This is a genomic window from Mycobacterium sp. NPDC050441, from assembly GCF_040655355.1.
GTDB lineage: Bacteria > Actinomycetota > Actinomycetes > Mycobacteriales > Mycobacteriaceae > Mycobacterium.
On the sequence record NZ_JBFAJS010000003.1, the window covers coordinates 509830 to 566456 of the forward strand.

At 66.5% G+C, this 56627-nt stretch carries 58 protein-coding genes and 1 pseudogene (2 of these 59 only partly in view); 18 read left to right on the forward strand and 41 right to left on the reverse strand.

Features of this window, described 5'->3' with window-relative positions; genetic code table 11:
- Nucleotides 1–1395 carry the 5' portion of a glutamine-hydrolyzing GMP synthase gene (guaA, locus tag AB0I14_RS11540; protein WP_358020494.1) on the reverse strand. 165 nt of this gene lie to the left of the window's left edge, so 1395 of the gene's 1560 nt are visible here — the first part of the coding sequence; it begins with the start codon at nt 1393–1395; its stop codon lies beyond the left edge, outside the window.
- A 130-nt stretch (nt 1396–1525) separates the two neighbouring features.
- Between guaA and AB0I14_RS11545 the strand changes: the two genes are divergently transcribed.
- The 4 genes from AB0I14_RS11545 to AB0I14_RS11560 are packed head-to-tail and all read left to right on the forward strand — an operon-like array spanning nt 1526 to nt 3654.
- Nucleotides 1526–1825, forward strand: coding sequence for a WXG100 family type VII secretion target (locus AB0I14_RS11545; protein WP_358021255.1), 300 nt, complete (start codon nt 1526–1528; stop codon nt 1823–1825).
- Nucleotides 1822–2109, forward strand: coding sequence for a WXG100 family type VII secretion target (locus AB0I14_RS11550; protein WP_358020497.1), 288 nt, complete (start codon nt 1822–1824; stop codon nt 2107–2109). Before AB0I14_RS11545 ends, AB0I14_RS11550 begins: the two co-directional genes overlap by 4 nt.
- 50 nt (nt 2110–2159) lie before the next feature.
- Nucleotides 2160–3419, forward strand: coding sequence for a colicin E3/pyocin S6 family cytotoxin (locus tag AB0I14_RS11555; RefSeq protein ID WP_358020500.1), 1260 nt, complete (start codon nt 2160–2162; stop codon nt 3417–3419).
- 1 nt (nt 3420) lies between these two features.
- Nucleotides 3421–3654, forward strand: a complete 234-nt coding sequence (locus tag AB0I14_RS11560; RefSeq protein ID WP_358020503.1) for a hypothetical protein — start codon at nt 3421–3423, stop codon at nt 3652–3654.
- A gap of 90 nt (nt 3655–3744) precedes the next feature.
- Here AB0I14_RS11560 and AB0I14_RS11565 read toward each other — a convergent pair whose 3' ends face one another.
- Nucleotides 3745–3990, reverse strand: coding sequence for a hypothetical protein (locus AB0I14_RS11565; protein WP_358020506.1), 246 nt, complete (start codon nt 3988–3990; stop codon nt 3745–3747).
- 188 nt (nt 3991–4178) lie between these two features.
- On the opposite strand from AB0I14_RS11565, the gene AB0I14_RS11570 reads away from it, so the two are divergent.
- The 3 genes from AB0I14_RS11570 to AB0I14_RS11580 all read left to right on the forward strand — a co-directional run bounded on the left by AB0I14_RS11570 (nt 4179) and on the right by AB0I14_RS11580 (nt 8855).
- Entirely contained in the window at nt 4179–4913 is a 735-nt protein-coding gene (locus AB0I14_RS11570; protein WP_358021258.1) for a beta-phosphoglucomutase family hydrolase, read from the forward strand.
- A gap of 7 nt (nt 4914–4920) precedes the next feature.
- Entirely contained in the window at nt 4921–7287 is a 2367-nt protein-coding gene (locus tag AB0I14_RS11575) for a glycoside hydrolase family 65 protein (RefSeq protein ID WP_358021261.1), read from the forward strand.
- Between the two features lie 113 nt (nt 7288–7400).
- On the forward strand, nt 7401–8855 hold the full coding sequence (locus tag AB0I14_RS11580) for a catalase (RefSeq protein WP_358020509.1): 1455 nt from the start codon (nt 7401–7403) through the stop codon (nt 8853–8855).
- Here the strand turns inward: AB0I14_RS11580 and AB0I14_RS11585 are convergent.
- Complete coding sequence (locus AB0I14_RS11585; RefSeq protein ID WP_358020512.1) at nt 8835–9437, reverse strand: TetR family transcriptional regulator; 603 nt, start codon at nt 9435–9437, stop codon at nt 8835–8837. The two genes, AB0I14_RS11580 and AB0I14_RS11585, sit on opposite strands and share 21 nt — an antisense overlap.
- Nucleotides 9438–9510: 73 nt before the next feature.
- Between AB0I14_RS11585 and AB0I14_RS11590 the strand changes: the two genes are divergently transcribed.
- A complete protein-coding gene (locus tag AB0I14_RS11590) occupies nt 9511–10410 on the forward strand; it encodes a TauD/TfdA family dioxygenase (RefSeq protein ID WP_358020515.1) in 900 nt (299 codons plus the stop codon).
- On the opposite strand, the gene AB0I14_RS11595 is transcribed toward AB0I14_RS11590, so the two are convergent.
- Complete coding sequence (locus tag AB0I14_RS11595) at nt 10411–12429, reverse strand: YhgE/Pip domain-containing protein (RefSeq protein WP_358020518.1); 2019 nt, start codon at nt 12427–12429, stop codon at nt 10411–10413.
- Complete coding sequence (locus tag AB0I14_RS11600) at nt 12429–13196, reverse strand: hypothetical protein (protein ID WP_358020521.1); 768 nt, start codon at nt 13194–13196, stop codon at nt 12429–12431. The genes AB0I14_RS11595 and AB0I14_RS11600 overlap by 1 nt, the downstream gene beginning before the upstream one ends.
- 46 nt (nt 13197–13242) lie before the next feature.
- Between AB0I14_RS11600 and AB0I14_RS11605 the strand changes: the two genes are divergently transcribed.
- Nucleotides 13243–13866, forward strand: coding sequence for a TetR/AcrR family transcriptional regulator (locus AB0I14_RS11605; RefSeq protein WP_358021264.1), 624 nt, complete (start codon nt 13243–13245; stop codon nt 13864–13866).
- Nucleotides 13867–13870: 4 nt separating this feature from the next.
- On the opposite strand, the gene phoU is transcribed toward AB0I14_RS11605, so the two are convergent.
- The 4 genes from phoU to guaB form a co-directional block, all read right to left on the reverse strand.
- The gene (gene phoU, locus AB0I14_RS11610; RefSeq protein ID WP_358020524.1) at nt 13871–14530 is read right to left on the reverse strand and encodes a phosphate signaling complex protein PhoU; all 660 of its coding nucleotides are present in this window, start codon (nt 14528–14530) and stop codon (nt 13871–13873) included.
- Nucleotides 14531–14597: 67 nt separating this feature from the next.
- Nucleotides 14598–16334: a GMC family oxidoreductase gene (locus AB0I14_RS11615; RefSeq protein ID WP_358020527.1), complete on the reverse strand. Its 1737-nt coding sequence runs from the start codon at nt 16332–16334 to the stop codon at nt 14598–14600.
- 160 nt (nt 16335–16494) lie between these two features.
- Nucleotides 16495–17622 (reverse strand): GuaB3 family IMP dehydrogenase-related protein, encoded by a 1128-nt coding sequence (locus AB0I14_RS11620; protein ID WP_358021267.1) that lies wholly within the window; start codon nt 17620–17622, stop codon nt 16495–16497.
- Nucleotides 17623–17660: 38 nt separating this feature from the next.
- Nucleotides 17661–19202: an IMP dehydrogenase gene (gene guaB, locus AB0I14_RS11625; RefSeq protein ID WP_358020530.1), complete on the reverse strand. Its 1542-nt coding sequence runs from the start codon at nt 19200–19202 to the stop codon at nt 17661–17663.
- 158 nt (nt 19203–19360) lie between these two features.
- On the opposite strand from guaB, the gene AB0I14_RS11630 reads away from it, so the two are divergent.
- On the forward strand, nt 19361–19765 hold the full coding sequence (locus AB0I14_RS11630) for a DUF5319 domain-containing protein (RefSeq protein WP_003882245.1): 405 nt from the start codon (nt 19361–19363) through the stop codon (nt 19763–19765).
- Here the strand turns inward: AB0I14_RS11630 and AB0I14_RS11635 are convergent.
- The 3 genes from AB0I14_RS11635 to AB0I14_RS11645 all read right to left on the reverse strand — a co-directional run bounded on the left by AB0I14_RS11635 (nt 19756) and on the right by AB0I14_RS11645 (nt 22416).
- Nucleotides 19756–20946 (reverse strand): anti-sigma-D factor RsdA, encoded by a 1191-nt coding sequence (locus AB0I14_RS11635; RefSeq protein ID WP_358020536.1) that lies wholly within the window; start codon nt 20944–20946, stop codon nt 19756–19758. The genes AB0I14_RS11630 and AB0I14_RS11635 overlap by 10 nt on opposite strands.
- A complete protein-coding gene (locus AB0I14_RS11640; RefSeq protein WP_358020539.1) occupies nt 20939–21517 on the reverse strand; it encodes a sigma-70 family RNA polymerase sigma factor in 579 nt (192 codons plus the stop codon). Before AB0I14_RS11640 ends, AB0I14_RS11635 begins: the two co-directional genes overlap by 8 nt.
- A gap of 101 nt (nt 21518–21618) precedes the next feature.
- Nucleotides 21619–22416, reverse strand: coding sequence for a hypothetical protein (locus AB0I14_RS11645; protein WP_358020542.1), 798 nt, complete (start codon nt 22414–22416; stop codon nt 21619–21621).
- A 437-nt stretch (nt 22417–22853) separates the two neighbouring features.
- Here AB0I14_RS11645 and AB0I14_RS11650 point away from each other — a divergent pair, with 437 nt between their 5' ends.
- Nucleotides 22854–23144, forward strand: a complete 291-nt coding sequence (locus tag AB0I14_RS11650) for a WhiB family transcriptional regulator (RefSeq protein ID WP_055111427.1) — start codon at nt 22854–22856, stop codon at nt 23142–23144.
- Nucleotides 23145–23235: 91 nt separating this feature from the next.
- On the opposite strand, the gene AB0I14_RS11655 is transcribed toward AB0I14_RS11650, so the two are convergent.
- From AB0I14_RS11655 to AB0I14_RS11675, 5 genes are all read right to left on the reverse strand, one after another.
- Nucleotides 23236–24018, reverse strand: coding sequence for a DUF4239 domain-containing protein (locus AB0I14_RS11655; RefSeq protein ID WP_358020545.1), 783 nt, complete (start codon nt 24016–24018; stop codon nt 23236–23238).
- A gap of 35 nt (nt 24019–24053) precedes the next feature.
- Nucleotides 24054–24422 carry a heme-binding protein gene (locus AB0I14_RS11660; RefSeq protein ID WP_358020548.1) on the reverse strand — a complete coding sequence of 123 codons (369 nt, stop codon included), beginning with the start codon at nt 24420–24422 and terminating at the stop codon, nt 24054–24056.
- A gap of 41 nt (nt 24423–24463) precedes the next feature.
- The gene (locus AB0I14_RS11665; protein ID WP_358020551.1) at nt 24464–24790 is read right to left on the reverse strand and encodes a hypothetical protein; all 327 of its coding nucleotides are present in this window, start codon (nt 24788–24790) and stop codon (nt 24464–24466) included.
- A 257-nt stretch (nt 24791–25047) separates the two neighbouring features.
- On the reverse strand, nt 25048–25410 hold the full coding sequence (locus AB0I14_RS11670; RefSeq protein WP_358020554.1) for a DoxX family protein: 363 nt from the start codon (nt 25408–25410) through the stop codon (nt 25048–25050).
- Between the two features lie 146 nt (nt 25411–25556).
- Nucleotides 25557–27014, reverse strand: coding sequence for an amidase (locus AB0I14_RS11675; RefSeq protein WP_358020557.1), 1458 nt, complete (start codon nt 27012–27014; stop codon nt 25557–25559).
- Nucleotides 27015–27171: 157 nt separating this feature from the next.
- On the opposite strand from AB0I14_RS11675, the gene AB0I14_RS11680 reads away from it, so the two are divergent.
- Both AB0I14_RS11680 and AB0I14_RS11685 read left to right on the forward strand, forming a co-directional pair.
- Nucleotides 27172–27633 carry an OsmC family protein gene (locus tag AB0I14_RS11680; protein ID WP_358020560.1) on the forward strand — a complete coding sequence of 154 codons (462 nt, stop codon included), beginning with the start codon at nt 27172–27174 and terminating at the stop codon, nt 27631–27633.
- Nucleotides 27634–27693: 60 nt separating this feature from the next.
- Nucleotides 27694–28101, forward strand: a complete 408-nt coding sequence (locus tag AB0I14_RS11685; RefSeq protein ID WP_358020563.1) for a nitroreductase family deazaflavin-dependent oxidoreductase — start codon at nt 27694–27696, stop codon at nt 28099–28101.
- A gap of 217 nt (nt 28102–28318) precedes the next feature.
- On the opposite strand, the gene AB0I14_RS11690 is transcribed toward AB0I14_RS11685, so the two are convergent.
- From AB0I14_RS11690 to AB0I14_RS11705, 4 genes are all read right to left on the reverse strand, one after another.
- Nucleotides 28319–29113 (reverse strand): enoyl-CoA hydratase, encoded by a 795-nt coding sequence (locus AB0I14_RS11690; protein ID WP_358020566.1) that lies wholly within the window; start codon nt 29111–29113, stop codon nt 28319–28321.
- Complete coding sequence (locus AB0I14_RS11695) at nt 29110–30144, reverse strand: zinc-dependent alcohol dehydrogenase family protein (protein ID WP_358020569.1); 1035 nt, start codon at nt 30142–30144, stop codon at nt 29110–29112. The genes AB0I14_RS11690 and AB0I14_RS11695 overlap by 4 nt, the downstream gene beginning before the upstream one ends.
- Before the next feature lie 304 nt (nt 30145–30448).
- Entirely contained in the window at nt 30449–31096 is a 648-nt protein-coding gene (locus AB0I14_RS11700; protein ID WP_358020572.1) for a TIGR03085 family metal-binding protein, read from the reverse strand.
- 78 nt (nt 31097–31174) lie between these two features.
- Nucleotides 31175–32626, reverse strand: a complete 1452-nt coding sequence (locus AB0I14_RS11705) for an FAD-binding oxidoreductase (protein ID WP_358020575.1) — start codon at nt 32624–32626, stop codon at nt 31175–31177.
- A 147-nt stretch (nt 32627–32773) separates the two neighbouring features.
- On the opposite strand from AB0I14_RS11705, the gene AB0I14_RS11710 reads away from it, so the two are divergent.
- Both AB0I14_RS11710 and AB0I14_RS11715 read left to right on the forward strand, forming a co-directional pair.
- Nucleotides 32774–33439, forward strand: coding sequence for a hypothetical protein (locus tag AB0I14_RS11710; protein ID WP_358020578.1), 666 nt, complete (start codon nt 32774–32776; stop codon nt 33437–33439).
- A gap of 66 nt (nt 33440–33505) precedes the next feature.
- Nucleotides 33506–34051: a hypothetical protein gene (locus AB0I14_RS11715; protein WP_358020581.1), complete on the forward strand. Its 546-nt coding sequence runs from the start codon at nt 33506–33508 to the stop codon at nt 34049–34051.
- Here AB0I14_RS11715 and AB0I14_RS11720 read toward each other — a convergent pair.
- The 5 genes and pseudogenes from AB0I14_RS11720 to AB0I14_RS11740 all read right to left on the reverse strand — a co-directional run bounded on the left by AB0I14_RS11720 (nt 34014) and on the right by AB0I14_RS11740 (nt 37477).
- Entirely contained in the window at nt 34014–34493 is a 480-nt protein-coding gene (locus tag AB0I14_RS11720; RefSeq protein WP_358020583.1) for an SRPBCC family protein, read from the reverse strand. The genes AB0I14_RS11715 and AB0I14_RS11720 overlap by 38 nt on opposite strands.
- Nucleotides 34494–34553: 60 nt before the next feature.
- Nucleotides 34554–36047 (reverse strand): adenylate/guanylate cyclase domain-containing protein, encoded by a 1494-nt coding sequence (locus tag AB0I14_RS11725; RefSeq protein ID WP_358020586.1) that lies wholly within the window; start codon nt 36045–36047, stop codon nt 34554–34556.
- A gap of 112 nt (nt 36048–36159) precedes the next feature.
- Nucleotides 36160–36404, reverse strand: a pseudogene (locus tag AB0I14_RS11730) (TIGR03085 family protein); the annotation flags it as partial.
- Nucleotides 36405–36853: 449 nt separating this feature from the next.
- On the reverse strand, nt 36854–37093 hold the full coding sequence (locus tag AB0I14_RS11735) for a hypothetical protein (protein WP_358020588.1): 240 nt from the start codon (nt 37091–37093) through the stop codon (nt 36854–36856).
- A 48-nt stretch (nt 37094–37141) separates the two neighbouring features.
- A complete protein-coding gene (locus AB0I14_RS11740; RefSeq protein ID WP_358020590.1) occupies nt 37142–37477 on the reverse strand; it encodes a hypothetical protein in 336 nt (111 codons plus the stop codon).
- 19 nt (nt 37478–37496) lie between these two features.
- Between AB0I14_RS11740 and AB0I14_RS11745 the strand changes: the two genes are divergently transcribed.
- Nucleotides 37497–38207, forward strand: coding sequence for a hypothetical protein (locus AB0I14_RS11745; protein ID WP_358020593.1), 711 nt, complete (start codon nt 37497–37499; stop codon nt 38205–38207).
- Nucleotides 38208–38421: 214 nt separating this feature from the next.
- On the opposite strand, the gene groL is transcribed toward AB0I14_RS11745, so the two are convergent.
- The 5 genes from groL to AB0I14_RS11770 form a co-directional block, all read right to left on the reverse strand.
- A complete protein-coding gene (groL, locus tag AB0I14_RS11750) occupies nt 38422–40041 on the reverse strand; it encodes a chaperonin GroEL (RefSeq protein WP_358020596.1) in 1620 nt (539 codons plus the stop codon).
- 95 nt (nt 40042–40136) lie between these two features.
- Complete coding sequence (groES, locus tag AB0I14_RS11755; RefSeq protein ID WP_358021270.1) at nt 40137–40439, reverse strand: co-chaperone GroES; 303 nt, start codon at nt 40437–40439, stop codon at nt 40137–40139.
- 204 nt (nt 40440–40643) lie between these two features.
- Nucleotides 40644–42227, reverse strand: coding sequence for a diol dehydratase reactivase ATPase-like domain-containing protein (locus AB0I14_RS11760; RefSeq protein WP_358020599.1), 1584 nt, complete (start codon nt 42225–42227; stop codon nt 40644–40646).
- Nucleotides 42224–42583: a diol dehydratase small subunit gene (locus tag AB0I14_RS11765; protein WP_358020602.1), complete on the reverse strand. Its 360-nt coding sequence runs from the start codon at nt 42581–42583 to the stop codon at nt 42224–42226. Before AB0I14_RS11765 ends, AB0I14_RS11760 begins: the two co-directional genes overlap by 4 nt.
- Nucleotides 42580–44853 carry a propanediol/glycerol family dehydratase large subunit gene (locus AB0I14_RS11770; protein ID WP_358020605.1) on the reverse strand — a complete coding sequence of 758 codons (2274 nt, stop codon included), beginning with the start codon at nt 44851–44853 and terminating at the stop codon, nt 42580–42582. The genes AB0I14_RS11765 and AB0I14_RS11770 overlap by 4 nt, the downstream gene beginning before the upstream one ends.
- Before the next feature lie 246 nt (nt 44854–45099).
- On the opposite strand from AB0I14_RS11770, the gene AB0I14_RS11775 reads away from it, so the two are divergent.
- Together AB0I14_RS11775 and AB0I14_RS11780 are read left to right on the forward strand one after the other, a co-directional pair.
- Nucleotides 45100–46542, forward strand: a complete 1443-nt coding sequence (locus AB0I14_RS11775) for an APC family permease (protein WP_358020608.1) — start codon at nt 45100–45102, stop codon at nt 46540–46542.
- A gap of 112 nt (nt 46543–46654) precedes the next feature.
- A complete protein-coding gene (locus AB0I14_RS11780) occupies nt 46655–47689 on the forward strand; it encodes a PucR family transcriptional regulator ligand-binding domain-containing protein (protein ID WP_358020611.1) in 1035 nt (344 codons plus the stop codon).
- On the opposite strand, the gene AB0I14_RS11785 is transcribed toward AB0I14_RS11780, so the two are convergent.
- The 10 genes from AB0I14_RS11785 to AB0I14_RS11830 form a co-directional block, all read right to left on the reverse strand.
- Nucleotides 47690–48136: a nuclear transport factor 2 family protein gene (locus AB0I14_RS11785; RefSeq protein ID WP_358020614.1), complete on the reverse strand. Its 447-nt coding sequence runs from the start codon at nt 48134–48136 to the stop codon at nt 47690–47692. It abuts the gene before it with no gap.
- Nucleotides 48133–49155 (reverse strand): tRNA (adenosine(37)-N6)-threonylcarbamoyltransferase complex transferase subunit TsaD, encoded by a 1023-nt coding sequence (gene tsaD / locus AB0I14_RS11790; protein WP_358020617.1) that lies wholly within the window; start codon nt 49153–49155, stop codon nt 48133–48135. The genes AB0I14_RS11785 and tsaD overlap by 4 nt, the downstream gene beginning before the upstream one ends.
- Nucleotides 49152–49613, reverse strand: a complete 462-nt coding sequence (gene rimI / locus AB0I14_RS11795; protein ID WP_358020620.1) for a ribosomal protein S18-alanine N-acetyltransferase — start codon at nt 49611–49613, stop codon at nt 49152–49154. The genes tsaD and rimI overlap by 4 nt, the downstream gene beginning before the upstream one ends.
- Nucleotides 49610–50248, reverse strand: coding sequence for a tRNA (adenosine(37)-N6)-threonylcarbamoyltransferase complex dimerization subunit type 1 TsaB (gene tsaB / locus AB0I14_RS11800; protein ID WP_358020623.1), 639 nt, complete (start codon nt 50246–50248; stop codon nt 49610–49612). Before tsaB ends, rimI begins: the two co-directional genes overlap by 4 nt.
- Complete coding sequence (tsaE, locus tag AB0I14_RS11805) at nt 50245–50712, reverse strand: tRNA (adenosine(37)-N6)-threonylcarbamoyltransferase complex ATPase subunit type 1 TsaE (protein ID WP_358020626.1); 468 nt, start codon at nt 50710–50712, stop codon at nt 50245–50247. Before tsaE ends, tsaB begins: the two co-directional genes overlap by 4 nt.
- Nucleotides 50705–51793, reverse strand: a complete 1089-nt coding sequence (locus AB0I14_RS11810) for an alpha/beta hydrolase (RefSeq protein WP_358020629.1) — start codon at nt 51791–51793, stop codon at nt 50705–50707. Before AB0I14_RS11810 ends, tsaE begins: the two co-directional genes overlap by 8 nt.
- Nucleotides 51790–52959, reverse strand: coding sequence for an alanine racemase (gene alr, locus AB0I14_RS11815; protein ID WP_358020631.1), 1170 nt, complete (start codon nt 52957–52959; stop codon nt 51790–51792). Before alr ends, AB0I14_RS11810 begins: the two co-directional genes overlap by 4 nt.
- A gap of 69 nt (nt 52960–53028) precedes the next feature.
- Nucleotides 53029–54411: a glutamate decarboxylase gene (locus tag AB0I14_RS11820; RefSeq protein WP_358020634.1), complete on the reverse strand. Its 1383-nt coding sequence runs from the start codon at nt 54409–54411 to the stop codon at nt 53029–53031.
- A 15-nt stretch (nt 54412–54426) separates the two neighbouring features.
- On the reverse strand, nt 54427–55839 hold the full coding sequence (locus AB0I14_RS11825; protein WP_358021273.1) for an NAD(P)H-hydrate dehydratase: 1413 nt from the start codon (nt 55837–55839) through the stop codon (nt 54427–54429).
- A gap of 185 nt (nt 55840–56024) precedes the next feature.
- A protein-coding gene (locus AB0I14_RS11830) for a PLP-dependent aminotransferase family protein (protein WP_358020637.1) crosses the window boundary here: on the reverse strand, nt 56025–56627 show its end. The gene runs 810 nt beyond the window's last position; 603 of the gene's 1413 nt are visible here — the last part of the coding sequence; its start codon lies beyond the right edge, outside the window; it ends in the stop codon at nt 56025–56027.

Below are 56627 nucleotides of genomic sequence, written 5' to 3' on the forward strand. Positions count from 1 at the left end.
CACGATCGGGTGACCGTACGTGCGCCCGTCACCCTGGACACCGACCGAGCGCACATCAGCCAGCAGCACCACCGGGCACTGCCAGATCTGCTGATCCAGACCGGCAGTGGTGAGTTCCTCCCGGGCGATGGCATCGGCGCGACGCAGCGTGTCCAGCCGGTCGGCCGTCACCTCGCCAACGATGCGAATCCCCAGCCCCGGCCCCGGGAACGGTTGGCGCCCGACGATTTCCTCCGGCAGGCCCAGCTCCCGGCCCACCGCCCGCACCTCGTCCTTGAACAGCAGCCGCAGCGGTTCGACGAGCTTGAACTTCAGATCGTCGGGCAGGCCGCCGACATTGTGGTGGCTCTTGATGTTGGCGGTGCCGGTGCCGCCGCCGGATTCGACGACATCCGGGTACAGCGTGCCCTGCACCAGGTATTCGATCTCGCCCTCGCTCGCGCCCAGGGTGTCGCGAACCACCGCCTCGAACGCCCGGATGAACTCGCGGCCGATGATCTTGCGCTTGCCCTCGGGATTGGTCACCCCAGACAGTGCCTCGAGGAACCGGTCGGCGACGTCGAGGGTGACCAGCTTGGCGCCGGTGGCGGCCACGAAGTCGCGCTCGACCTGTGCCCGCTCCCCCGCCCGCAGCAGGCCATGATCGACGAACACGCACGTGAGCCGGTCCCCGATGGCGCGCTGCACCAGCGCGGCCGCCACCGCCGAGTCAACTCCGCCGGACAGTGCGCAGATGGCCCTGCCGTCGCCGATCTGGGCCCGCACCGCCTCGATCAGCTGATCGGCGATGTTCGCAGCGGTCCACGTCGCACCGATGCCGGCGAACTCGTGCAGGAACCGGCTCAAGACCAGCTGGCCGTGCGGGGAATGCAGCACCTCGGGGTGGTATTGCACACCGGCCAGCCGGCGGGCCCGGTTCTCGAAGCCTGCGACCGGCGCGCCGGCGCTGGACGCAATCACGTCGAACCCGTCCGGCGCAGCCGTCACCGCGTCGCCGTGGCTCATCCACACCGGCTGGGTGCCTGGCAGGTCGGCATGCAGATCACCACCGGCGACGTTCAGCTCGGTACGCCCGTATTCGCTGGTCCCGGTGTGTTCGACGGTGCCGCCGAGCGCCTGGGCCATGGCCTGGAAGCCGTAGCAGATGCCGAACACCGGGACGTCGAGATCGAACAACGCGGGGTCCAGTCGTGGGGCGTTCTCGGCATAGACACTGGCCGGGCCGCCCGAGAGCACGATGGCCTGCGGATCCTTGGCCTTGATCTCCTCGACCGTGGTGGTGTGCGGGATGACCTCGGAGAACACCCGCGCCTCACGGACCCGGCGAGCGATCAGCTGTGCGTACTGAGCGCCGAAGTCGACGACGAGGACAGGACGGGGAGATGCAGATGTCACCGCAACAGTCTAGTGGGCAGGTCAGCGCGTGCCTGAGGTGCCGGAATTCTTGGCAAGTGACGTGTAGCTGTCGGCCCTACACTTCGGTTGACAATCTTCCGGGGGGAGGCACGTGCCAAACGAATTGCGCGTGGACTGGGACACGATGGTCTCGTCTGCCAAGTTCATCGCCGAACAGGCCGTACAGCTGTCAGCCGAACTAGATGGCATCGGACGCGAGTGGGACTCACTGTCGTCGACGTGGTCTGGGGACGCAGCGTCGTCATACTCACCGCTATGGCAGGAGTGGCACGAGGGGGCACAGCACGTAGCGCGGGTGCTCGAAGAATCCTGCGATCTTCTCAGGCAAGCAGCAACCGCTTATGTAGCCGAAGACGCAGACAGCGCTCAAGCCATATCCGGGTCCACCGCAATCATGGAGTCACTGTGAGTCGATACACCGTCGATTTGGACAGGCTGCAGGATTTCATCAGCCGTCTCAGCCGATTTGATATTCGGGCAGAGCAGATCGCTGCAGAAGTCGATCAGCAAATCGCCACATTACATGGCACGTGGGCCGGTGACGCCGCCGATGCCCACAAAAGCCAACACGATGAATGGACCGCGGCAGCGGCCCAGATGCGTGAGGCGCTTACACAGTTACGCACGAAAGTCGATGCTGCACACCGCTGCTACGCCGATGTCGTGGCGCTGAACACCGCTATGTGGCCATGACACATGTACAGATACTGCACAAATAACAACGGCCCAGGTGGAAATCGTAAATGGCGCCCATAACAGCAGATTCGAAAATCTTGTTGGATGCTGGCGCTCTCTACGACAACGCACGGTCGCGCGCCGGTACTGCCCTCACCGCCCTGACGTCCGCGCTTGACGCGAATTCCGGGTGCGCCGGCACCGACAACGCTGGCCACACCTGGGCAAACGGCTATGATCCGGCGGCACTAGACGCCGTGAAGGCTGGCGCTGACGCGGTGAACGCCCTCGCCAAACTCCACGATCTACTGGCGTTCACGGGCGTCAATCACGCCAATGCGGAGAATGCGGCCAACACTTCCCCTGGCGCAAAACTTCCCCCGCCTCTCGCAGCACCCACCTACGCGGCTGGCACATTCAAGGGGTCGTACGGTGGCGACACCGACGCGCCGATGGGCTGGGGCCTGATCACCCGCTGGCTACAAGGCCACCTACGGCCAAACGGTGATCCCTCGAAGTTAAAAAAGCTCGGTTTCGCCTGGACGGAGGCAGCGAAAGCACTCCGCGACGCAAGCAGCACGGCGGGGCCCGCATGGGCAAACATCGAAGATCTTTCATCACCAGAATTCGACAAAGCGCTGACGCAGATGGACCTGGTCGCCAATAACGTCGAGAAGCTTTGCGCGCAGTTCGAAAACTTGGGTAATGCCTGCTACGACTGGGCCAAACATATTGATGACGCCCACCAGAAGATCCGAGAAATACTTGCAGACACTATCGGGTGGACGCTAGTCGCAGGTGCTGCCGGCGCCATTGTCGGAACACTTCTCGGACCGGAAGGCACCGTAGGAGGTGCCGCTTTAGCTTCCGGTGCCGCCGCTTCGAGAGCCGCTGCTTCGATCGTGCCCATCCTGGCGGCGCTCGACGTGTCGGCGGGAGTTGCAACGGGAATGGCAGCGGGAGGCATTGCGGCAGCTGGCGTCGCGGCCAACGGAATTACCCGCGATCTTCAACCGCTGCTACAAGCGAACGCTTCTGTCTACAGCTCTGACGGCGGAGAGATGGTCAGCGGGCCAGCGGGGAATTATTATCGAAGACCCGACAATCTCAAAGCCTTTCCAAATGCAAAGCGCGCATCCCCCAAGACTCGAATGAGCGGCGGCCGAATGCGATATCGTTGGAAAGATAAAGACAACATTTATGAATGGGATAGCCAGCATGGCACGGTTGAAGTTTACGACAAAAGAGGCGTTCACAAGGGAGAGTTCGACCCCAATACTGGAGTTCAGACCAAACCTGCTAAACCAGGAAGAAGCGTGACCCCGTAGCATGTGGAAGCTGGAAGCCTACAACAAAATTACCGACGAACTTGCATGCGAACATCCTCTCCCGAGACTCGACGGCTCAGATGTTCGCACTATTCTGAAGATATATGATGATGAACCGATCGAACCATTTACGTTCGATGCCAACGACCCAGCAGCGCTCAACGCTCTGATCAAATTCAGCGACGGTCCAATCGAAATTAATCCAGACTTCAGCTATTTCCTTGGATTCTCATAACAGGAATCCACAGTGGCGTTGTTTCAGCAACGTAGAGTTTTACGTGTACGTTCTGAATTCCGGCTGCGATCCCACGCGATCTCTGCACGTTCAGACGGTGTTCCACCAGGCATCCGACTGCAGCTCGATCGGGAGTGGATCATCAACTTCCAGCCCGAGATTCTCGAGCCGATCGAACCACTCGTCACGGAGCGACGACGGCAGCTTCACCCCGCAGAACGGGCAGTACGAGATGACCGAGACCGATGAGCCGCCATCGAGGATGGCGATACCCCATTCCCGAAACTTCGGCAGATACTCCAGCGGGTAGTCGTCCTCGCCCAGCGCTGACGCCATCCGCTCACAACAACTGGGCACAGATTCCCCTCCCCGATGTGTGGAGGTCTCAATATGCCCGACGATCCCGCTTTGCAGGCCGAGCCGCATCGGGAAGCTCCAAAGTCACGGCCGAAGCCGTGTTTTTACCCACCCCTCGCCCGGCGACTACGCATGATGGAGAAGACGTCGGCGAAAGCGAGGACGCTGTGCTGGGCCTGCCCGAGCAGATCACCGCTTGCCTGTTCGATCTCGATGGCGTGCTGACCGATACCGCGAGCGTGCACAAGAAGGCCTGGAAGGCCATGTTCGACGACTATCTGCGCACGCGGGCCGAACATACGGGTGAGCCGTTCGTCGCGTTCGACGTCGACGACGATTACCTGCGCTACGTCGACGGCAAGCGCCGCGAGGACGGGGTCCGGTCGTTTCTGGCCAGCCGCGGAATCGAACTACCCGAGGGCTCGCCCGACGACCCGGCCGACGCCGACACCATCGAGGGCCTGGGCAACCGCAAGAACGCGATGTTCCACAGGACCCTGAAGAAGGACGGGGTCGAGGTGTTCGAAGGGTCGCGGCGCTACCTACAGGCCGTGACGGATGCGGGCCTGCGCCGGGCGGTGGTGTCGTCGAGCGCCAACACCGAGGAGGTGCTGAAGATCACCGGGTTGGACAGATTCATCGAGCAGCGGGTGGACGGCGTGACGATGCGCGACGAGAACCTGCCGGGCAAACCCGCGCCGGACAGCTTCCTGCGCGCCGCCGAGCTACTCGGCGTCTCCCCCGCGCAGGCCGCGGTCTTCGAAGACGCATTGGCCGGGGTGGCAGCGGGCCGGGCGGGAAAGTTCGGATTCGTGGTGGGCGTGGACCGGGTGGGTCAGGCCGAGCAGTTGCGTCACGACGGCGCCGACATCGTCGTCACCGATCTGGGCGAGTTGAGGTAGCGCCATGATGATCACCCACGACGCGTACCCGGTGGAACCGTGGCAGGTGCGCGAAACCCGTCTGGACCTCAACCTGCTGGCTCAGTCCGAATCGCTGTTCGCGCTGTCCAACGGTCACATCGGCCTGCGCGGCAACCTCGATGAGGGCGAGCCGTACGGCCTGCCCGGGACGTACCTGGCCGGGTTCTTCGAGGTGCGCCCATTGCCCTACGCCGAAGCCGGATTCGGCTACCCCGAGGCCGGGCAGACCGTCGTCGACGTCACCAACGGCAAGCTGCTGCGGCTGCTCGTCGATGACGAGCCCTTCGACGTGCGCTACGGCGATCTGATCGACCACGAGCGCACCCTGGACCTGCGCGCCGGCACCCTGACGCGCCGCGCCCACTGGCGTTCCCCGGCGGGAAAACAGGTCCGGGTGGTCTCCACCCGCCTGGTGTCCTTTGCACACCGCGGCGTGGCCGCCATCGAGTACACCGTCGAGGCCATCGGCGAATTCGTCCGGGTGACAGTGCAATCCGAACTCGTCACCAACGAAGACCAACCCGAGACAACCGGCGATCCCCGGGTATCGGCAGTGCTCAAACACCCGCTGCAAGCCGTACACCACGAAAACACCGACAGCGGTGCACTTCTGGTGCACCGCACCGTCGGCAGTGGACTGATGATGGCGGCCGCGATGGACCATGACGTCGAGGTGCCGGGGCGGGTCGAGGTCAGCACCGACTCCCGCGACGATCTGGCCCGCACCACCGTCATCTGCGGACTGCGGGCCGGACAGAAGCTACGCATCGTCAAATACCTCGGCTACGGATGGTCGAGCCTGCGTTCGCGCCCCGCCCTGCGCGATCAGGCCGCCGGCGCCATCACCGGCGCCCGCTACAGCGGGTGGCAGGGGCTGCTGGACTCCCAGCGCGCCTACCTCGACGAGTTCTGGGACTCCGCCGACGTCGAGGTCGAGGGTGACCCGGACTGCCAGCAAGCGGTGCGATTCGGGTTGTTCCACGTGCTGCAGGCCAGCGCCCGCGCCGAGCGCCGTGCCATCGCGGGCAAGGGGCTGACCGGCACGGGCTATGACGGTCATGCCTTCTGGGACACCGAGGGTTTCGTGCTGCCGGTGCTGACCTACACCAAGCCCCAAGCAGCCGCCGACGCACTGCGGTGGCGGGCCTCCACGCTGGACCTCGCCCGCGACCGCGCGGCGCAGCTCGATCTGAAAGGCGCCAGTTTCCCGTGGCGCACGATCCGGGGTGAGGAGTGCTCGGCGTACTGGCCGGCCGGGACCGCCGCATGGCACATCAATGCCGACATAGCGGCTGCCTTCGAGCGCTATCGCGTTGTCACCGGCGATGGTTCGCTGGAAAAGGAATGCGGCCTCGAAGTCCTGGTGGACACCGCCCGGCTGTGGATGTCGCTGGGACACCATGACCGTCACGGGATCTGGCATCTGGACGGCGTGACCGGACCCGACGAATACACCGCGGTGGTGCGCGACAACGTCTTCACCAATCTGATGGCCGCGCACAACCTGCGGGTCGCCGTCGGTGCCTGCACCCGCCATCCGGAGGCGTCGTACTCGATGGGCGTGACCACCGAGGAGACCGCGGCCTGGCGTGATGCCGCCGACGCCGCCCACATCCCCTACGACGAAGAGCTGGGTGTGCACCCGCAGTGCCAGGGCTTCACCACACTCGCCGAGTGGGACTTCACGTCCAACACCACCTATCCGCTGCTGCTGAACGAGCCGTATGTCCGGCTCTACCCGGCCCAGGTTCTCAAGCAGGCCGATCTGGTGCTGGCCATGCAGTGGCACAGCCACGCGTTCACCCCGGAACAGAAGGCGCGCAATGTCGACTACTACGAGCGGCGCACCACCCGGGACTCGTCACTGTCGGCGTGCACCCAGGCGGTGATGTGTGCGGAAGTGGGCCATATGGAGCTGGCCCACGACTACGCGTATGAGGCCGCGCTGATCGATCTGCGGGATCTGCACCAGAACACCCGGGACGGACTGCACATGGCCTCGCTTGCCGGTGCATGGACGGCGTTGGTGGCTGGTTTCGGCGGACTGCGCGACGACGAGAGTGTCCTGTCGCTGAACCCGCATCTACCCGACGGCATCTCGCGCTTGCGGTTCCGGTTGCGGTGGAAGGGATTCCGGGTGACGGTCGACGCGAACCACCGCGATGTCACCTACACCTTGCGTGACGGGCCGGACGGGTCGCTGACCGTCCGCCATTCCGGAGACGACGTCGTGCTCAACACCCGCAGGTCGACCACCGTCAAAGTGGTGCCCCGGCGTCCGCTACTGCCGCCCCCGCCGCAGCCGCCCGGGCGAGAACCGGTCCGCAGACACGTCGGCCACGCAGAAGGGTAAAGACCACCCGACCGGGTGTGGATTCGGACGCAGTGGGTACTCGACTTTCGTACGTCACAGCGGTGGCGTCGCCGCGCGCGGCGCTCCCGCTGAACAGCGAAAGGAGCGACGGGGTGACCGGTACCCAGCCCAAGCCGACAACCACCGACGCCGGAATTCCGGTGTACAGCGACGAACATTCGTTGACGATCGGTCCGGACGGACCGATCCTGCTGCAGGACCACTACCTCATCGAGCAGATGGCGATGTTCAACCGGGAGCGCATCCCGGAGCGCCAGCCGCACGCGAAGGGCGGCGGCGCATTCGGTCACTTCGAGGTGACCAGCGACGTCAGTGCCTACACCAAGGCCGCGCTGTTCCAGCCCGGCGTCGAAACCGAGACGCTGACCCGGTTCTCGACCGTGGCCGGCGAGCGCGGCAGCCCCGACACCTGGCGTGATCCCCGCGGGTTCGCGACCAAGTTCTACACCACCGACGGCAATTTCGACATGGTCGGCAACAACACCCCGGTGTTCTTCATGCGCGACCCGTTGAAGTTCCAGCACTTCATCCGGTCCCAGAAGCGGCGTGCGGCCAACAACCTGCGTGACCACGACATGCAGTGGGATTTCTGGACGCTGTCCCCCGAATCCGCGCATCAGGTGACGTGGCTGATGGGCGATCGCGGCATCCCCCGCGACTGGCGCCACATGAACGGCTACTCCAGCCATACCTATAGCTGGATCAATGCCGCCGGGGAGATCTTCTGGGTCAAGTACCACTTCAAGACCGATCAGGGCGTCGAGTTCCTCACCCAGGAAGAGGGTGACGAGATGGCCGGGATCGACGGCGATGCCCATCAGCGCGATCTGTACGACTCGATCGAGCGCGGCGAGTTCCCCACCTGGTCGTTGAAGGTCCAGATCATGCCGTTCGAGGAGGCCAAGGACTATCGGTTCAACCCGTTCGACCTGACCAAGGTGTGGCCCCACGGCGACTATCCCCTGATCGACGTCGGCACACTACGGCTGGACCGCAATGTCGAGGATTACCACGCCGAAATCGAGCAGGCCGCGTTCGAACCGAACAACCGGGTCCCCGGAACCGGCCTGAGCCCGGACAAGATGCTGTTGGCCCGCGACTTCGCCTACGCCGACGCGCACCGCCACCGGCTCGGCAGCAATTACAAACAGATCCCGGTCAACGCGCCCAAGGTCGACGTGCACAGCTATTCCAAAGACGGCGCCATGCGGATCAAGAACGTCTCAGATCCCGTGTACGCCCCGAACTCATATGGTGGGCCGCAGGCCGACCCGGCCCGCACCGGCGAATCGCTGTGGCACGCCGACGGCGACATGGTTCGCGCCGCCTACACGCTGCACGCCGAGGATGACGACTGGGGACAGGCCGGGACGATGGTGCGCGACGTGCTCGACGATGCAGCACGTGCCCGGCTGGTCTCCAATATCGCCGGCCACCTGTCGAAGGGAGTCTCCGAGCACGTGCTGGAGCGGGCCTTCGAATACTGGAAGAACGTCGACAAGCAACTCGGGGAGAAGGTCGAATCGTCAGTCCGCAACGGCGGCTGACTGATCCGCGGCGGCGCCGGGGTCGAGGATCTGTGCGATCTCGGCGTTCACGGCGGCACGCACGTCGCCATCGCTGATTGGATCCAGGCCGGCCGACGACCGTAGGAACGGTTCAAAGAACCGCCAACCGAGTTGCAGGGCAACGGCGTTGGCGACTGCGAGCCGTCCGCTGCGCTCGTCTTCGAAGCGCGGTAGCACCTCGCCGAGCAGCCTCGTGACCCCTGGAAACCGGGTCTGCAGTTGGCCGATCGGGTAACCGTCGAGAAGCGCCCTGGCCAGCAACCGCATGTGTTGGTCCATGGTCTGGTCGATCTCATCGGCCGGGCCGTCGTCGTCCAACAAGGCGGTGAGCCGGCCACCGAGGTGATCGAGTACCGCTCCGACCAACTGCTCCTTCGTGCCGAAGTGCCGGTAGATCAGCCCGTGGTTGACCTTGGACCTCGCGGCGATGTCGCGGATCGACGTGGCCGCCGGACCACGTTCGGCGAACAGATCCGCCGCGGCCGACAGCGCAGCCGCGACCACCTCGTCCTTGCCGACCGGACCGGCCGCACCCTTGGCCGGTGGCGTCGGTGTAGTCATGTGGTTACACTAGCTCACATGCAGGTGTAGTCACCTGACTACACCTGTTCCCACCAGGACAAAGGACACGCCGATGACCGCTTCCACGACCACTCCCCTCACTGTCACCAAGCTCGGCAGCCGAATCGGCGCCCGCATCGACGGCGTGAAACTGGGCGGGGACCTCGATGAGGCCACGGTCGCCGAGATCCGGCGCGCGCTGCTCGAGCACAAAGTGGTCTTCTTCGGCGGCCAGCACGGCCTGACCGACGAGGAGCACCACGCCTTCGCGCGACTGATGGGCAAGCCCGTCGGCCACCACGCACTCAAGCAGGCCGACGCCCCGATCATCACGCCGCTGGACTCCGAGTACGCCAAGGCCACTCGCTGGCACACCGACGTCACGTTCGTGCCGGACTACCCGGCTATCTCAATCCTGCGGGCGGTGACGCTGCCCGCATACGGCGGATCCACCCTGTGGGCATCGACCGTGGCCGCCTACGACCACTTGCCGGCACCGCTGAAAGCCCTCACCGAGAACCTTTGGGCCGTCCACAGCAACCGTTACGACTACGCAGCCGCATCGGTCGCCGCACTGAGCGACGAACAGCAGCAGATGAAGGCCGCGTTCGAGAAGCCGGACTTCCGCACCGAACACCCTGTGGTTCGGGTGCATCCGGAAACCGGTGAGCGCACCCTGGTGGCCGGCGACTTCACCCGCGGCTTCCTCGGCTTGGACAGCCATGAATCCGCTGCCCTGCTGGAGTTGCTGCAGCGTCGGATCACCGTTCCGGAGAACACGATTCGCTGGAACTGGGCTCCCGGCGACGTCGCGATGTGGGACAACCGGGCCACCCAGCACCGTGCGGTCGACGACTACGACGATCAGCGCCGGGTGATGCACCGTGTGACGCTTTCCGGTGATGTTCCCGTCGACATCCACGGGCAGCCCAGCCGCCCCCTCGCGGACGCCGCGCTACTGCAGGCGGTCTGACTACATCTTGATCGCCGGCATCAGCCTGGTCATGTTCCACAGCCGGTTGCGCCTGGCCGACAAGGCCGAGATGGTCAGGGCACCCGCCCAGATCGCCAGGAGTGCGATGATCGCCTGCCAGAGCCGGTGGTCGATCCCACCCAGGATGAGCTGTCGTAATCCGTTGACGCCGTACGTCATCGGATCGTAGCTGTGAAACACCTGGAACGGCCGTGACGTGGTCTCCACCGGGTACATCCCGCCGGCGCTGACCAACTGGAGCATGAGCAGGGCCATCAGCAGCACCCGCCCCACCGCGGGGCCGACGAGGGCGTTGACCGCTTGCGTCGCGGCCACAAAGGCGCACGACACCAGGATCATGAAGCCCAGCATCGCTACCGGGTGCACCACCTGCATGCCGAGCGCGAACCGCACCACGCAGTACAGAATGATCGCCTGGAACACCCCGATGACCGCGGCGGGCAGGTAGCTGGCGAGCACCACCCTGATCGCCAGCACCTCCGCGGCAATCGGTCGGTTCTGCAACGGCCGCAACACCATCCACAGCACGAGCGCACCGAAGAACAGGGCGAGCGTGATGAAGAACGGCGCCATCCCGGTGCCGAAATTGGGCGCGGAGTTCTCAGCCGAGTTCTGCAGGTGAACCGGGCCGCCGATGGTGTCGGCGATCGCCTCCTTCTGCGCGGGAGTCCAATCCGGCACCTGCCCGGCACCGTCGGCGAGCTTGGCGGCCAGCTCGGCCGATCCGCTACGCAACTGGGTGGTGCCGGATTTCAGCTGCCCGGCACCTGTGTCGAGTTTGGCTATCCCACTGGCCAATTCGGCGTTGCCAGAGGCGAGCTGCTGGGCTCCACCGCGCAGCTGGTTCAGTTTGGCGCTGAGATCGGAGTTCTTACTGCCCACCTGATCAAGCGCGGAGTTCAGCGGGCTGCCGGGGTTACGCAGTGATGAGGTCATCGAGATCGCCGCGTTCTCGGCGTCGGTGAGCTGCTGGCGAATCTGCGGCGTGAACTGGTGGGCCCGAAGGTCATCCGCCACCCCGCGCAGCGTTCCGGCGGCATTGTTTGCGATCGGATCGGGGCTGGTCGACAGCTGGTCGATCACCGAAGTCAGCGCCGTCGCGGCGGAGTCCTGCGCACCGGTGATGGCGCCGATCTGGTCATTGGCCTGCCGCAGCGCTACGGTGCCGTCTTCCAATTTCTGCGTGTCGCCGCCGATCTTCGACAGCGCCGAGGTCACCGCGACCAGCGGATCAGTGGCCTTGTTGATCCCATCGGAGAGCTGCTTGGCGCCGGTGGCCAGCTGCGCCGAGCCGGACCGTGCGTCGTGCAGCCCGGCCGCCAGCTGACCGGCGCCGTCATCGACTTTCACTGCCCCGTCGGCGAGTTGGGCCGCGCCGTCGGCGGCCTGCTTGATCCCCGCACCGGAGCTGACCACGACCGAGAGCACCTGGTTGACCGCCTGGCCCGAGATCCGCGTCGACACCGCATTGAGCACCTGGTCGATCGCGGTGCGGCCGATGTTCGACGAGATGTAGTTGTTGGCGTCGTTGTAGACCGCATTCAGGTTGGCCTGTTTGGGCGTTCCGGTCAGCGGTGATGCGATCGCCTCACTGAAATCCGGGGGCAGCTCGAGCATGAAGTAGTACGTGCCGTGGTCGACGCCACTGCGCGCCTCTTCCTCATCCACCACATGCCAGTTCAGGCTGGCATCGTCGGTCAAGCTCTTGGCGATCTCGGCGCCGACATTGACCTGCTGTCCCGACACCACGGCACCCCGGTCCGAATTGACCAGTGCCACCGGCATTTTGTCGACCTGACCGAAGGGATCCCAGTAGGCCCAGAGGTACAGCGCGCCGTAGACGAGCGGCAGCAGCATCAGCACCACGATCGCGGCCCGGGTCATCCGGCTGCGGCCGAAGCGTTTGATTTCCGAGCCGAAGGCGAGACCGGCAGCCGGGGGGCCGAAGGCACGCCCGGCTGCTGGGGATGAGCCGCTTGCGCGAAGACGATTCAGCATCAGGAGTTCTTTCCGGTAAGGATGCGGTGGTCGTGCAGACCGTGGTCGGGAGCTTCATGGCCGAGCGGATTGGTCACGCCGACAACGACACTGCGCTGCGTCGCGATGGCACCGAGCCGCTCGACCGCGATCGCGCGCCGGCAGTTGTCCCTGACCTGCTCGAGATCTCCGACCACCAGGATCGGGCGATTCGAGAACAGCGCCAGGGTGACCTTCAGCAGGAACAGGTCGAGGTCGGACAGTTCACTGATGTAGGTCTCCGGTGCGGGCGGCGTCAGTTCTCCGAACACCTCCCGTAGCGCGGATTGACCGGCCTCGGCCGGCACCCGCCGGTACCACGGGGCCAGCCATCGGCGTTGCTCGGCGAGCACCGTCCGAACGGTGACCGAGTCCTCGAGTTCGTCGATGTCGGCGAAGGCCGCGATCGCGCAGTGCCGCCGGATGTCGCGGGGACGAGACTCACCGCAGACCGTCACGGTGCCGTGGGTGGGCGCCAGGCGTCCGGCCAGTGTCAGCAGCAGAGCGGTCTGACCCCATCCCCCGGGCATCTGGATGGCGTGAAATCCAGGTGTGAGCTCCAGGTCGATGCCGGAGAACAGCGGGCCGTGCTCGCCGTCGACCCCGAGTCCGGCCGTGGTGATCTGCGGCGCATCCTCCGCGCCTTCCTCGTCGTCATGGACGTCCACTTCGGACGCCTCTTCGGACCCTGAGGACGTCTCGGCCACCTCGGTCTCCTTGGTGTCCGCGACGTCGTCCTTGTCTTCCATCTCCGACCTTTCGATACTCACTGGTATCCATTCGATACTAGCGAGTATTGTGTGGGTCATGACTGCTGTCAAACCGGCACGCACCCGCCCCACGCGCGATGAGGTTCGCGACCGGATCTTGGATGCCGCGCTAACGGTTTTCGCGGCCGAAGGATTCGCCGGAGCCACCATCGACGCCATCGGTCACGCCGCGGGGTTCACCAAGGGCGCGGTGTATTCCAATTTCGAATCCAAGGACGAGTTGTTCCTGGCCCTGCTGGACCGGCAGTTCGAGAGCCGCGGGGCACTCATCGCAACCGCGCTCGACAGTGGGCACGGCGACACCGCCGCGATCGCCGCAGCGCTGAGCCGCGCAACGCTGGACTCAATCCACGACCAGAACGAGTACCAGATCGTGCTGATCGAGTACTGGCTGCGCGCGGTACGCGATCCCGAGCTGCGCGAACGCCTGGTGGCCCGCCGCCGCACAGCCGCCGATCAAGCCCTGCGCATCGTCGAACAGGCGGGCACGTCACTGCCGGGGAAGCAGCTGTCGGCACTCGCCCAGTTGGTGGTCACGATCATCTCCGGTATCGCCACCGAGGAGGTGCTCCAACCGGGCACGATCGACATCGACACGCTGACCCGGCTGTTCACCGCGCTGCTGGAATCCACCCCCGACGGGGAGTAACCGCTCAGGCCAGCTTCTTGTGCATGGGCCGGCCGCCCGTGGCTTCGAAGATCACCCGCTTGCCGATCTCGACCGCGTGATCGGCGAACCTCTCGTAGTAGCGGCCCAACAGTGCAACGTCGACCGCCGAGCACACCCCGTCATCCCACTGACGGTCCAACAGCAGAGTGAACAAGTGCCGGTGCTCGGCGTCGACGGCGTCATCCTCATCACGCAGACGCGCGGCGACGTCGGGGTCCCGCGACACCAGCACGTCCTGGGCGGTCTGCGCCAACCCCACCGCCTGCGCACCCATCTCGGTGAAACTCGCCCGCACCTCGTCCGGCAGGGCGCAAACGGGATGACGCAGCCGGGAGATGTCGGCCACGTGGACCGCGAGCGCACCCATCCGATCGAGATCGGCCGCGATGTGCATCGAACCGACCACCGTGCGCAGCTCACTGGCCACGGGCTGCTGCAACACCAGCAGCCGAAAAGCCGACTCCTCGATGCGGCGGCCGGAGACGGCGATGTGTTCCTGGTCGGCGATGACCTGCTCGGCCAACGACAGATCCGATTCGAGCAGTGCCTGGTTGGCCCGCTGCATCGCACTGACCACCAGCCCGCACATCTCGGCGAGCTGGTCACACAAAGCCGCCAACTCGTCGTGGAACGCCTCGCGCATCGACCGCACCCTCCCCCGGGGCCCTCGCCGCCCCGGTGAGGGTTAGATACCCGGAATCGGGCGCGAGCTAACCCCCTGAGTTGACCGGCTCGATGGGCAGCCGCCGCAACCCGCCGGGCGCCTCGGCCGGCACCACAGGATGCTCGGGCGCGATCGGTGCCAGTTTCCGATACGGCTCATCCTGCCCCGGCCGCTCGTCGTCCTGCCCGTTGTTCGGCCAGAGCGACGCCGCGCGTTCGGCCTGCGCGGTGATCGACAGCGACGGATTCACCCCGAGGTTCGCCGAGATCGCCGCGCCGTCCATGACATAGAGCGTCGGGTAGTTGTACACACGCTGATACGGGTCGATGACGCCGTGCTCGGCGCTGTCGCCGATGGCCGCCCCGCCGAGGAAGTGCGCGGTGAGCGGGATGTTGAACAGCTCGCCCCAGGTGCCGCCTGCGACACCGTCGACCTTCTCCGCCATCCGCCTGGTGAACTCGTTGCCCACCGGGATCCACGTCGGATTCGGTTCGCCGTGGCCCTGTTTGGACGTCATCACCCGCTTGCCCCCGGGCCCACGCTTGGTGAAGGTGGTGATCGAGTTGTCCAGGTGCTGCATCACCAGCGCGATCACGGTGCGCTCGCTCCACCGCTGCGGGTTGAGGAGGCGGATCAGCTTGCGCGGATCCTGGCGACCCTGGTCCAGGAACTGCCGCCAGCGCGGCACATCCGTGCCCTGCGGCCCGGTGCCGTCGGTCATCAGCGTCTGCAGCAGGCCCATCGCGTTGGAACCCTTGCCGTAGCGCACCGGCTCGACGTGAGTATCGGCGGTGGGATGCACCGAGGAGGTGATGGCCACGCCGTGGGTGAGATCCATGCCGGGTGTCACCGTGAGGGTCTGCGCACCCACGATCGACTCGGAGTTGGTCCGGGTCAGCACGCCGAGTTTGGCCGAGAGCTTGTTCAGCTTGCCGGTATCGCGCATCTTGAACAGCAGCTTCTGGGTGTTGTAGGTCCCGGCCGCGAGAACCAGGTGCTTCGCGGTGAACGTCTTGCGCTTGCGACGCAGCTTGCTACCGGTGCGCACGGTGGCGACCTCCCACAGCCCGTCGGCACGCTGCTCGAAGCTCGTCACCGTGGTCATCGGATGCACTTGCGCCCCAGCCGATTCCGCCAGGCCGAGGTAGTTCTTGACAAGTGTGTTCTTGGCGCCGTGGCGGCAGCCGGTCATACATTCCCCACACTCGATACACCCGGTGCGGGCCGGACCGGCTCCACCGAAGTAGGGGTCCGGCACCGTCTTGCCGGGAGTTATCTCACCGTCGAGACCGAAGAACACCCCGACCGGCGTGGCGACGAACGTATCCCCGCAACCCATGTCGTCGGCGACCTCTTTGACGATGCGGTCCGCGTCGGTGAAGGTCGGGTTCTTCACCACCCCGAGCATCCGCTGGGCCTGGTCGTAGTGCGGCATCAGCTCGGCCCGCCAGTCGGTGATGTCCTTCCACTGCGGGTCGTTGAAGAACGGGTCCGGCGGCACGTACAGGGTGTTGGCGTAGTTCAGCGATCCGCCGCCCACACCGGCGCCGGCCAGGATCATCACATTGCGCAGCAAGTGGATGCGCTGGATGCCGTACATGCCCAGCTGCGGTGCCCAGAGGAACTTCCGCAGGTCCCAGGAGGTCTTGGCGAAGTCCGCATCGGCGAACCGCTGGCCGGCCTCGAGTACACCGACTCGATAGCCCTTCTCGGTGAGCCGCAGCGCACTGACGCTGCCGCCGAATCCCGAACCGATCACCAAGACGTCATAGTCAGGCTGCATGCCCATAAGTATGGACCTACCGAGAGGTAACTTTCTAGACAGGAAGCCCTAACTTGTAAAGAAGCCTGTGCTTCCTGGGTCGGCCATTTCTACGCCAGGGTCGTGGTCGAACGCTTGAGACAACCCTGGCGCAGAAAGCGGATCGAGCCGACGCTGGAGATCAGCTCCCGACGCTCAGGCCCACCTTCTGGAACTCCTTGAGATCGCAGTACCCGGCTTTGGCCATCGACCGACGCAGGCCACCGACCAGGTTCAACGACCCGAACGGGTCATCGGACGGCCCGGTCAGCACCTGCTCCAGGCCCGGCCGCTCCCCGACCGCCACCTGCAGCAGCGCCCCGCGCGGCAACGACGGGTGCGCAGCCGCGGTCGGCCAGAACCAGCCGGCGCCCTGAGCCTCGGCAGCCACCGCCAGCGGCGTGCCCAGCACGACGGCGTCGGCACCGCAGGCGATCGCCTTGGCCAGGTCACCGGAGGTGTGGATGTCGCCGTCGGCCAGCACGTGCACGTAGCGGCCGCCGGTCTCGTCGAGGTATTCCCGACGGGCAGCCGCCGCGTCGGCGATCGCTGTGGCCATCGGCACGCTGATGCCGAGCACCTCGTCGCTGGTGGTGACCCCGGCCGTGGAGCCGTAGCCGACGATCACGCCGGCCGCGCCGGTGCGCATCAGGTGCAGGGCAGTGCGATGGTCGAGCACGCCGCCGGCCACCACCGGTATGTCGAGTTCGGAGATGAAGGTCTTCAAGTTGAGCGGCTCGCCGTCGGAGGCAACCCGCTCGGCGGAGATGATGGTGCCCTGGATGACCAGCAGGTCGATCCCGGCGGCCACCAGCGTCGGGGTCAGCGCCTGGGCGTTCTGCGGGCTGACGCGGACCGCGACCGTCACGCCGGCCTCACGGATACGGGCCACCGCCGCGCCGAGCAGCTCGGGATCCAGCGGCGCGGCATGCAGCTGCTGCAGCATCCGGATCGCGGCCGAATCGTCAGGTGCCGACGCCGCGACGTCCAGCACCTGGGCGATCTTCTCCTCGACATCGGCGTGCCGGCCGATCAGGCCCTCGCCGTTGAGCACGCCGAGACCGCCGAGCCGGCCCATCTCGATCGCGAACTCCACCGACACCAGGGAATCGGTCGGGTGTGCGATGACCGGGACCTCGAAGCGGTAGGCATCGAGCTGCCAGGCCGTCGAGACGTCCTTCGACGAGCGGGTGCGCCGCGAGGGCACGATCGTGACGTCGTCGAGCTCATAGGTGCGGCGGGCGGTTCTGCCCATGCCGATTTCAACCATGTCGCGCATGACTGTTCTTAGTCTCCTGCCCCACCGGTTCAGCGGGTGTAGTAGTTGGGGGCCTCGACAGTCATGGTGATGTCGTGCGGGTGGCTTTCCTTCAACCCGGCCGCCGTGATCTGGACGAACTGCGCCTGCTGCAACTGCTCGATGGTCGCCGAGCCGGTGTAGCCCATGGCTGCCCGCAACCCGCCCGTCAGCTGATGGATCACCGACCCCAGCGGGCCGCGGAACGGCACCCGGCCCTCGATGCCCTCGGGCACCAGCTTGTCCTCGGAGAGCACATCGTCCTGGAAGTAGCGGTCCTTGGAGTAGGACTTGCCACCGCCGCGTCCCTGCATGGCACCCAGTGAGCCCATGCCGCGGTAACTCTTGAACTGCTTGCCGTTGACGAAGATCAGGTCACCGGGTGATTCGGCGGTGCCGGCCAGCAGCGAGCCCAGCATGGCCGTCGATGCGCCGGCCGCCAGCGCCTTGGCGATGTCGCCCGAGTACTGCAGGCCGCCGTCGGCGATCACCGGGACGCCGTAGGGGCGACAGGCTGCCACCGCCTCCAAGATGGCGGTGATCTGCGGGGCGCCGACACCGGCGACCACACGGGTGGTGCAGATCGAGCCGGGACCCACACCGACCTTGACGGCGTCGGCGCCGGCCTGCACCAGCGCAGCGGCCGCGGCACGGGTCGCGACGTTCCCGCCGACGACCTCGACACGGTTTCCCACGGTCTGCTTCAACCGCGCCACCATGTCGAGCACGCCACGGTTGTGGGCGTGGGCGGTGTCGACGATCAGCACGTCGACTCCGGCGTCGACCAGTGTCATGGCCCGCGCCCAGGCGTCATCGCCGACGCCGACCGCGGCGCCGACCAGCAGCCGGCCGTCGCTGTCCTTGGTCGACAACGGGAACTGCTCGGTCTTGACGAAGTCCTTGACCGTGATCAGGCCGGTCAGCTTGCCGTGTCCGTCGACGATCGGCAGCTTCTCGATCTTGTGGCGGCGCAGCAGGCCCAGCGCAGCCTCGGCGGACACGCCTTCTTGCGCGGTGATCAGCGGCACCTTGGTCATCACCTCGGCGACGGGCTTGTTCTCGTCGACCTCGAAGCGCATGTCGCGGTTGGTGATGATCCCGACGAGCTGCCCAGCCTCGTCGACGACCGGGAGACCGGAGATCCGGAACCGGGCGCACATCGCGTCGACCTCGGCCAGGGTGTTCGTCGGCGAGCAGGTCACCGGGTCGGTGACCATACCGGCCTCGGACCGCTTCACCGTCTCCACCTGGGCGGCCTGTTCGGCGGCCGGAAGGTTGCGGTGCAGCACACCCATGCCCCCGGCGCGGGCCATCGCGATGGCCATCCGCGATTCGGTGACGGTGTCCATCGCGGAGCTCACCATCGGCACCCGCAGACGGATGTTCCGGGTCAGCTGGCTCGAGGTGTCAGCGGTGGCCGGGACTACATCAGAGGCAGCCGGCAGCAGCAGCACATCATCAAAGGTGAGACCGAGCATTGCGATCTTGGTGGGATCGTCGCCGCCGGTGGGCACCGGTACGGCGATGGGAACGCTGCTTTCAGCGATCGACATGGGTGGGGCCTCCAGTGGCAGGCGTGGGGCTTATAACCCGATTCTATCGGCTCCGATATTGACAGTGATGTTGCCGCTCCTTGCACCTCACGGCGCAGATCACGGCCCGCATCAGGACGGCTGGCGCGATACCTGTACGGCTGCGTAGTGTGGGACTCGTGCGTGACCACCTCCCCCCTGGTTTGCCGCCCGATCCGTTTGCCGATGATCCTTGCGATCCTTCTGCTGCGCTGGACGCGATCGAGCCGGGCCAGCCTCTGGACCCCCAGGAACGGACGGCTGTCGAGGCTGATCTAGCCGATCTCGCGGTGTACGAGGCGCTGTTGGCGCACAAGGGAATTCGTGGTCTCGTCGTGTGCTGCGACGAATGCCAGCAGGACCATTACCACGACTGGGACATGCTGCGCGCCAACCTGCTGCAGCTGCTTGTCGACGGCACGGTGCGCCCGCACGAGCCAGCATACGACCCCGAACCCGATGCCTACGTGACATGGGACTACTGCCGCGGCTACGCCGACGCATCCCTCAACGAAGCCACCTCGGACACCGACGGCTACCGCTGACCGCCGCCGCCTAGCCCCGGCAACAGGGGCACCTCGATAGCCGGCATAGCCGGACCCTCTCCGCTGTGCCCGCCCGACGGGCTTTCGTGACTTCCGCCACTGCCAGTCTCTGCAGGCGCGGCCGGTGTCGTGCGCGCCGGCGGTGCTGACGGCACAGATGTCGGCTCCACGGTCGGCGCGACCGTCGTGGTGGTCGCCGGAGGAGCTTCGGCCGCCGGCGCCGCCGAAGTGGTCGGAGCCGACGATGTGTGCGTCACCGACGTCTGTGGTGCGGATGACGACGACGCCGTCGCAGGAGCCGACGCGCTCGTCGTCGGCTCAGCACTGCTCGACGGCGTCGGTGCCGCGGTCGAGGACGACGGGGTCGACGGCTGAGTGGTCGTCGGTTGGGACGTCGGGTTCTCCGACGGCGACGTGGATGGCGTGGACGTCTCCGAACCCGGGCTGGGCTCTGTCGGCGAGGTCGACGGGCCCGTCGTCGCCGGTGTGGACGTCGGGGTCTCCCCCGGCGTGCTCGCGGTCGGCGACGGCGTCGTCGTCACCGTCACCTCGGGCAACACCACCGGCGGCGCATCGGGCGGCACGGTCGCGTTCGGGTCGCGGTTCTCCACCTTGACCGACAGCTGCTGCCACTGGTCGACGAGTTCCTGCTTGCGCTGCTCGTCGCCGACGGTGGCAACCGTGGTGGTGATGGTCTGCAACTTCTGCTGGGCCTGTTCCCACTGCCCGTCGTCGATCATCTGCTGGACCTGTTTGAGCTCGCTCGACGCCAGCTCGACCCCCACGTCGCGGGTCACCGGCGCTGACCCGAAGACCAGTCCGCGCACGCCGTACAGGGCATCGCCCGGGCCGGAGCCGTACACGGCCGCCCCGAACCCGCCGAGGCACAGCACGGCGGCGGCCATCGACCCCACCAGCGCCATCGGGAAACGCACGCGCCCGTGCGCCGTGGCCTTGTCGAGCGCCTTGACGGCCTCGCGCGGCGTCGCGATACCCGACATCGGGGTGCGGCGTGCGTCGTCGCGCCACCCGGTCAGCAGGACGGCCAGTTCGGCCTCCTCCCGGTCGGTCGCATAGACCTGATGCTCGAGGGACAGCGCCTCGATGAATTTCTCGGACCGGTTGATCTCGTTGAGGGACGGATCACCACCGTTTGAGGTCCAGCGGCCGAAGTCAGGCATGATCCCGCCCCGTCGCCATGATCTCGTTCTTCAGCCGGGCCAGTGCACGGTGCTGGGCGACACGAACGGCGCCGGCGGTGCTCCCGACGGCCTCAGCGGTCTCCTCGGCACTCATCCCGACCACGACACGCAGGATCAGGATCTCGCGCTGTTTCTCGGGCAGCACGGACAGCAGCCGGGCCATCCGTTCAGAAGATTCGGTGTCGAGAGCGGACTGCTCGGGCCCCGCGTCAAGGGAAAACCGCTCGGGCACCACCTCGGTGGGCTCGGCACGGTTCCTGGCTGCCGCGCGATGCGCGTCAGCAACCTTGTGCGCAGCGATGCCGTAGACAAAGGCCAGGAACGGGCGTCCCTGATCTTTGTAGCGCGGCAGCGCCGTAATGGCGGCCAAGCACACCTCCTGCGCAACGTCATCAGCTGACAGACCACTGCGCTCGGTCGCCCCCACCCTCGCCCGGACATAACGAACGACGATCGGCCGAATGATCTCCAGCACTTCCGAGAGCGCGTTCCGATCACCTGCCACTGCCTCAGCAACGACAATGTCGAGACGGTCTCCCGAACTTGTCATCGTGGGCGATCTCTCCAGCGTTACGTTGCACCGACACTCGCGTCGATTGGCTCAGCTAAACAATAACGATCAACGAAGGCGGAACCGTGCCGGTGCCGGTTCTAGGCGCCGGCCCACACGCCGCCTCTGCGACGCACAGTATCGGCGCTGAGGTCCCGGATCCGGCTGATTTGGGCAGCGTCGTGCGTGCTACTTCCGATGTCGGCCAGCACGCAGGCCAGCGCCCAGCGCAGCGGGATCAGCCCAGATTTCTCGGTGGCCGGCAGTGCCGCGTCGGCGACCTCCCGGGCGGCGTCGAACTCGCCGGCGCTGCACAGCGCCGCGGCCAGCACGACTTCAGATTTGACGACGTGGCGCGTCGAGCTGTGTCCGGCCGCCGCCGCGATACCGCGACGGGCATGCTGAACGGCCGCGGAGCCATCGCCCTGAACCATCGCCAGTTCGGCACTCACCCACGACAGCCGGATCCACTGTCGCGAGTCGCCGGGAGTGTCGATGGCACGCGCGCGGTCGAGCAGTCGGGCCGATACGCCGAACCGACCGATCCCGAGGGCATCCGCGGCGAGCCCGACGAGCGCATCGGCAGCGGCCTCGTCGTCGTCACCGCGATGAGCCCACGCTTGACCGTCGGCGCCACGAGCGCGGGTGTGCCCGCCCAGCTGGCGAAGAAACGAAGCGCGGGTGCTGTGCGCCAGCGACACCAACGGACCGGAGTGCTGACACCGCAGGATCTCGGCAAGATCGGTGAGCGCGCAGGCGTACCGCCCCTGCCCACCTGCGGCGACTGCCCGCAGCCAGCGCTCGTGCGGGGTGGTCGCGCTGGGCAGCGGCCAGCGGCCGGGGTCGGCCCCGAAAGCGGCGTCAGCCAGGGCTCCGGCGCCCTCTGCGATTGCGGTCATCGGTCAGCGACGCTATCAATACGGCCGGTATTGCCAGGCTCGCGGGCAACCCGGTACCGACGGATACGCCGAAATTCAGGTTGCGGGCGACTATTAGTTAACAATTAATGGCCCGAATGTTAATGGCAGGTCAACTAACTATCGACTGCCCGGAATAGCGTCCGGCGCCCCCGCCGGTCCGAGCAGGCAAAACCTGAAGACCTCTAGCAGATCCTTAACACCGATGTCTCAGTCACTGCGTCACAATGATGAACGTGATGTAAATTCTCGACCTGCGGTTATGTCCTTTGGCACACCCGCAAGGTATTGACTCGCTTTATCGGACCCCCCTAGTTTGTGTGCACGAGCGGTCATCGGCGACATGAGCTCAGTTCGGTTCCACCGACTCATACCCGCCCACTTCTGGCGAAATGGGCGAGCAGAGAGGGGTTTTCCAAATGCCGCAGCCGCAGCAACTTCCCGGACCCAATGCGGATATCTGGGATTGGCAAATGCAGGGACTTTGCCGTGGAGTCGATTCGTCGGTGTTCTTCCATCCCGACGGCGAGCGTGGGCGCGCCCGGGCGCAGCGTGAGGTGCGCGCCAAGGAGATGTGCCGCAGCTGCCCGGTGATCACCCAGTGCCGCACCCACGCGCTCGCCGTCGGCGAACCGTATGGCATCTGGGGCGGCTTGAGCGAGTCCGAGCGCGAGCTCTTGCTCAAGCGGGGCATCCGCCGCAGCGCCTGAGCCGCAGCAAACTCTCGAAGGCCCCATTCCGCGGTACGGAATGGGGCTTTCGTATGCGCCGAGCGCCTAACGCCGAACTACTAGTCAACGGCTAGGCCCGATGGTCGACCCCGTCGAAGACTTGGACCGTGTAGTCGAACACCGCTGGAGTGACACCGAGCTCACGCCCGAACGGATGATCCAGCCAGAAGATCAGGAAGAGCAGTAGCCCGAGCAGGATGGCGATCGCGCTCGACAGGATCATGTGATTGAACGTGTTACCGAGGTGGGTGTAGCCGGTGAGTCCGATGAGCAGCACGGCACCGAAAAGCAACCCACTCCACAGCAGTCCCGGAATCCGGGGCTTCGCGTCCAGCACGCGGGTGTTGCGTTGAGACGTCAAGACATTGAGTTGCTCGCGGATCTCCGCATTGATTGGGTCCGCACTCGGCGATTGCTGCTGCCCGAGCATGCCGTACATGTCGGTGATCGCGGCTCGCGCCGACGTACTCGCATCGCCGGTTCCCTGGCTGTCCCATTCGGCTTGCACGGCGGCGGTATACGTACGCAGCAGGTCTCTCATCGCGGTCTGCTCGGGCGCCGGCAGGCTCACCGTCTGCCGGTACATCGTCGCCAAGGTCGACGATTCGTTGGTCACGTTCGCCTCGGCCGATGAGAACTGTTCCCACGCAACGACAACGGTGAAACCGAGCAGGGCGCCATAGACCAGTGCGACAGTCGTCAGAAACGGCGACAGCGACCCCGTCTGCGGGGTGGCACCCGCGCGATAGACCGTCCTGTTGGCCAGCCACACGGCCCCGACCGCCAACGCAACCGACGCGCCGATCACCACGGTCAGGAACAGCCACAGACCTGGCAGTCCCAGTCCGGCCATCACTCACCTCCGCCGCACCACAGCCACCGGATCGGTCAGGGTGTCTCGGAAACTCCGCACCGCTGACGGAAATCGACGGAGGGCTGCTTGATGCGCTGAAGTTCGTCGCGAACCGTCTGGTTGGCCTCCAGATAGGTTCGAACCTTGTCGCTGATCTGGTCCTTGGGCTGGCCCTTGAGACCGGTGAAGAAATCGTTGACGTCGGGGTGGGCGATCAAGTAGTTCGACGTGTCGAAGGTGACACCGGACATGACGCGCGCCAACTCCGCGGCCGTGCACGGTGGCGGCACAGGCGCCGGCGGATCTGCTGTGGCAGTCGCTGCGGCCAGCAGCGTCAGGCCGGCGAGGGCGCCGGCGCCGATCGCTGCGCCCAGCGCGCGGGGGGTGACAAGTTGAGGCAACATGTTGGCTCCTTCAGCAAGTTGTCGACAGGTATCGCAATCTCTCAACGTGGCCTGATGCCACCGCCCCCACCGGGACGCCCCGGACCACCGGGACCGCCGGGACCGCCGATTCCAGGCCGGCCCGGGTTCCAGTCGACATCGAGATCCCAATCGGTGCCGCAATACCAGTCGTTTTCACAGGGATACGGCACTACCGCTGTGGCGGTCCTGGGCACTCCGTCAGCACCGCGTACGTCGCCCTGCGCGCAGACGGTGGCATAGCCCGAGCTGGTGCAGTCGGCCTTCGCCGCTGGTGCCGTGGTGACGAACCCGACCGGCACCAGCGCCCATACCGCTCCCAGAACCAGATAGCGCTGCGTCGACCGCATGGCTTTCCCCTTTTGCGTCCGCCTTGCACATGACTGGGGCCTGGCGACCCTCACGCCGCGACGCTATAGCCCATGACCTGCAAATACAGAGAAATTGACGCAATGGGAAAGCCGTCGGGCCAGAACTGTTCCTGTTTCAAACAACTGACGTAGTCGCACGACTAACGCCAGCCCGGGACGGGCCGTCTTCAGCAAACATGTAGACCGCCAATCCCGTTGCGGAGCGGGGGACTTCGTGTCGGGTGATCTGACTTCGGTCAGCCCGCCGCGAAGGCGCTCAGCGCCAGCACCGCGAGCGCAAGGAACGCAGCGGGAAAAGCGATGTTGTAGAACACCCGCGCGCGGATGTGGGTGATGACGGCGCCCACGAAAAACGCGATCAGCCCGATCGCCGCGGCGATGCCCAGCGGTGGAAAGGCCAATAGGCCCACGAGCAGTCCGACGGCGCCTGCGCCCTTGAGCAGCCCGAGCGTCGGTACCCAGGCCCGCGGGACGCCGACCTCTGCAGAGTTGGCCAGGACGAAGCGGACCCCGACGAGGTCCGCGAGAGCCATCGCCCCATTGGCCACGATGGCGATCGCGACGATCACGGCCGCGATCGTGCCGAGTTGTAGGGTCATGATGGTCGTCTCCCTGTTCGGTTGTTGTGGTGGTGGTTCACCTTGATGACGTTTCCCACGCCCGAAAGGTGACGGTGTGAACGACCTGGAGACCCTGGCCGCCCGATTCGAGGAGGATCGGCACCGGTCGACGTGACGTTGGCGGGCTAGGCGCCCGGAGGTGCTTGGAACCCGCCGATCTGTTGTTCGAGCAGTTCGGCCAGCCGCAGAGACGTGCGGTCCTCGAACATCGGACCGATGAGCTGGACTCCCACCGGCAGGCCCTCGGCGGACTGCCCCGCAGGTACGGCGGTAGCCGGCAGGCCGGGCATCGTGGCCGCACCGGCCCACACGAGCTGGTCGAAGAACGGGTACTCCACGCCGTCGACGTCGATCCGACGCTCCAGCAGATCTGGGTTGTGGTCGTGCGGGAACGCGGGCGTCGGCGTGATCGGGCACACCACGGCGTCGAACTGCTCGAACAGCTGCCGCCAGCCCTGACGGTGGAGCTCGCGCCGGTTGTTCAACTCGATCCAGTCGCGGTGGGTCAACACCATTCCGCGCAGCCGCGCCGCGTCGAGACTTCGGTCGTCTGTGCCCAGACCGGCCGCGAGGGTTTGCAGCTGCTCGTATGCGTCGACGGGGAATCGCGCCGAGGTGCTGGAAAACAGTAACTGCGTGTACAGCGACGCGGCTTCGGCCAGATCGGGCAGCAGTGGACTGTGTCGTTCGACGCGGGCACCGCTGGAGATGAGGGCGTCCGCCACCCGGTTGATGCCGGCGCGCACCGCGGCCCCGGTAGCAAGGAACGGGTGCTCGTCGAGGACCAAGACCCGGAAGTCGCCCAATTCCTCGTGGCGTGGGGGCGGCAGCGTCACGTTGTGTGCCACGCCGAGCGTCAGCGGGTCGGGTCCGACCATCACATCGAGCAGGAGTGTGAGGTCGCGGGCAGTGCGCGCCATCGGACCGACGACAGCGAGGTCGGCATCGACCGGCAGGGCCGGCGTAGGCGGCGGCGTCATACCGCGCAGCGGGGCCAGCCCGAGTGTCGGTTTGTGTGCGTAGACGCCGCAGAAGTGTGCGGGGGTGCGCAGCGAACCGGCGAGGTCGGAACCGATGGACAGGGCACCGAAACCGGCGGCCAGGGCCGCGGCCGAGCCACCGGAGGATCCGCCCGACGTACGGCCGTGATCCCACGGATTGTTGGTGGTGCCGTAGATCTCGTTGAAACTCTGCAAGTCTTGCAACCCCACAGGCACGTTGGTCTTACCGAGCACCACCGCGCCGGCGGCCTTGAGCCGCGACACCTGTAACGCGTCCTCGGCTGGCACAAAGTCCCGGTACTGCGGCATGCCCCAGGTAGTGGGCAGCCCGGCCATGTTGTAGGACTCCTTGACCGTCACCGGAATACCCAGCAGAGGCCGGTCCTCACCCCGGGTACGCGCCTGGTCGGCGCGTCGCGCGGCCTCCCGCGCGCGATCGAAGTCCGGCACACAGATCGCGTTGAGCGCCTTGTCATCCCGCTCGATCCTGGCGATCGCCGCCTCGGTCAGTTCCACCGAGGACACTTCACCGGCGCGCAACGCGGCCGCCAACTCGCCGGCCGACTGAAAATTCCACTCCATGAGTCCGACGCTAAAGGGCCGCCGCTGGAGCCATAAAATGCCGCTTCCCGCAACGGCCAGTTCTCAAGGCGAACAGTCGTGAAAGTGCCCTAAATCTGGCGGCAACTCATGCGACGATCCGTCTGCAGCCATCGATCGACTTGCGGAGGAGAGCGGCATGACAGCTGAGGATTCTGGGCGCGACACCGCATCACCGGTCGGTGTGGTGACCGTGGCCGAGACCGGCGCGGGCACCTACACCCAGCAGATCACCGCCGGGCGCCATCAATTCGTCGCCGACGAGCCTCTCCCGGTCGGCGGCGATGCCGGTCCGAATCCCTATGACCTGGTGCTGGCCGGTCTGGGTGCGTGTACGTCCATGACGGTGCGGATGTACGCCAACCGCAAGGGATGGCCGCTCGATCAGGTACGAGTGACGTTGCGGCACTCACGTATTCACGCCAAAGACTGCGCCGACTGCGAGACCGCCAAGGGCATGCTCGACCAGATCGATCGCGAGATCGAGCTGATCGGCGACCTCGACGACACCCAACGGCAACGGCTGATGGATATCGCCGAACGGTGTCCCGTACACCTGACCCTGACCTCTGAAGTCCACATCACCACGACTGAGCGCTGATCCGGCGGCGATTTCGTGAACTGAGTGCACCGACGCGATGTCCCAGCGTAGGAAGGTGTCATGACCGACAACTGGAATGACCAGATCATCGCCGAGTTCCGCACCAACGGGGGCAAGGTCGGCGGCCAGTTCGAGGGAGCGAACCTGCTCCTGCTGCACACCACCGGGGCCAAGTCCGGCAAGGAGCGCGTCAACCCGGTGATGGCTTTCGACATTGACGGGAAGCTGGCCGTCGTCGGCTCCTACGGTGGCGCCGACGTCGACCCGGCATGGTTGCACAATCTGCGGGCGCACCCCGACGCCCACATCGAAATCGGCACCGATGCCTACGACGTCCGGGCGCGGGAAATGTCGCTGGACGAGCGGGACGCCGCCTACCCGAGCATCGTCGAGCAGGCTCCGGGATTCGGGGAGTACCAAACCAAGACCGACCGCATCATCCCGGTGATCGAGCTGCAGCGCCGTTAGCCGTCAGCCGACCGCCGTCTGCGACCACGCCGCCACCGGCAGAGCCAGATGGACGCCGATTTGATAGGCCTCACCGGTCACGGTTTGCGCGGCGGCAAGTATGGCGTCGGCCCGGGCCTGTCGATCAACGGCACCGTTCCTACCCCAATCCGCCGGTTGAAGCACACTGATCTGCGGCCCGCACGGTGGGCCAGAAGAGCCGGAACAAGCGCTCGTCCTAACCGCGCGCCGCATGAGGTACCGACGGCCAAGCCGGCGGGCGTTTTTCGATGAAGGCCTGCACACCTTCGAGAGCGCTCGGATCCATCATGTTGCAGGCCATCGTCGTACCGGCGTCGGCATAGGCGGACTCGATGTCGACGTCGATCTGCCGGTAGAACAACGCTTTTCCCATCGCAACGGCGACCCGGGGTTTCGCGACGATGCTCGCGACCAGCGCCTCGATCTCGTCGTCGAGGGCCTCGGCCTGAACTACGCGGTTTACCAGTCCCAGCGTGCATGCCTGCTCAGCAGAGATGAACTCGCCGGTCACGAGCATCTCGAACGCGACCTTGCGAGGCACGTTGCGCGACAGCGCCACTCCCGGGGTTGCGCAGAACAGCCCGACGTTGACGCCGCTGACCGCGAAACGCGCGTCCCGAGCCGCCACCGCGAGATCGCACATCGCGACGAGCTGGCAACCCGCTGCCGTCGCGAGTCCCTGGACCCGTGCGATCACCGGCACCGGCAGTCGCTGGATCGACAGCATCATCTTGGTGCACTGTTCGAACAATTGCTCGTAGTACGCCAGTGACGGCTCGGCCCGCATTTCCTTGAGGTCATGCCCGGCACAGAAGGCCTTGCCGGAAGCTCCGAGGATCACGGCCCGCACCGTCTTGTCCTCGGCCAGCGCATCGATCGCCTCGCCCAGTGCGCTCAGCATTGCCTCGGACAGCGCGTTGAACGCCTGGGGGCGATCGAGGGTGAGGGTGACGACGCCACGGTCGTCGCGATCTTGCCGCAGCAGCGTCATGGCTGGATCAACACCTTGAGGGCCTCACGGTTGGCCATGGCGCGATAGCCGTCGGGGGTGTCGTCGAGCCCGATGGTGCGGTCGAAGACCCGTCCGGGCTCGATGGCGCCGTCGAGAACATCGGGCATGAGTTCCTCGATGTAGGCGCGGGCCGGTGCGACGCCGCCGGTGAGGGTGACATTGCGAAAGAAGGTGCCGAAACCCATTGGCACCTCGGTGTATTGAGATACCCCGAGCCGGCTGACGCGGCCACCGGCACGCACCGCGTCGAGGGCGGTGGCGAGCGACGGCTCGGTCCCGACGCATTCGATCACCGCATGCGTCCCGTCACCGCCGGTCAGTTCACGGATCTTCTCGACGGCTTCGTCGCCACGTTCGGCGACGACGTCGGTGGCGCCGAACTCGCGACCGAGGTCGGTCCGGACGGTGTGGCGTCCGTTCAGGATGATCTGCTCGGCACCCAACCGCTTGGCGGCCAACACTGCGCACAGCCCCACCGCGCCGTCGCCGATGACAGTCACCGAGGATCCCGGCCGCACGCCTGCGGTCACCACGCCGTGATGACCGGTACAGAAGACGTCCGACAGCGTCAGCAGCGACGCCATCAACGCAGAATCTTCTGCGACCGGAAGCTTCACCAGCGTGCCCTGCGCCTGGGGAACCCGCACAGCCTCGCCCTGGCCGGCGTCGACACCGCGCGCGCCCCACCCACCACCGTGCCGGCACGACGTCTGCAGCCCTTCCTGGCAGAAATCGCAGGTGTTGTCCGCCCAGACGAAGGGGGCTACCACCAGATCGCCGCGCCTGAAACCCGAGACGTCCGCGCCGACTTCTTCGATGATTCCGATGAACTCGTGGCCCATCCGCCGGCCACCGTCCGTGTGCGGCATGGATTGGTACGGCCATAGATCGCTGCCGCAGATGCAGGCTCGGGTAACCCGCACGACGGCATCGGTGGGTTCCTTCAAGGTTGCGTCGGGCACGTTCTCGACCCGCACGTCGCCGGCTCCATACATCACGGTTGCTCGCATGTTCGGTTCCTTCAGTAGTCCAGACGCCAGATGAGACCCAACGCCTCGAGGCTAGGCCTGTGGCCGTTGTTCTGGGGCGTGAAACCGTCCGAGCGCGCACACGGACCCGGCCGGTCAGCAACGTTCGCGCGTCACCTACATCTGTTCCGTTGGCCGTACAAGGTTCGTGCGCCTGCCGGTTGCCCAGGCTCTCGTTGTCCGTCCCTTTCGGCGGCCTGCCATTCCAGAACCAACAGGAAATCCAATGGCATGGAGGAACTTCCGGTCGCGTGGTGTGCGAACGCCAGGCGTGGAGAAGATTCGCCTACATCCCGAAGTGGGTGTTGCGGACAGCTGCGACAGCTTGCGCGGGTCCACGGACTTCAACCTGCGCGGCAGCCTGACGGCCGAAGATGTAGAGCAAGAGTTCGCCTGGCCGACCACTGAGTCGCACAGAGGGCTCGGCTTTCCGAACCGTCACGCGCTCCTCAGTTCCGGCCCAGACAATCTCGAGCCCAGCTCCGCGCAGTCGTCTGCTCAGGTAGCGGCTACCTCGACGAACGTTTCGCCACAGTGCGGCCTCCAAGTCGGGCGGCAGGATGTCGCGGGGACCCAGACCGTTGGCCCTGCGTAGGTCCTCGTGGTGGACGAAAAACTCGTTCAGGTTCGCCAGCGAGCGCACCCATTCGATGCGAAAGAGGCCGGGAGGTGGGCCACACCGAATCCGGGAGACCAGCCATCCGAAGTCTCGGTCCTCCACCATTCTCACTCTGCGCCGTTCGGCGAACCGTTCGAGGGCCCCGTGCATGACCAGGCAGGGACCAGCGATGGGATCGCGCTCCCGAACGACGATGTGGGCAGCAAGATCCCTTGCCACCCACGCGCCGAGGAGCGTGGGTGCGTCAGCTCCGAGTTGATCCAAGAGATCGCATAGGGCAAGGCGCTCCTGCATGTCGAACGAAAGAGCCTGCATATTCTCATCGTGCCAACGCGGTGGGCCAATAAGAAGACCGGCGTGATCATCGCCCGCCGCGGTGGCGCCGGGACTTGTTCAAAAGTTCAAGCCCGAGAACATGATCCGGCTCGGGTCGTATTTCTGCCGGGTGGCGGCCAGGCGGGACAGGTTGGCGCCGAAATACCGCGACGCCGGTTGGTTCGCTTCGAGATAGTTCACGTAACCGCCGGCCGAATACGGTGCCACCGCCTGGTGAGCGGTGTTGAGCCAGTTGGCTGCTGCCGCAGGCGAACCGGAGGTCTCCACGTACCACTGCACCAGGGCGGACTGCCGCCGCCACGGAAAGGCGGTGTCGCCGGGCCCGACGGTGGCCAGCGCACCGTCGAGCGCATGCATGATCACGATCGGGCGACCAGCCCCGGCGGGGAAGGCGTTGAACGCTGCAGCGATGCCCTGGGCCGCGGCCGGAGTGATCGTCGGGAAGACATCGGATCCGCCGACATAGCCGAGCGGCGACGGATTGAGATTGTCGGCGGCCAGGAACTTCACCAGATCCAGGTAATTGAACGTGCGGTTCTCGGTCCCGGCCGGTTGCAGTCCCACTGCCTTGGTCACGGCGGCGCCCACGCTGTTGCCTGCCCCGGCCGGGCAGGTCGCCAGGATGCGGCAGTGCGCGCCCTGCGGATCGGTGATGGTGTCGGCCAGCGCCCAACTGCTGCGGTCCGCGGTACGCAGCCAGTTCTGCCACCCGAGGAGAACCTGCGCGAAAGACTCCAGCGGGTAGTGCAGGCCGACGACATCCACATCGCTGATCGGGAAGGTGGCGAAGGTCAGCGCGGTCGTCACCCCGAAATTGCCGCCACCTCCACCGCGCAACGCCCAGTACAGATCCGGATGCTCGTTGGCCGACGCCGTCACCCCGGCGCCGCCGGGCAACACCACCGTCGCCGACACCAATTGATCGGACAGCAGGCCCGCATGCCGCGATTGGGCGCCCAACCCGCCGCCCAGGGCGTGCCCGGCCACGCCGACCGTCGGGCAGGTACCCGTCGGGATCCCCCGGCCGGCACCGGCCAGCGCCTGGTGGATCGCGTACAGGCCGGTCGCCGGCGTCACCGTGACATGCCCGGTCGCCGCGTCGTAGTTGATGTCGCCGGGCAATTGGCGAAGGTCCAGGACCATGGTGCCGTTCGCAGTCGACGCGCCCACATAGGAGTGCCCGCCGCCGCGTGGAGCGACCTTGAGGTTGTGTGCCGCAGCGAAGGCCATCGCCCGCTGCACGTCCGCCGCCGACGCCGGGGTGACGACCGCCGCCGGCGTCAGGCCGTTGAAGTTGGTGTTGAAAACACTTTTGGCCGAAGCGAATTGCCCACCACTGTCCGGAAGTACCACTTTCCCGTTGATGGCGGCCGAGAGGTCGCCCCAGCCGGCCGGTTCGGCACTGGCCCGGCTCGACCCGAACACCGCGCCGACGGCCAAGGCCCCGACAGCGCCCCGCAGAAACGTCTGACGCGAGACCCCGCGCGGCGACTCCCGCGGATCCGTCATGTCCGAATTGTGAGACACCTGGCGCAAAAAACCCGTGCGCCGCACGACGTGTCGGGTCTCGGTCCGATACCGATTCGGTTCCGCGGTTACGATCACCACCGCCGGGCGATCGCCCGGTTCCGACAGCACATCTGGAGGCCCAGCGCCGTGAGCGCACCGTCGAACCCCAACGTGATCCCCGCCTACGCCGCGCTTCCCGACCTTCCGTTGGACGACGAGGACCGTGCCACCCTCACCTCCGAGATCTGGGGCATGCTCGTCACGGGCGACGACGATGTCGAGGAGTTCCTCGACACCTACGCCGACGATTACCAGCTCACCGACGAGCAACTCACTGAAGCCTTCGCCGCTCTGCGCGAGGCGAGGCTGCGCCAGCAGACCGAGATCGGCGACTACCGGTCGCGGACGCGGGCAGCGTTCGAGGAGCTCAATGCCAACGGTGTGATCGCCCGAGCTGACTTCTCCTGCTGCGGAACCTGCGCCTCGGCCGAGATCGGCGACGAGCGCGACGACAGCCGCCATTGGAGCGGCTTCATCTACTTCCACAACCAGGACACCGACCGCCTGATCGAGGACAGCTCCACCTACGTCGGCTATGGCGCGTTCGAGCCCGAGAACTTCGACGAGGACGCGTACAACCAGCTCAGCGATCAGGCCAAGGAAGACCTGTACCTCGCCGACGTGACCCGGATGCTCGACGAGGTCGTGTTCCCCATCGTGCGGCGCCACGGCATCGAGCCGGAGTGGAACCGCGACCTGGGGACACGGGTGCTGCTCACCAATGCCGACTGGTACGCGCCGATCGAGAGCTGACGATCTGTAACTTCCGTGGCGGACGCGCCGACATACAGTTCAGCGCGTCTGAAGGGGGTTAGCCCGATGCCGAACGATCGCCGCCGCGCAATGGCCGCCATCGGTGCTGTCACAGCTGCACTTGCCGTACCGGCCGTCCTGAACGTCGCCTCGGCGCAGGCCACCCCGCTGCCCGGTTTCTGCGTGCCACCCAACGTCGTCGACAACGTGTGCACGGCGCGGCTGAAGTCCGTGACGGCCGATGTCATCGACGGAACGATCACCGGAATGCCAGTCCGTGGCGGGGCCGCGATCACCCTTGCCGGGCAAGCAGATGCCTACCTGAAGTCGGCGGGGTTCGGTGACACACCGCCGGATCCGGTGCAGCAGTGGGACACCGCGATCGAGCAGATCGGCAACCTCGACACCTCCCCCTCCGACCCCAACTGGTACGGCAATGCGAAAGCCAGGGTGTTCCTGCCCAGGACCCTCAACGACCTGGCCACCAAGTTTCCACCCGACAGCCTTGTGGTCCGGTTCGTGGCTGATGACACCCGGCAGGACTCGGTCCGGCTGGTGTCGATTCAGCCGACGGCTACGCCCGATCCTGTGCCAGCCCGGCCAGGTGCTTGAGCGAGTTGTCCAGGTTCTGCCGGTCAAACGGCGGGAATTCGATGTGTTCGCGAGTGGCCGCCGGCACCGCCGACCAGTCATACGTCAGCGTGACCTCCGTCCGGTCGTCGCCGACCGGCTCGAGGTCGTAGCGCCAGATCCAGCCGCCGAAGTCGAGGTGGGCGTCGTCAGCGCCTTGGCCAGGCAGCCACGCGATCGCGTGCGGAGGCTCGAATACCTCGACCCGGTTGGCCATCTCGTAGTGCTTGCCCCCGTAGTTGTCGTGGTACATCGCCATCCGGAAGACCTGGCCGGCGTCGGTCAGCTGCTTGCCGTCGAGTGACTCCCGCACCCAGCCGGTGCCGTCGATCGCTTGATGGGTGGTCGGGTCGGCCAGCACCGCGAACACGGTCTCGGCCGGCGCGTTGATGGTGCATGCGGTGCTCATGGTGTCGTCAGTCATACCCGTACCGACCGAAGGCAGCGCACAAACTCATCGAACCTGCGTGTGGGTCGTCGAGTCCTATACGAGCCCGAAAACCCTGACTCCGGCTGACTTGCCTTTCAGTTCGTGCAGCCCCCGGTCGGCGAGTCCGGTCGGGGGCGCATCCAAGGCGTCGACGGTCGGCTGGGTCAGCAGGATCGAGTCACCCGTCGTCTTGGTGAGCTGTTCGACGCGGGCCGCCACATTGACGGTGTCACCGATCAAGGTGAACTCAAGCTTGCCTCCGCCGCCGATGGTGCCCGCGATCACCACACCGGTGTTGATGCCGATGCCGATTCGCAGCGCCCCCTCGAAGCGTTCGGCAACCAGTCGCTGCATCAGCATGGCGGCGCCCACCGCGGCATCGGCATGGTGCTCAAGAGCATTCGGTGCCCCGAAGACGGCCAAAGCACCGTCGCCGAGGAACTTGTTCACATGCCCACCGGCGTCGACCACGGCGGGCACCACGATCTCGAACAGCGCGTTGAGCCGGGCAACGGTGTCTTCGGCGGTGTTCGCCTCGGCGAACGGGGTGAAGTCGCGGATGTCGACGAACAAGACCGTCACCTCGCGGCGCTCGCCGGTGAACACGTCGTCACCCTGCTCAAGCAACCGCGCCGCCAAAGCCGGATCGACATACGTCCCGAACGCGGCCTGAAGCCGTTGCCGCTCAGCCAAACCCGCCTGCATGCGGTTGAACGAAGCCGACAGCGCGCCCAGGTCGTCGTCCTGGACTACCGGCAGGCGCAGGCTGTAGTCACCGACGGCAACGCGCTCAGTCCCCTGTGCGAGGTCCCGAATAGGTCGCAAGAACGGTGCGGTCACCACGACTGCGGGTTGCCCTGAGACGAGCGCTAATACGCCTCCGATCACGACGGAGACGACGGGATCCTCGCGGGCACGATCGATCATGGCTGCCAGGATCGCGCCCGACGTGGCGAACACGAACGCCACCGCGAGCATGGACATCTTGGACCACGTGGCAAAGGTCGGGTGGGAGCGCGGCAGCGAGTCACCGATGCCGGTGTCACCGACCACGGCAGCCCTTACCGGGCGCATCGCTCCCTCCACGAAACTGTGCATGTTGATCACCCCAACTGCAGCGCCGTACGCAGCACCGAGAACGCCGTACTGGACCAGCCGCCAGCCGGTCGCCCCGGCGATCCCACCCACAACGACGCCGAGCAGCGGTGCCCACATCACATCGGTCACGAGCGTTCGGATAGTCGTCTTCCGCGCGTAGGTGAAGGTGGCACCGAGCGCCGTCAGCCGGTCGACCTCGCCGCCTGCAGCCCACGTTTCAATCAGGCGCAACGCCTTCGAGCCCGGAAGGACCAGCACGTAAACCCGCACCAGCACGGCGACAGCGGTGACGATGACCGCGTCGATGAAGCGACCAGACTTTTCGAAAGCGACAATCGTCAACGAATAGCCGAGATAGATGATCAGCCCTGGCGGGTAGATGAGGGCGCAGATCGCCCAGGAGTACGTCGGCCCGTGCCGATCCCACACCCACTGAAAGATCCGGTCCATGCCGCGAGGCTAGACGGCCATGCGGTTTGAACTGCGGTTATTGGTTCAGATCCAGCCGTTCACGTTCACCGTTCAACGAAACGCACCGGCCTACATACCGAATTGAGTTTCGTGGAGGGCCTGACCTGATTCGCCCGACCAGCCACTCGAAATTCCGCGATGCCGCCAACCACGCCCTCCGTCGGTCGGCGAATCGTTCAAACGGCCCGGGAGAACCAGGCACGGACCGGCCATCAGATCGCGCTCACGCAAGACGAGGTGTGCCGCAAGGTCACGTGCAGTCCATCCGGCGATGAGCGTCGGAACGTCGCCGCCGAGCTCATCGAACAGGTCGCACAGTGCCATGCGCTCCTGCATGCCAAATGGACGAGGTTGCACATCTCCCATGATGCCGCCGCAATTCGCACACGGCACGTATGTGACCAGTCAATGTGCAGGACAACGGCATTCACGGAATCGTCCGGCGAACAGACGGGGCACAAATACGATCCGACGGATGGCGAGAACCGTATCGCTGCCGAAGGTATCGGGCCGGCAACCTGCCGACCGATCCAGGACGGGAACGGTAACCCGGCGGGCGCGTCCTGGTTGGTGCACAAGGAACACAGTTGTGTGGCCGGTCACCGCCCATATGCTGACGTGACCGCAAATATTCAGCGGCAGAATCCAGCGAATCTACTTATTGACAGACCACGTGCTCTACCTGCAACAATTAAGCTTGCTGTTAGCTTCATCACACCAGATCTGCGCTGCCAGCGGCTAATAAAGCGACGACGCTGCGAGGCGACCGTGATGTTTCCACCTATTCACCGGAGTGCGGGTGCCTGCTTGCTGTCGGCCGCACTGGTGATGGGCAGCATGAACGGTGCGATCGCATCGGCGCAGACCGGAGGCGATTCCTCGTCGGATTCGAACCACAACACCAGCAGCTCGGACAGCAATGGCAGCGGAACCACATCCACCACGGGTAGTGATGCGTCGACATCGTCCAACGTCTCCAGCACGGCCGATGCGGACCACAAAGCGACGAGCACGAGCGCGAGCACATCTGGGACACGTCACGAAGACGACAGACCAACTTCAATCGTCTCCGCTCAAACGAACACATCGACTGAGGCTGCGGGCACCTCCGGCAGCACTTCGGCACCTTCCACTGAATCCACCGCGACCAAGTCCGAACCGTCACCGGTGACCGCGGCGGTTGAGAATCTCGTCAGTCCGGCCGACCCGCCGACCACCTTCACTCTCGATCCGGTCATCGATATCCCGACGCCCGTCGCCTCCGGGGTCTCCTCGGCAACGACGGAGGAGAAGTCCAGCGGCTCGGACACCATCGACCCTGCGTCGTCGTCGGCGACCCAGAGCACGACCGAACCGACGTCGCAAGTCGCGACCAGCGACACCCCTGCCACGGCGGCACCCGCCGTCACTGCGCCCGCCCCCGACCCGGTGGCGACCTCAGCGCCGGCGGCAACCTCGGTCCCGGCAGCAGAAACGCCAGTTGCGGCGGCCGCGACACCGCAGGTCCGATATGCCGTTGCCTACTTCCTGAAGATGTTGGCGTATGCGGCTATCGGCACGGTCAAAAATCTCATCCAATTGGCGGCGGATATCCGGACGGTGCTCAGCCTCCCGTGGGCTTCCCAAGCTGTCGGCGCCGCGGAGTCATTGAGCGCGCTGCCGTACAACACGTTCGTCACTCTTCTGAAGAAGATCTTGTCGGAATCGTTGCTGCCCACGGTGGGAGCGCGAACTCTCAGCGCAGCCCTGGCGTCCGACTTCAGCGTCGACGAGATCATTTCCTTGAGCTCGATGCTGCAGCGTGGCGCCCCATCACTCACCGACCTTTGGCATCCCAACAGCACGAAGTCCTCGCCGATCCAGAAAACGATCGCCGCCCTTGTGGTGATGTCGCTTTGGGCGCTGTTCTATGCGGCGTTGCCCGGGCTCAGCGGTCTGTTCGTCGCCGGTGTGACCGGCGTCCGGATCGGTTATCGTCAGGCAAAAGCGGGAATCGCCTTGCACACAATGGAATTAGCCCGCTTCGCTCGACCAGGTCCGATTGGGATCGTGCGTACGGGTTCGCTGGTTTCCGTTCATATGCGTACCGCCCCCGCCGACCACACGGCTCGGCGTCAGCACCTCAGAATCGTCTCCTGACCAACTCACGAGGAGACGCGATAGAGAGTGGTGTAACTCCTGTTACGACCGGACCGAAATGCGGTGCAGCGGCTGCAAGGGGCTGCTCACAAACTCATCGAGACTGCGTATAGATCGCCATTTCGTAGGAAAACGCGATCTCATCGCAGGCTCGGCACGGAAGGCATAACGAAAACACCCCCGGCCTGCTGGCCGGGGGTGTTTCAGAGTACTTCTAGTGAGCGTGGCCGTGATGGCCGTGCCCGTGATCTTCTTCCTCGGCCGGCTTGTCCACGACGGCCGTCTCGGTCGTCAGGATCATGCGCGCCACCGATGCGGCGTTGAGCACCGCCGAGCGGGTCACCTTGACCGGATCCACGATGCCCTCGGCGACGAGGTCGCCGTAGGTCAGGGTGGCAGCGTTGAAGCCCTGGCCGTTGGACTGCTCGCTGACCTTGTTCACCACGACCGAACCGTCCAGGCCGGCGTTGGTGGCGATCCAGTACAGCGGGGCCGACAATGCGGAGGAGAACACGTCGACGCCGAGGGCCTCGTCGCCCTTGAGCTCGCCACGCAGAGATTCCAGCGCCGCGCGGGCCTGCACGAGTGCGGCGCCACCACCGGTGACGATGCCCTCCTCGACGGCGGCCTTGGCCGCCGCGACGGCGTCCTCGACCGCTTCCTTGCGCTTCTTCAGGTCGGTCTCGGTGGCCGCGCCGACCTTGATCACCGCGACGCCGCCGGACAGCTTGGCCAGCCGCTCCTGCAGCTTCTCCCGATCCCAGTCCGAATCGGTGGTCTCGATCTCGGCCTTGAGCTGCTTGACGCGATCGACGACCGCGTCCTTGGAGCCGCCACCGTCGACGAGCACGGTGCTGTCCTTGGTGACCACGACGCGGCGGGCGGAACCCAGCACGTCCAGGCCGGCCTCGCGCAGCACCAGGCCCACGTCGGGGTTGACGACCTGACCGCCGGTGACGACCGCGAGATCGTCCAGGAACGCCTTGCGACGATCACCGAAGAACGGCGCCTTGACGGCGACGGCCTTGAGCGTCTTGCGGATGGCGTTGACGACCAGCGTGGACAGGGCCTCGCCCTCGACGTCCTCGGCGATGATCAACAGCGGCTTGCCGGACTCGGCGACCTTCTCCAACAGCGGCAGCAGGTCGGGCAGCGAGCTGATCTTGTCGCGGTGCAGCAGCACCACCGCGTCCTCGAGCACCGCTTCCTGCGAGTCGAAGTCGTTGACGAAGTAGGCCGAGATGAAGCCCTTGTCGAAGCCGACGCCCTCGGTGACCTCGAGCTCGGTGTTCAGCGTCGAGGACTCCTCGATGGTGACCACACCGTCGTGACCGACCTTGGTCATGGCCTCGCCGACCAGCTCACCGATCTGCTCGTCACGCGAGGAGACCGTGGCGACCTGGGCGATGGAGGTCTTGTCCGATACCGGGGTGGCCGCGGCCAGCAGGGCCTCGGACACCGCGTCGGCGGCCTTGCTGATGCCCAGACCCAGTGCGATCGGGTTGGCACCGGCGGCCACGTTGCGCAGGCCGGCCTTGACCAGGGCCTGTGCCAGCACGGTGGCGGTGGTGGTGCCGTCGCCTGCGACGTCGTTGGTCTTGGTGGCCACCGACTTCACCAGCTGGGCACCGAGGTTCTCGAACGGGTCTTCCAGGTCGATCTCGCGCGCGATGGTCACACCGTCATTGGTGACCTGCGGTCCACCGAAAGCCTTGGCCAGCACCACGTTCCGACCGCGCGGACCCAGCGTCACCTTGACCGCGTCGGCGAGCTTGTCGACGCCGGCCTCCATGGCACGGCGCGCAGTCTCGTTGAACTCAATCTGCTTGCTCATAGATGTCTTTCTGCTTGAGAACGCATACCGCCCCGGACATCACCCGCGCTGAACACGGGGATCTCCGGGGCGGTTACACGAGGTCCTTTACGGAACTACTTTGCGACGATAGCCAGCACGTCGCGGGCCGACAGGATCAAGTACTCCTCGCCGTTGTACTTGATCTCGGTGCCGCCGTACTTGCTGTAGATGACGGTGTCACCCTCGGCAACGTCCAGGGGGATCCGCTTCTCGCCATCCTCATCCCAGCGGCCGGGGCCAACTGCGACGACGGTGCCTTCCTGCGGCTTTTCCTTGGCGGTGTCCGGGATGACCAGACCGGAAGCGGTCGTGGTCTCGGCCGCGTTGGCCTGAACGAGGATCTTGTCCTCGAGTGGCTTGATGTTGACTGCCACGATGGAAGCCCTCCACTTGTTGGGTGTGGATCCGGGGGGATCCCCAGATGCCGGTTAACCAGGTGTTCGGCATGCGCCCGTGCCCCTCGCTCCGTCGTCGCGGGTGCCGGCGCTGGGGGGTTGGCCGCGTGCCACCTAGCACTCTATACACGCGAGTGCTAGCACTCAAGGTCGGACCGTGCTTTGGTTCCGCCGGAAGCGAAACCTTCACCGATCCCGCGATGAGCTGTCCGACATCCGCGCCGCCATGACCACCAGTCCGTAGGCCACCGCGAAACGATGCCCCAGCTGACCAGCCACGTTTCCACGGCCCACACTCACGTCGTGGCCGAGCTGCTCACTGACCGCACGGACCAGCTCATCGTCACTGGCGCCGCCTCCGACGAGCAGCACGCCGGTCACTCCGGGGGCCGCCTGCTCGATACCCCGCATCACATTGCCGCCGATCACCTGCCGTTTGGCAGCGAGGCGCCAACTGCGCCACTCGGCGCCCGACAGCCGTGACGTGAAGGGCAGCCAACCGCTGGGGGCCGCCGTCAGCAGCCATCCGTTGCACCGGCCGCTGACCGGCGTGTCCAAGAACTGCCGCCGGCCGTGTTCGTCCTCGATGATCTGGACGGTGACGGCCGTGACCGCCTCCGCACGTTTGGCGTATTCGGCGGCGCTTCGGGAGATGTCGAGCGCGGTGGCCGTCGCCGCCGTCAGCAGCTGTCCCGCACCCGGCAGCACGACGCGGGATCCGTCGGACACGACGTCGACGGTGCCCCCACCGACATCCACCACTACGACATCGGGGGTGATTCCGGGAGTAGTGAGGGCGCCGACGCGCGCTGCCGCAGCCTCCGAGTCGACGCGTGTCACCGGCACACCCAACGCCCGGGCCAACTCCTCGGCCCCTGTCGGCGGTTCCTGGCCCCCGCCCATGTCCGCCATCACCAGACTGTCCACAGTGACCGATCCGCGACGCGAATTGGCTTGCACCGCGATATCGGCGAGGTGAACCACGTGGGGACTCTCCCCCACAGGCCGGACGACGGGCGCGGAAACCGCCGGTTCGGGATCCCCGAGGCTGACCACCGCGCAGGCACTGTCGAACAGCTGATCGGCGATCACGCGCGCATCCACCCGCTCGGCCTCGCTCAGGCCGAACACATCGGCGAGCCAGAAGGGATCGGTGAGGCGCTGCAGGGGTGCGACGCCCTGGCGCACCTCGACTGCGATGCGGGCCGCCGGCAGCAGCGCCTTGATCTCGACGTCATCGACGACGGGCAGAGCAGCGCTCAGCCGATTCGATACCAGCACGGCCTCATCGTTGGCCGTCAGCACCGCGGCGACGTTGCATCCTTGGGCTACAGCGGTATTCACTCGCAGCGCCACCTCTCGGTAACCCCACTGCGCCGTCGCGCAGGCGATGACCGGGCGGCCGGGCTCGACGTCACCGAGACACTCGACCGGAACCGGCTGCCCCACACCGACCGCGTCCCCCGCGGTGGTGGCCGCCGACCGGGTGACGATCGTCAGCCTGCCCGTCCGCGGGGTCTCCAATTGGACCTGCTCGACGGTCGACTTCACGGGCGGGGTCGGGGCGAAGGCTGCCCGGTCGATCACCAGCCCATGCGCCTCGGCCAGGCGCCGCACCAACTGCGCGGCGCCCTGCACCGCGCGCGGCGATCCCTTGCCACCACGGGTCGGGGTGCGCGCGCTGGCCAGCACCGTGAGTTCGGCGTCCATCCGGCAGAGCACCACCTCGGTGGTGGAATTGCCGATGTCGACACCGGCCCAGACGGTCACCGCAGCAGGCCGCGCCGCTGGTAGGCCGTCGCCGCCTCCCGGACGAGTGCCGCACAGGTGGGCGCATCCCGGTCCGCGAGGCGCTGCGCCAGTTCCTCCAGCTCGGCGAAGCTCGACCGGTGCGGCCTCAGCGCCTCGTAGGCGTCCAGCATCTCCGCCGAGCTGAGTGCGGTCATCTCAGCGGCCCGCCGCAGGTTCATCGCCAACTGCACAGAGCCGGAGCGCTCCGCGATATCCGCTTGGGACAGCAGGGTTTCCCGGCTCACCCGGATGTCGTCGAGCACCAGGTCGCCGCGACGGGCAGCCTCGACCGTCACCTCGGCGAGGCTGCGTCCCGAGTGTGCGGTGATCGTCATCGCTTGAGCTCCAATTCCATGTTCACGCCGTGGTCGTCGCGATCACATTCGGACCGCTCGATCGCCACCATCGACACCACCCTGGTGTGGTACCGGGCGGTGATCGCCTCGTCGCTGTACGCGTTGCGCATCGGGGCAGGTGTCGCGCCCTTGGCGTGCCGGCCGGCGTTGATACCGATCAGCCGGTACATCTCCGGGGTGATCAGCGGTGCGACACTGAGCAATTCGAGGTTGGCCAACGGCGGAAGATCACGGCGGTGGATCAGTGTGGTGCCCTTGGCCTGAAGCCCGACGCCGATCCCGGATCCGGACAGCCGGGCCGCGGACTTACCGATCACCCCGAGATCCACGGAGTCGGCGATCCGAACCAGGCGCGGCACACACTGCTCCTCTTCCAGTCCGGCCAGGATCTGCTCCAGCGCGTCGTAGACGCTCATTCCCGACAGGGTGCGAAACAGCTTGACGCCGAACGCGGGAGACACACCGATGACAACTTCGCGGGGATCGTCTCCCGCGCCCGCGGGCCCACGCACGATCAGCCGGTCCAGATGGGCGAAGGTCGCCTGCTCCTTGACCAAGTCGGTCACCGAGCGCGCCTGGCGCACCGCGTCGATCTGAGCCTGGCGCTCCGCCGTCGGCCGGTATCCGGTGCCGGGGCCGCGGTAGTCGTTCGGATCCTGCAGCGCCGACAGCACATTCATCTGCTCGTCGAAGATCGCCGCGGTCTGCAGGTAGTCGCCGGTAACGCGGGCCTTGGCCATGGCCAGGACCCGCTCGGCGATATCGGTGAAACCCGTCTCGGCGAGCGCGGCGACGATGTCGAGCACCGTCAGGCCCGACTGCTCGATCATCCGGGCGGCGCTGAGCACCTTCACCCCGTCGGTGGCGGGCAGATCCTTGGAACCCTCCGCCCCGACAACGGCTTCCACATGTTCGTCGTCGAAATCGGCGAGCCCCAGATATTCGAATACCGCCCGGGTGGCTTCGGCGGCCTGACGGCGCATGGCCTCCAGAGTCGTCGGGTCCACCGACCGCAGCCCGCCGTCGACACCCCAGTCGCGCTGCATCACCAGATAGTCATCGAGGTCGGCGGCATTGAAGTTGGACGGGCCGAACATGTTGTCGTAGGCCACCACCGAACCGAATCCGGAGAAGATGAAATCCGACCCCGACAACAGCACCGGTAACGTCCGACTGGTTCGCCGCATCGTCGACTCGGACACCAGCGAATCGTTGCCGCTGCAGGATTCGAGCCCGCGCAGCATGACCATCAGGTTCTCGGCGATGAGTTCGCGGACACCGCCCGGCACCGACGCGGTGATCGAGGCGCCGTCGATACCGCCGTTCTGAACACCCTGTGCACCAATGCCTTTGGCCAGGGCGACGCAGCGGGACTCCAGGTAGTTCATCGACTTGCGCTCGGCCTGGCCCATCAGTACCTCCGAACCCGCACCGCTGGACAGCCGCATCTTGATACCGCGGGAGGCGTAGGACGAGGTGAGAAACGCCTTCGACCATGGGGTGTCGTCACCGTCGGTGAAGACCTGCTCGGTGCCGTACACCGAGACCGTCTCGGCGTAGGACACCAGTCCGCGCACCCCGAGTTCCAGCTCGCGCGCCTCCTCGACCGAGCACTGCGTCAACGCCCCGGGCGCGGGTACCTGGGAACCGATCAGCAGGCCCACCGCCACGGCCGGGGCGTCGTCGAGCACCGGGACAGTCGCTTCCAGTTCCCGGAACCCGTAGACGACGGCGGTGGCGGCATCGGCCGCGATGAGCAATGGGTCGTCGAGGCGGTTGGTGACGTGGGCCTGGTTCGCGGGAGTGCGGCGGGCCCGCATCTTCATCATCGCCATCTGGATCTCGACGGGCTGCAGGAGCGCCACCACCCGGGCCATCTTGGCCGGGGTCAGTCCGCCGCAGACACGCAGCACCTCCTCGCGCGGCACACCCGAGTCGACGATCATCCGGGCCAACTCGACCTCGCTCATCGCCATCGACCGCGGCGCCTCCGCGGGGTCGACGGCGTAGCGGACGATGAACTCGTCGATGGTGTCGAAGTCAGCGGCCGCCTTCGAATCCATCTCCAGCACGGTGCCGTCGTCGGCGACCTTCCAGGATGGTTCCGGATCGTGGGGCGACAGGTGCGAGATCATGCCCAGCTCGGGGTCCGCCTGAGCGAATCCGTCCAGGTTGACGCGCTGCTCATCCAGCAGTCGGATGCGCCCCAGCCGGTGATCCTGCTCGGTTTCGCTGCTGTCCGGGTTCATGGCGGTCGTCGTACCTCTCTGTCGCGTGACCGGCCAAGCATCGACTGAATGCCGCGACGGAAACAACGTCCGCGCGGCAGCTTCCAACAATGTGTGTGACGCGGGCACGGCGAATGTGAACTGGCTTACAACAAGGTGTTGGAAAGTGATCCACTGCAGTGGCGAAGCGGCCGGTGATTCTCGCAAACTTGCCCCGGACTTCACCCAGCCGCCAACTGCGGCTGGCAGTTAGGAGGAATCAACCCAATGACCGAGGTTGTCAACGCGGGCCAAAAATCCGCACCTGATACGTCATCGGACGGCCGTCCGGCCAAATTACGCGGACACCTCGGCGTGCCCGCGATCGTGCTGATGGTCGTGGCAGCCTCGGCGCCACTGTCGACCATCGGCGGCAATGTGCCGATCGCGATGGCACTGGGCAACACCACCGGTATCCCCGTCGCCTTCATCGTCGCGGGCGTCATCTTCGGACTGTTCGCGGCCAGCTTCGTCGCGATGTCGAAGTACGTCACCGACGCCGGGGCGTTCTACGCCTACATCCGCGAGTCGCTCGGCCGGGCGGCCGGAACCGGTGCGGCCGTGCTCGCGCTCCCGGCCTACATGGCGACCCTGATCGCCGTGGCCGCTTACGACGGCGTCATCCTCAACGAGCTGATCACGCGGTTCGGTGGACCTGATATCCCATGGTGGTTGTTGACCGGCGTGGTGCTGGCGGCCGTCGCCTGGCTCGGATACCGCGACATCGACCTCAGCGCCAAGGTGCTCGGTGTCTTCCTGGTGTCCGAGGTCGCGATCCTCATGGTGTTGGATCTGGTCATCGTGGTGCGCGGCGGTGAGCACGGCCTGACCGGCGACTCGTTCACCCCGCAGGGCATCGCCGGCGGATTCGGTATCGCGCTGCTGTACGCCCTGTGGGGATTCGTCGGCGTCGAGGCGACCGCGGTCTTCCGGGACGAGGCCAAGGATCCCGATCGCACGGTGCCCCGGGCCACCTACTGGGCGGTGGGCATCGTCGCCATCTTCTACGCCTTCACCAGCTGGGCCCTCGTCGAGGGCAACGGTGGGCACGACGCCATCAAGCTGGCCACCGACGATCCCGACAACTTCATGGTCAACACCGCCGGCAAGTACCTCGGCATGGTCGGACGTGACCTCAACACCATCCTGTGGTCGGTCAGTGTCTTCGCATGTGCCCTCGCGTTCCACAACATCGCGTCGCGATACGCGTTCGTGCTGGGACAGAGCGGCGTGTTCTCCAAGAAGATCGGCAAGGTGCACGAGCGGCACGGCTCCCCGTCGAACGCGTCGCTGGTGATCACCGTGGCCTCGTTCGTCGTCATGGGTGTCTGCGCAGCGCTGCAGCTGGACCCGGTGTTGCAGATCTTCGGACCGGGCGGTGGCCTGGGTATCCTGGCCCTGGCGCTGCTGTGGCTGCTGACCACGATCTCGGTGGTGCTCTTCTTCATCCGGCGCGGCAACTCGACCGGCAAGGTGGTGCTGGCCTCGTTCGCAACGCTCGCCCTGGCCGCGGCCCTGGTGCTGGTGGTGTCCAACTTGACCCTGGTGGTCGGTGGCACTCCCACCCTGGCGGCGATCTTCGGTGTGATGCCACTGGTGTTCTTCGCGGTCGGCATGCTGCTGAGCCGACGGTCCACCGGGGAACTGGCCTCGATATCGTCGGTCGGCTGAACAAACCCCGGCGTCGGTGGCCACCTGCCGGGCAGGTGGCCACTGGCGTGACTGGTCGCTGATACCGTCGGCTTCTACGTACCGCCGAGCAGTTGATCAGAAGGGAAGCGGCATGTCCGAGGACTCGTCGCTGAGCGTAGCGGCGGTCTTGACGATTCCACCCCTGGACCAGGGTTCAGTGGTCGCGGGCCACCGCGGACTGGCCCGCGAGGTCCGCTGGGTGGACATCATCCACGCGCCCGCCGAGGACTTCGTCCGACCCGGCGACCTGGTTCTCACCACCGGTGCCGACATCCACCAGCCGGGTGTACGTGAATTCCTCGTCTCTCTGGTGGCCTCACCGGCCGCCGGCATCATTCTCAGCCCACCCCCCGATGTGGATGCCCACGACCTCCTCGACCTGCTGATCCCCCTCGCCGATCAGCATGCATGCCCATTTGTGCTGCTGCCCTGGGAAATTGCCTTCGCCGACGTTCAGAAGACCATCCTGCCGCTGGTCGGTCCGTCCCCGCCGGACACCCGGGTCCAGATGGTCATCGGGCGCCGCGTGCGCGACGATGCCGGGTGGAGCGACGCCGCCGACAGATTCGCCAGGGCGCTGCACGAATTGGCACTCGCCGCCGGCCTGACGGTCACGTCGTCGGTCACCGACGATCTTGTAATGAGCCATTTCTCCTCGGCCCCAACGGAATCGACGGTATCCGGGTTGGTCGATTCCGCGCAGCGACTCAGCAGGCTCCCCGAAGGTCTCGCGACCTGGGCGCTGTTGGCACCCGCACATGGCCATGCGGTCGCCGTCGCCGCGCCTGTATCGCCGTCACTGCCTGAGGGACCGGTCGGTCCGATGCAGTTCGCCGAGGTGCTCCGTCAGCACCCGCGCAGCATGGCCACCGTCCTGCGAACGCTGCAACCACTCATCGAGTACGACAAGACCCGGCGTGGACAACTGGTGCACACCTTGGAGATCCTGCTCGACGAGGCCACGAACACCAGTGCGGCGGCGCGGGCGCTGTTCCTGAACCGGCATTCCCTGCTGTACCGGATCAAACTCATCGAGGAACTCACCGGGCTGTCACTGAAGAACCCCGCCGACCGTTTCCAACTGGAGGTCAGCGTGCGGGTGCACCACATCAACGAAGCGCGCTGACTACCGTTCGTACTGTCGCGGGTCGATCATCAGGTGGTCGGACACGTCCCCGACCATCTCCACATCGACCGTGCGCTCGGTGAAAAACCAACCGTGTTCGTCACGGGCGAAGACGTCGGCGTAGCGCCCGACCACGATCGGCTGCAGCGGCACGGTATCGGTCTTCTGCACCACGCAGAACGTCGAGCGGGAGGTGGCCCGCTCACCGTCGACGTCGACGATGGGGTTAAGCACCAGATGCCGGGTGCGTGGAGTATTGCCGTGCTCGGGGAACCGACGGGTGCTGGCGGCGAACAGGCCGGCGATCGCCGACGCCCCCGCCACCCCCATGAACGCGCCACGTCCCAGCAGCTTCCCGACCCCGTCGAAGTCGCCGGCGTCGATCAGCTCGGCGTAGCGGTACAGCAGCTCGGTGACCTCAAGCTTGTCCGCGACCGTCGATGTCATGCCACCTGCCCTTTCACCACCGGAAGTCCCGGATCACTGGCCGCATCCAACGGCGACGGTTCCGCCCCGGCGGCGATCAAGTGTGCCGCGAACGAGGCGATCATCGCGCCGTTGTCGGTACACAACCGCGGCCGCGGCACCCGCAGCGTCAGACCCGCCGCCGCGCAGCGTTCCTCGGCTAGTTCACGAAGTCGGGAATTGGCCGCCACCCCGCCCGCGATCAGCAGCGTGGACACCCCCAGATCGGTGGCAGCGCGGACGGCCTTGGCGGTCAGCACATCGGCGACGGCTTCCTGGAAGCCGGCCGCGACGTCGGCCTGCGAGGCCTCCGGGTGACCCTCCACGTAGCGGGCCACCGCTGTCTTGAGCCCCGAGAAGCTGAACACGTACGGGTCATCACGCGGGCCGGTCATCCCCCGCGGGAAGACGATGGCGTCGCGGTCCCCGGTGCGGGCCAGCTCGTCGAGCACCCTTCCACCGGGATAGCCCAGTCCGAGCAGCCGGGCCACCTTGTCGTAGGCCTCGCCGGCGGCGTCGTCGACGGTGCTGCCCAGCTCGATCATCGGCTCCCCCAGCGACCGCACATGCAGCAGGTGGGTGTGCCCGCCTGAGACCAGCAGGCCCACGCTCTCGGGCAGTGGCCCGTGGTCGTACACGTCGGCGGCCAGGTGCCCGCCCAGATGGTTGACCCCGTAGAACGGGACGTCCCAACCGGCCGCGTATGCCTTGGCCGCAGCCACCCCGACCAGCAGTGCCCCGGCCAACCCGGGCCCGATGGTCGCGGCGACGACGTCGGGCCGGGCGATGCCCGCGGTGTCCAGGGCGCGGCGCATCGTCGGCCCCAGAGCCTCCAGGTGTGCGCGCGAGGCGATCTCGGGCACGACGCCGCCGTAGCGGGCGTGCTCGTCGACGCTGGAGGCGACTTCGTCCGCCAGCAGCTTCACCGTCCCGTCGTCAGCAAGCTCGGCGATGCCGACTCCGGTTTCGTCACAGGAACTTTCGATGGCCAGGATGATCATGTCGGGTCCCCTTGGGGAAGGCGTTGCATGGTGTAGGCGTCGGCCCCGCTGACGCGGTAGTACCGTTTGCGCAGGCCGATGTTGACGAATCCGGCGCTCTCATACAGCGCGATGGCCGGTTCGTTGTCGGTGCGGACCTCCAGGAAAATTGTTCCGCCGGAAGCGAAGCCGAGCATGTCGTCGAGCAGCCGACGCCCGATCCCCTGCCCCTGAAATTCGGGGTCGACGCCGATGGTGTGGATCTCGTACTCATACGGGCGCATTCGGCCCAGCCGGGCGATTCCGGCATAGCCGACGAGCACGCCGTCGCTGCGGGCCGCCAGGTAGCGATTGTGCTTGGCGTCGAGCTCGGCCAGGAATGCGGTGGCCGGCCAGGGATCGTCACCGGCGAACAGCTTGGCCTCCAGCTCCGCGCACCGGGTGGCGTCGGCACGGGTAAGCGCATCGAACACGGTCATTTCCGCACCGCCGCAGAGGGTTTGGCGTCGGGCCGGCGCAGATACAGCGGAACCAGCGGCTGCGGGTCATCCCAATCGGTCACGGCGCGCACCAGGCCCGCGGGTGTCGGGTATACGAGGTCGAGCCGGGGCAGGGCGAACAGCGCAGCGTGCTCGGGGGAACCGGCCACCGCAGCGACTGAGCTCTGCAGTACGGCCGCCACATCGGCGGGTGCGTTGACGGCGGGGCCGTCGACCCGGACTCCGTCGCGGTAGTGCGCCCAGTACACCTCACGCCGCCGCGCATCGGTGACCACCAGCACGTCGCCGTCGGTGTGGACACCGATGGCGTCCAGGCTGCACACCCCGTGCACCGGAACGCCCAGCGCATGACCGAACGCCGCGGCACTGGCCATCCCGACCCGCAGCCCGGTGAACGGGCCTGGGCCGCACCCGATGACGACGGCGTCGAGATCGGCAACCGTGATGCCGGCATCGGATACGGCGCCGAGCACGTTCGGCGTGAGCTGTTCGGCGTGGGCCCGCGCATCGACGGTGACCCGTTCGGCCAGCGTGTGCACCGTGCCGTCCTCGGCCCGACGGACCACGCCTGCGCTGACCGCCGGGGTCGCGGTGTCGATGGTCAACACATTCATGGGGCGCTCCACTGCCAGATCACCGTGCGAGTCTCGGTTTCGGTGTCCCGCTCGATGCGGATGTCCAGGTGTTGTTCGGAAAGGCGTTCCGCCAGACCCTCACCCCACTCGACCACCACCACGGCATCGTCCAGATCGGTGTCGAGGTCGAGCGCGTCGAGTTCCCCCAGCAGGTCGACACCGGGATGGTCGAGTAGCCGGTACATGTCCACGTGCACCATCGCCGGGCGGTCCGCCTGCCGGGCGCGATGCACCCGGGCCAGCACGTATGTCGGCGAGACCACCGGCCCGTCCACATCCATTGCCTGTGCTATGCCCTTGGCCATCACGGTCTTGCCCGCACCCAGCGGACCCGACAACACCACCACGTCACCGGCTTTCAGCCCGGCACCCAGCGTCGCGCCCAGGGCGATGGTGTCCTCGGTAGTGGCGAGCTCGGCCGTACCGGCGCTGCGCTCAGCCACGGAACCGGACCCGATCGCGGACCCGGCGGGACAGCGTCACCAGTTTGGAGGGAGTGGCCCGCTCCACCAGACGGACCAGTGCGTCGTCGATCACCACGGGCTCCTCAAGCTGGACCAGATGACCGGCTCCCCCGACGATCACCAGCTCGGAGCGGGGTAGCTGTGCGGCCATGGCCTTTGAGTATTCCATTGGGGTGAGCAGGTCCCGGTCACCACAGGCGATCAGTGTCGGCACCTTGGTCAGCACCCGCAGGGCTCCGGCCTCGTCGTGGACCTCGAGGGCGTGCAGGAATTCGACCAGCGTGGTGATCGACGTGCCGTGCATCATCCGTTGGGAGAACTCGACCACGCTCGGGCTGACCGACTCGTCGCCGTAGGACGCCGCGCGCAGGATCGGCCCGACCACCGACCGGGCCGCGCCGCGGGTGCGGTGCACCGCGCCGGGGGCATAGCGGGCCAGGAAACGCACCGCCTCCAGCGCCGGGTTGCGCAGGATCTCCCCCAGCGGTGAGCGCGCCACACCTTCGACCGCCGAGGAGATCACCGCGGCGCCGACGATCTGTTTCGGGTAGCGGTGCGGGAACTGGCGGGCATGCGAGAGGACTGTCATGCCTCCCATCGAATGGCCGACGAGCACCGCGGGGCCGCGTGGAACCGTCACGGCCAGAACGGCTTCCAGATCACGCCCGAGTTGTTCGACGGTGTAGGTGTCCGGCGGCGCCGTCCCCGACTGGCCATGGCCGCGCTGGTCGTAGAACACCATCCGCACCTGTGGGCCCCACTGTTCGGCCAACCGGGTGCGCTGAAAATAGAAGGCGCCCATGCGCAAACAGAAACCGTGGGCGAACACCACCGTCAGCGGTGCGTCGTTGGGGCCCACCTCGCGCACGGCCAGCGGCACCCCGTCGTCGGTCGTCACCACGGAGCTGCGGTCGGCATCCAGACGTTCGAAATCCTCCCCCAGGTACGGATCTTCACCGCCGCTGCGCCGGGTCAGCGACCGCGCCACCGACCTGCCCGCCACCGTGCCCACGGCGGTGAGCCCGGCCGCACCGGCCAGCCACTGGGCATTGCGACTCAACGCTCGCGACCTGCCTGTAGGTAGGTGCGGGTGATCCGGCCGCGTGGGCTGGTGGCCACCTCGTAGTTGATGGTGCCGAGCAGTTCGGCCCAGTCCTGGGCGGTCTGTTCGCCCTGGGTCCCGGGGCCGAACAGGATGGCTTCATCGCCTTCGGCGACGTCGGTGGCGTCCGGGCCGAGGTCGACGACGAACTGGTCCATGCAGATCCGCCCGACGGCCGGGCAGCGCCTGCCGTTGATCAGCACCTCGATCCGCCCGCTCAACGAGCGGAAGATGCCGTCGGCATAGCCCACCGGGAGCAGCGCCAGCGTGGTGTCCCGGTCGGCGATCCACCGGTGACCGTAGGACACCCCGTCGCCGGCGTGCACCGAACGGACCAGCGCGACAGGGCATTTCAATGTCATGGCCGGGCGCAGACCCATATCGCCGCGCTCCGGGATGGGACTGAGGCCGTAGACTGCGATCCCGGGCCGCACCATGTCGAACGCCAGATCCGGGCGGGTCATCGCCGCGGGCGAGTTCGCGATGTGGGCCACCTCGAACACCACGCCCTGCTCGGCGGCCTGCTCGCGCATCGCGGTCAGACGCTTGCCCTGCAGCTCGTTGAACGGATTGTCGGGCTCGTCGCCGTGCACCAGGTGACTCATGATGCCGCGCACCCGGATCGCACCGTCGGTCTTGGCCCGGGCCAGCGCGGCGACCATCGCGGGGAAATCGGCCGGGCTGACCCCGTTGCGGCTCAGGCCGGTGTCGACTTTCACCGTGACCGTCGCGGCGCGGCCGGTCTGGCGAACCGCGGCCAGCACGTCGTCGAGTTGACGCACCGAGGACACCGCGATCTGCACATCGTTTTCCAGCGCAGGCGTGAAGTCGGTGCCCGGCGGGTGCAGCCAGCACAACACCGGGGCGGTGATCCCGCCGGCGCGCAGCGCTACCGCCTCGGCGATCGTCACGACCCCGAGTTCGGCTGCCCCGGCGGCCAACGCGGCCTTGCCCACCTCGACGGCGCCGTGGCCGTACCCGTCGGCCTTGACCACCGCCATCACCCGGGCCCTGCCGGCATGTTCACGCAGCAAGCGGACGTTGTGTTCGATCGCCCCCAGGTCCACCATCGCCTGCGGCGACGCCTGCGGGGTCAGCGATGTCGAGAGTTCGGTCGTCTGCATGTCATATCACCGCCGACCATTGTCCCAGAGGCACCGATCCCGGCAGATCAGCGGACCGGTTTCGATGCCTCAGTGCGCAAATGGCTGCAGGTCGTTGAACGCTCCACGCGGCTTGAGCGCGTCGAGCCGCCCGAGCACCGTGATCGTGTCCTCCTTGAGTGCGCGGGCCAGATCCGCCGAGAACCCCTCGCGCACGACGACCCGCAGCACCACGACGTCAGTGGCCCCCTCGGGCATGGTGTAGGCCGGCACCTGCCAGCCGAAGGAGCGCAATCCCTCCGACACGTCGAACTCGGTGTAGCCCGGTTTGCCCTTGAGGCGGAAGCTGACGACGGGGATGGCCGAACCATCGGTGATCAGCTCGAAGTGCTCACTGTCACGCAACTCGTCCCCCAGCCAGCGCGCCGTCTGCGACAGGCATTGCATGACCTGGGTGTATCCGGCCCGGCCCAGCCGAAGGAAGTTGTAGTACTGACCCACCACCTGGTTACCGGGCCGCGAGAAGTTGAGGGTGAACGTCGGCATGTCCCCACCGAGGTAGTTGACCCGGAACACCAGGTCCTCGGGCAGGTACTCCTTGCTGCGCCACACCACGAAGCCGATGCCCGGGTAGGTCAGCCCGTACTTGTGACCGCTGACGTTGATCGACACCACGCGCGGCAGCCGGAAATCCCACTCCAGGTCGGGGTGCAGGAACGGGACGACGAACCCGCCGCTGGCGGCATCGACGTGCACGGGGATGTCCGGACCCTTGTCCTGTGCGAGCTGGTCCAGCGCCGCGCAGATATCCGCGATCGGCTCCAACTCGCCCGTGTAGGTGGTGCCGAGGATCGCGACGACGCCGATGGTGTCCTCGTCTACCGCGTCGAGCACCTGCTCAGGGGTGATGACGTAGCGCCCCTCCTCCATCGGCAGGTAGCGCGGCTCGACATCGAAGTACCGGCAGAACTTCTCCCACACCACCTGGACGTTGGACCCCATCACCAGGTTGGGCGTGCGTCCCTTCCAGTCCTTCCCGACCTTCTCGCGCCACCGCCATTTCATGGCCAGCCCGCCCAGCATCACCGCCTCGCTGGAGCCGATCGTGGAAACTCCGCACGCGGCCGACGAATCCTCGTCGCTCAGCCCTTCGGCGTGGAACAGGTCGGCGACCATGCTCACGCAACGCGCTTCGATCGCGGCGGTGGCCGGGTACTCGTCCTTGTCGATCATGTTCTTGTCGAACGTCTCGGCCATGAGCTTTTCGGCCTCGGGGTCCATCCACGTGGTGACGAACGTCGCCAGATTCAACCGCGAGCTGCCGTCGAGCATCAGCTCGTCGTGGATGAAGCGGTACGCCGCACCGGGTTCCATCGCGTCGTCGGGCAGGCGCAGCGACGGAACAGGGGCCATCGCCAACCTGCCGGTGTAGGCCGGCGAGATATGGGGGGCGTGACGGTGCTTGTGCGACATGGAGATCCTTTTCTTCTACAGCGCGGCGATCGCGGCGCGGATATGGGCGAGGATGCGTGACGCCGAGGTCGGCGCCGGGTTGGGACCGGGATCGGCCGCCGAAAGGTTGGCGGCGCGGGCGTGGACGAAGGCTGCCGCAGCCGCGGCTTCGCCGGCAGGCAGTCCGGAGGCAAGCAGGGCGCCGATGATTCCGGACAGTACATCGCCGGATCCGGCTGTGGCAGCCCAGGATTGGCCGGCTGGGTTGAGATACGTGGTTTCCCCAGGCGAGGCGATGGCGGTGACATTGCCCTTGAGTAGCACTGTGGCGCCGAGTCGTTCGACAAGGCCGCGGGCCGCCGCCACCCGGTCGGCGCCCGGTGGATCTCCGGCCAGCCGCTCGTATTCGCCGGCATGTGGGGTGAGCACAGTCGGTGCGTCGCGGCCTGCGAGCAGGGCGGGGTCGGCGGCCAGCAGGGTGAGCGCGTCGGCGTCGACGATCACCGGAAGATCGGATTCGAGCGCGAAGCGCAGCGCGGACTTCGCGATGTCGTCGGTACCGAGCCCCGGTCCGACCACCCAGGCCTGCACCCGGCCCGCCTCCTGCGGGGTGGGCGCTGCGATCACCTCGGGCCAGTGTGAAAGCACCTGCGGCGCAGCAGTTCCCGCGTAACGCACCATGCCGGATGTGGCGGCCACCGCAGCCCCGGTGCTCAGCACGGCCGCACCAGGGTAGGTCGCAGAACCGGACAGCACGCCCGTCACACCTTGGGTGTACTTGTCGTCGCGTGGACCCGGGATCGGCCACAGCTCACGCACATCGGCCGCCTCGAGGCCGGCCAGGTCGGTGGGTGCCAGGTCCAGCCCGATGTCGACGAGTTCGACGCGACCGCACTCACCCAGCGCGTGTACAGGTTTCAGACCGCCGAATGTGACGGTCAGGGCGGCGCATACATGTGGGCCGTCGGCGGCGCCGGTCTGCACATCGAGGCCGCTCGGGATGTCAACGGCGACGACGGGTGCCGTGTTGGCCTCGAATACCGCCGCGGCGTCGGGGCGCAGCGGCCCGCGCCCGGAGATGCCGACGACTCCGTCGATCACCAGGTCGGTTGCTGCGGCGACGCCGGACACCACGCGACCCCCGGCCCGCCGGAATGCCGCCAGGGCCTCGGCGTGGGTACGGTCCGGGTTCAACAGCACCGCATCGGCCGCGGCCCCGCGGCGGCGCAGGAACGTCGCCGCCCACAGGGCGTCACCGCCGTTGTCACCTGAACCCGCCACCGCACAGATCCGCCGGCCTGCGACACCACCGCTACGCAGCCTCAGTTCCGTGGCGATCGCCGTCGCCAGCCCGTAGGCGGCACGGCCCATCAGCACACCGTCGGGCAGCGATGCCAGCAGTGGGGCCTCGGCGGCACGGATCGCATCGGCCGAGAAGTAGTACCGCATCAGCTCCCGCTCCACTCGAGGTGTGTTCGACTTTGCCGCGCGCCAACAGGTTACGTGTGTTTGCTCGGTGCAGTCACCGATTCGCTCCGACCAGGCCACCGGTGTCGCCGAGCGTCACCGAAAGTGACGGTAGGGCTGTTGCCGAGTCGCCGGAACGACCACTGCGTCACTTTCGCGCAGGCTGATCAGCTTCGTCGCCCGACGATGCGCGCGATTATGGCTGCGGCTTCGCGTAACCGGTCCGGTGGATGCGATGCGTACCCGAGAACCAGACCGGGCGGTCCGGGTAGCCGCCGGTGCCACGACACCGGATGCACGAGGACCCCGGCTTCACGCAGATCGTCCGCCAGCGCAACGTCGTCGACGTCCTCGGGCAGCGTGACGAGCAGGTGCAGGCCCGCCGCGACACCGCTCACCTTCGCCGCGGGCATCGCGACGGACAACACGTCCAGCAGTGCATCGCGGCGGGCGCGGTGCCGCGTGCGCGCCAGCCGGACATGCCGGTCGTACTCACCTGATTCGAGTAGCCGCGCGAGCACGAGCTGCGGCACGGTCGGGCTGCCGAGGTCGGTCGCATGCTTGGCTGCGACCAGATCCGGACGGCGCTGCGGGGGCGCAACCACCCAGCCCAGCCGCAGCGCGGGCGCCAGGCTTTTGGAGGTGCTCCCGGCGTACGCGATGCGATCGGGTGCCGACGGGTGCAGGGCCGGCACGGGTGCCCGGTCATAGCGGTATTCGGCGTCGTAGTCGTCCTCGATGATCAGCTCCCCGTCCCATCGGAGCAGCTC

Coding starts and splice junctions, on each gene's coding strand:
- AB0I14_RS11555 (WP_358020500.1), top strand. CDS start 2,160: ATGGCGCCCATAACAGCAGATTCGAAAATCTTGTTGGATGCTGGCGCT.
- AB0I14_RS11560 (WP_358020503.1), top strand. CDS start 3,421: ATGTGGAAGCTGGAAGCCTACAACAAAATTACCGACGAACTTGCATGC.
- AB0I14_RS11565 (WP_358020506.1), bottom strand. CDS start 3,990: ATGGCGTCAGCGCTGGGCGAGGACGACTACCCGCTGGAGTATCTGCCG.
- AB0I14_RS11575 (WP_358021261.1), top strand. CDS start 4,921: ATGATCACCCACGACGCGTACCCGGTGGAACCGTGGCAGGTGCGCGAA.
- AB0I14_RS11585 (WP_358020512.1), bottom strand. CDS start 9,437: ATGACTACACCGACGCCACCGGCCAAGGGTGCGGCCGGTCCGGTCGGC.
- AB0I14_RS11590 (WP_358020515.1), top strand. CDS start 9,511: ATGACCGCTTCCACGACCACTCCCCTCACTGTCACCAAGCTCGGCAGC.
- AB0I14_RS11595 (WP_358020518.1), bottom strand. CDS start 12,429: ATGCTGAATCGTCTTCGCGCAAGCGGCTCATCCCCAGCAGCCGGGCGT.
- AB0I14_RS11600 (WP_358020521.1), bottom strand. CDS start 13,196: ATGGAAGACAAGGACGACGTCGCGGACACCAAGGAGACCGAGGTGGCC.
- phoU (WP_358020524.1), bottom strand. CDS start 14,530: ATGCGCGAGGCGTTCCACGACGAGTTGGCGGCTTTGTGTGACCAGCTC.
- AB0I14_RS11615 (WP_358020527.1), bottom strand. CDS start 16,334: ATGCAGCCTGACTATGACGTCTTGGTGATCGGTTCGGGATTCGGCGGC.
- AB0I14_RS11620 (WP_358021267.1), bottom strand. CDS start 17,622: ATGGTTGAAATCGGCATGGGCAGAACCGCCCGCCGCACCTATGAGCTC.
- guaB (WP_358020530.1), bottom strand. CDS start 19,202: ATGTCGATCGCTGAAAGCAGCGTTCCCATCGCCGTACCGGTGCCCACC.
- AB0I14_RS11635 (WP_358020536.1), bottom strand. CDS start 20,946: ATGCCTGACTTCGGCCGCTGGACCTCAAACGGTGGTGATCCGTCCCTC.
- AB0I14_RS11640 (WP_358020539.1), bottom strand. CDS start 21,517: ATGACAAGTTCGGGAGACCGTCTCGACATTGTCGTTGCTGAGGCAGTG.
- AB0I14_RS11645 (WP_358020542.1), bottom strand. CDS start 22,416: ATGACCGCAATCGCAGAGGGCGCCGGAGCCCTGGCTGACGCCGCTTTC.
- AB0I14_RS11650 (WP_055111427.1), top strand. CDS start 22,854: ATGCCGCAGCCGCAGCAACTTCCCGGACCCAATGCGGATATCTGGGAT.
- AB0I14_RS11655 (WP_358020545.1), bottom strand. CDS start 24,018: ATGGCCGGACTGGGACTGCCAGGTCTGTGGCTGTTCCTGACCGTGGTG.
- AB0I14_RS11660 (WP_358020548.1), bottom strand. CDS start 24,422: ATGTTGCCTCAACTTGTCACCCCCCGCGCGCTGGGCGCAGCGATCGGC.
- AB0I14_RS11665 (WP_358020551.1), bottom strand. CDS start 24,790: ATGCGGTCGACGCAGCGCTATCTGGTTCTGGGAGCGGTATGGGCGCTG.
- AB0I14_RS11670 (WP_358020554.1), bottom strand. CDS start 25,410: ATGACCCTACAACTCGGCACGATCGCGGCCGTGATCGTCGCGATCGCC.
- AB0I14_RS11675 (WP_358020557.1), bottom strand. CDS start 27,014: ATGGAGTGGAATTTTCAGTCGGCCGGCGAGTTGGCGGCCGCGTTGCGC.
- AB0I14_RS11680 (WP_358020560.1), top strand. CDS start 27,172: ATGACAGCTGAGGATTCTGGGCGCGACACCGCATCACCGGTCGGTGTG.
- AB0I14_RS11685 (WP_358020563.1), top strand. CDS start 27,694: ATGACCGACAACTGGAATGACCAGATCATCGCCGAGTTCCGCACCAAC.
- AB0I14_RS11690 (WP_358020566.1), bottom strand. CDS start 29,113: ATGACGCTGCTGCGGCAAGATCGCGACGACCGTGGCGTCGTCACCCTC.
- AB0I14_RS11695 (WP_358020569.1), bottom strand. CDS start 30,144: ATGCGAGCAACCGTGATGTATGGAGCCGGCGACGTGCGGGTCGAGAAC.
- AB0I14_RS11700 (WP_358020572.1), bottom strand. CDS start 31,096: ATGCAGGCTCTTTCGTTCGACATGCAGGAGCGCCTTGCCCTATGCGAT.
- AB0I14_RS11705 (WP_358020575.1), bottom strand. CDS start 32,626: ATGACGGATCCGCGGGAGTCGCCGCGCGGGGTCTCGCGTCAGACGTTT.
- AB0I14_RS11715 (WP_358020581.1), top strand. CDS start 33,506: ATGCCGAACGATCGCCGCCGCGCAATGGCCGCCATCGGTGCTGTCACA.
- AB0I14_RS11720 (WP_358020583.1), bottom strand. CDS start 34,493: ATGACTGACGACACCATGAGCACCGCATGCACCATCAACGCGCCGGCC.
- AB0I14_RS11725 (WP_358020586.1), bottom strand. CDS start 36,047: ATGGACCGGATCTTTCAGTGGGTGTGGGATCGGCACGGGCCGACGTAC.
- groL (WP_358020596.1), bottom strand. CDS start 40,041: ATGAGCAAGCAGATTGAGTTCAACGAGACTGCGCGCCGTGCCATGGAG.
- AB0I14_RS11765 (WP_358020602.1), bottom strand. CDS start 42,583: ATGACGATCACCGCACACTCGGGACGCAGCCTCGCCGAGGTGACGGTC.
- AB0I14_RS11770 (WP_358020605.1), bottom strand. CDS start 44,853: ATGAACCCGGACAGCAGCGAAACCGAGCAGGATCACCGGCTGGGGCGC.
- AB0I14_RS11775 (WP_358020608.1), top strand. CDS start 45,100: ATGACCGAGGTTGTCAACGCGGGCCAAAAATCCGCACCTGATACGTCA.
- AB0I14_RS11780 (WP_358020611.1), top strand. CDS start 46,655: ATGTCCGAGGACTCGTCGCTGAGCGTAGCGGCGGTCTTGACGATTCCA.
- AB0I14_RS11785 (WP_358020614.1), bottom strand. CDS start 48,136: ATGACATCGACGGTCGCGGACAAGCTTGAGGTCACCGAGCTGCTGTAC.
- tsaD (WP_358020617.1), bottom strand. CDS start 49,155: ATGATCATCCTGGCCATCGAAAGTTCCTGTGACGAAACCGGAGTCGGC.
- rimI (WP_358020620.1), bottom strand. CDS start 49,613: ATGACCGTGTTCGATGCGCTTACCCGTGCCGACGCCACCCGGTGCGCG.
- tsaB (WP_358020623.1), bottom strand. CDS start 50,248: ATGAATGTGTTGACCATCGACACCGCGACCCCGGCGGTCAGCGCAGGC.
- alr (WP_358020631.1), bottom strand. CDS start 52,959: ATGCAGACGACCGAACTCTCGACATCGCTGACCCCGCAGGCGTCGCCG.
- AB0I14_RS11820 (WP_358020634.1), bottom strand. CDS start 54,411: ATGTCGCACAAGCACCGTCACGCCCCCCATATCTCGCCGGCCTACACC.
- AB0I14_RS11825 (WP_358021273.1), bottom strand. CDS start 55,839: ATGCGGTACTACTTCTCGGCCGATGCGATCCGTGCCGCCGAGGCCCCA.